Consider the following 54,344-nt stretch of genomic DNA (forward strand, 5'->3'; position numbering starts at 1 on the left):
TTCATTTCACTCTTTACCTCAAGTTAACTTGAGGAATTATACTCGCCTGCGTCAAATAACGAATCCCTCAGGACTAAAGGACGAGAATATGATGCAAGAAGAGATCATTCACTCCCTGACGCACTGGATCGATCAGAACCTGGACAAGACGCTGTCGATTGATGAAGTCGCGGCCAAATCAGGCTATTCAAAATGGCACCTTCAGCGTATGTTCCGTACCGTGACGAAACAAACGCTGGGTGGCTATATTCGTGAGCGTCGCCTGACGCTGGCGGCGGAAGCGCTGCGCCAGACGCAGCGTCCGGTTTTTGATATTGCGATGCAGTATGGCTATGACTCGCAGCAGACCTTTTCACGCGTGTTCCGCCGCCAGTTTTCGCAGACGCCGACCGCCTATCGACACTATATGCGTCGCCAGTCGATGCAGCGTTCGCGCCGCGTTAGCTTCGACTGTAGCGAACCGGCAGCCAGTTTTACCCAGCGCACTACAGGCGAATGCTGCCCCCTGCGCTAGCGCTCAGCGCCCTCTGTGGGCGCCTCCTTCGCCAACGCCTTGATTTCCCGCCGCTCTTTTTCAATAAGAAAATTTGTACCATACCAGGTACAAATTTTGTTCATAAATTCAAATCCAGTGATATAATGTGACTCAGGTCACACATTTACCCCTTTTTGACGACGGAAAGTCCTTCCCTGACATGCCTTTTCGTCGCCGGTGATGTCCAGCAACTGTCAGGGATAATCACTAAGATTCAGAGGCTTAAGTCGATGGCGACGATTACCACCAGCTTGATTGTCATGCGTTGGGAACTGCTCAGCGCAATCATGATGTTTTTTGCCAGCACGCTCAAAATTCGCTTCCGTCAGAGCAGTCATCATGTCATGGCGTTTATGTGCGGCGGCATTGGACTGGCGATGACCTGCTGGTTCGTGACCGGCCTGATGGGCATCACGCTGAGCATGGAAAACCTGCATAACTTTATGCTGGTCACCAAAGATACTTTTATCCAGGTGATGAGCCAGACGCCGCCCGACTGGCCGCTGCCCTAATCTTCAGGCAATAAAAAACCCCGCAGCGCGGGGTTTTTTATTTTGCTGTGTGACTCAAACTTTCTTCAACAGCGCAGGAATATTGACATCCTGCACCGAAACGCCCGGTCTCTGCGTGCCGCGGCGGTCCTGAATCCACATATCTCCCATCATCTGATTAAGTCCACGATCCAGCCCGGTAACCAGCCCCGCGCCCGGCGTAAAGGTCAGCTCGCCAAAGTAGATATGGTCTTCATGGATATACCAGTCCACGCGCACATAATCGAAGTCGCTCGCCAGCTTCTTGCTCAGATCAAGCGCATGTTGCAGCGACTCGGCGATGTTGCTCACATCAAGACCGGTGTCGCGAATTTTGTGGAAGGCTTCCGTCAGATTATTGACGTAAAAGTTCATCGACAGCTGCGGCTGGCAGCGGTTGTAAATCACCTGCAACACATATTCAAAGCGGCCATCCCGCTTGTTGAACATATGGAATTTGTAGTCGATGGGCGCGGTTTTGCCGTCGCCAATGTACTTCTCCACCAGAATGCGCGGTTTGATATAGCGGTAATGGATCTCGCGCGCCTCATTGGCGAAGTCCGTTTTCAGCCATTTGTAGCAGCTATTGATGATCTGCTGCTTGCGCAGCGCATCCGGCTCTTCCAGCAGAATCTCGACCATGTTGGAGGCGTGATTCGGCTTAATCACCGTGCCTTTCCAGCTCGGCAGGCTGTTCAGCGAGGCCGGATCGGTGGATTCATGCACCAGCGGAATCAGGTACTCATCGCCAATCTTCTCGGCGATATAGTCGCGCACCGAATATTTGTCAGAGAGGCGACCGTAGATCTGGTAATCCCCATAAACAAACTTGCGATACAGCACCTTTTCGTTAAATACCTTCGGCTGACGCAGATTGGGCAGTTTTCTGAACTTGTGGAAGTAGTAAATGCGGTCCTGGTATGCCCAGGGCATCTTCTTAATGAAGTACTGCACACTTCTTCTGAGTTCATCTTTCAACTTAAACATATCGGACCTCATTTGTAGGTTTTGTAGTTGAGTGAGGAAACTTGAATTCTTTGAATGACGCGGTTTTTGAAGAAGTAATTCATTACGGTAAGCGACAGGAGTTCCGACACAAAGACGCTCCACGCCGCGCCCATGATGCCGTAGTCCTGGATCAGCCACCACGACAGCGGCAGGCTAATCACCATCAGGCAGATGATTTTCTTCAACAGATAGTTGAAGCCACCCTCTTTCACCATGTAGCGGTAAGCTACGGTGCCCATGGCGGAAAAGCAGGTCGCCATTGACAGCAACGTAATGAGACTTCCTGACTGTGTGTATTCTGAGCCGTAAAGGGCGATAATGATCTTCTCGCCGAACAGCGCAATGATGAGCAGCATCAACAGTGAAACTGCCATGACATAACCATTCAGCCGTGCTGCCAGCTTAATGGCCATTTCGCCACGTTCCCTGAAGATTTCAGTGAAGCAGGACGTTATGAGCGCGACGGGGATAAAAATCCACGAAGCCGCGATGGTATTGGCTGCCGCAAACAAACCGAGATCGCTTGCCGAGGCAATACCAGCCAAAAACATCTGCGCGGCTTTTACCTGCACTGAAATAAAAATACTGGAGATAGCCAGCGGCAAACCGGCGTACATCAGGTAGCGCAGATAGGCGCTGCGTTTCTCTTGCGGCGGAGCAATATCCTGGGTTTCACGATAGAAGTTGTAGCGCTTGATAATATAGGGCACCAGCGTCACGGCCACGATAGAGAGCGTCAGCCATGCGGGGTTCAGGCGTAGCCAGGCAACCGTGAAGCTGATGGCGAAGCTCAGCAGCATACCGAGCGAGTTCGCCACGGTATTCAGCCGCGAAGCGAGACGCGCGTTGTTGTAAACGCTGAAGGTATCCTGGGTGACAAACACCGAGGCGACGAACGACGCCAGGGTAAATGCCATAAAATTCTCCGGCATGGTAAACCACACCCACGCCAGCACCGGCGCGGCGGTCAGCAGCAGTAAAATCATGCGCAGGGTACGCGCCACGTTCATCAGACGCAGCCCTTTCGGCGCGCTTTTGCTGATCCGCTTAAACAAAATGGTCTCGGTGCCGAAGATGGCAACCGTCTGGACCATGGAAAATAAAGAGGTAGAGAACGCCATCTGGCCGAACACCGTTGGCCCAAATGATTTTGCCACGTAGGAGGTCACAAATATGACGCCAAAAACCGAGACGATTTTCTCAGACATCATCCAGGCGGCATTAGACATTACGCTTAATTTCATTGACTCATCCTTTGCATTACTTACTTCAACCGCTTCGGTACAACGTCCCTGTAACGAATTAACAAGCGCGCAGTGGGCCTGGCGTTATTTAAAGCTCTCAGACCAGGCTGGTCCGAAAAATGAGAATCAGAACACGATTCGGTGAATATTTTCAGGATAATTCTGATTAAATTTGGCTCAGAATGGCGAAGATAGAATCGATTTCTCGAACAAAACCTGTCCCATTCGCAAGCCATTTCCCGGCAAGTTTAGCAAGCACGTTTTGCTAAATATCAAATGTGCGTAGAAATTTTTCGTATTTGGGATGGGAAGAATCTATAACAAAAATCCCTGCCCAGGAAGGTGCGCCTAACGGATAAGAATAAAATAAGATTTATCCCATGATGATATTTATTCTAAATATCTTAATTTAACCCACGCAATTCTAATCGCGCACTTTAATACTGCATTAATAGTTTATTTACAGTGCCAGATATTAATACAGTACATCTCATCCATTAATCGATAAGAAAGGTAAGAGCATTTATGAGAAAGTCACGATATAGCGAAGAGCAAATCACAAATGCCATTAAAGCTTCTGAATCAGGGGTTAAAGTCAGGGAGATTTGTGACGAGCTAGGGATATCAGAGGCGACCTTCTATAGCTGGAAGAAGAAATTCTCCGGCCTGTCATCGGAAGAAGGCAGAAGAATCAAGGAATTAGAAGACAAACTGCAAACGCTTACCCGCGAACTGCAAACACTCAACTCAGACAAGGAGATGCTGCAAAGCGTACTAAAGAACTTCTTTACCACGAACGAAAAGCGTCAGGCGGTCAACTTTCTACAGAGCACTTTTGACATCGGCACCCGCCGTAGCTGCCGTCTGCTGGATATTAGCCGTAGCGTTTATCACTACCCCTCAGGCTCGGAAAACCGATAAAACCAATAAGACTGACATAAATTGACTTAGCGCTGAGATTGTTCTTACCAGAAGAGATGATGACACTTTAAGATACCATTCGTGGCTTTAATTTTCGTTCCAATCATTCCTGATGCATTTGCGGCCGGAACGACTTTCATTTTTTGCGGTAATATTGATACGCACCAGCAAAAAGTCTCGCAATTCTCGCTACTTCTTCTCTTGCCCAATCTCATTTCGATGAGATTGGTGCTTCTCATTTTACTTTACTGACGTTAATACCCGGCGCTAAAACGCCGCTTTTTCATTAAGCCGGCGTAAACCAATCCCTGAATTCACGCTTCGCTTACCACAGCATGGTATGGTACTAAGTTTACTTCCAGTGGATAATATTTAACCAGAGCGATATAAGCGAATCGGTAAAACAGCACCAGGAATTTTCCGCTCAGGATGCTTTACGTTTGCTTATTGCTTTAGGTACTGAGCATTGATAGCGCTTAAGATAAATCGGCATACAGATGGCATTTGCTAAACTTTTTCAATTATCCGCCCTCGGCGTTTTTCTTAAACGCGCGCTGATTTATGGAAAAAAAGATGGTTTATTCAGCGGCATTCTCAGGGCCAGACGCCAATAAAAACGCACCGGCAGCTAATAAATATGCAGCAAAATGGCGATTTGATCGCCATTAAGACCCAGAAAAGCGAGGTATAAAAGGCGCGTAATGCCCCTGGCGGGCATATTATCGCCAGCAAAACAGGGAGAGCGCCCTGTCTGGCGGAGAGAAAAATGAGATCGCGATCGCTATTTTTTGCCTGAAGCGACGCGGCTTTAGCCGGGATATGGCAAAAGAGCGGCAAAATTTGCCGCTCCGCTCTGCGTATAATTCCTAAAACATTGTGAAATCAGGGACTCAGCCTGCAAAGAAAAACCGCGTTGAGGGCCGCCCTAACGCTCAACGGCGGTGATAACGGGTTCCGGTTTAATACGCATCGCCCACAGCACGCCGATAATCAAACAGAGGATCCCCGCCAGCGTCAGCAAAGGTGGCCAGCTCTGTCGCCAGGTAAAGGTCCACAGCAGCCCAGACAGCGTTTCAAACACAATAAGCGGTCCCATAAATACCGTGGGCAGCCGCTGGCTGGCGGCATTCCAGCACAGCGTGCCCAGCCAGGAGCAGAGCAGTCCAATCACCAGCATTAACGGCAGAAACCGCTGCGGCTGGGGTCCGAAAGGCAGCGCGAATGTCGGCTGCTGCCAGGCAAGCTGCGCGCACACCAGCGCATACATTATCAACGCCAGCGGCAGCGTTACGATGCCCTGCGCCGTTGCCCAGGTGCCGGGCTTGTGCTGCGGATGGCTGCGCAGCCAGCGCGCATTACGCAGCGGATACCAGGTCCAGCACGCCACCGCCAGCACCGCCAGCCCAATACCGCTCAGGTAACGTAGCGCATCCCAGTCGCCACTCTGTCCGCGCAGTTCGGCAATATTGACGCATACCAGCCCTGCGCCAATCGCCAGCAGCGCCGGGATAAGCCGTCGCCAGGCCAGCCGTCCTTCAAGATGGCCGTAACAGAGATTAGCGGCGATCGCCATCACCACCGGTAGCGTACCGATAATCATGGTCGAGACGGGCGCGCCGGTGCGCTGAATGGCACTGGCGAGGAAGGTGTAATAAAGAAGGTTGCCGACCAGTGAAAGTTTTAATGCCTCACGCCAGTCAGCAGGCAGCAGCTTACGCAGACGGTGTCGATCGTGCCAGGCCAGCGGCAGCGCGATCAAGCCAAACGCCACATAGCGACCAGCGGACTGCAACGCGCCGGGATAGTTCGGCACCAGCAGCGGCCCGACGAAAATCAGTCCCCACATCAGCCCTGCGGCAAGGGCAAACAATACGCCAGCTAACATCGACTCTTCCTTTATATAAATAAAAGGAAGTGTGGCGGAAAAAGCAGGGGAAAATCTTGTAGCAGATTGTGATTCAGGTTACGCGCCGCGCACCTGTTTTTGATAGCGCACCGGGGTAATGCCGTAGCGCTGGGCAAACGCGCGGGTCAGATGCGCCTGATCGCTCAGGCCGACGCTGGCCGCGACGCTGGCTGCCGTCATGCCGCGCGCCAGCAGCAGCTTGGCTTCGTATAACCGATACGCCATCAGCATCTGATGCGGCGTGACGTGAAAATGGGCGCGGAAAGCGCGCAAAAAATGCCACGGCGAAAGCGAGACCAGCGCCGCCAGCTCTTCCAGCCTCACCGGCTCGGCAAGATTATCGCGCAGGTAATCACGCACCAGATCAAAACGGTGGCCGGCCTGCTCTTTACCCTTCTCCGCCATACGCGCCATCGGCCGCAGCTGCGCCAGCAGATCGATCAGCAGGCTTTGCCGGGCCAGCGCGCTTTCTGCCAGCCACAGCGCCGACAACCTCTGCGACAGCGGCTGCGCCAGCCGCGCGTCGGTGCGTAGCGCCTCGTTAAACCACCAGCCGCGGTCGCCGGTAAGCGACGCCATCTTATCCGGATGAATGTAGATCATCTGATAACGCCACCCCTCTTCACAGGCCGATTCGCCGGTGTGCAGCTCATCAGGGTTCATCATGATCAGCGAATGGGTCGGCGCGGTGTACTGCGCGCCGCGATAGCGAAAACGCTGCGCCCCCGACTCTATAGTGCCGATGCCAAAGGCTTCATGGGTGTGCGGCTCAAACGCATAACGAGAGATATGTGCCTGATAAAGCTCTACGCCTGGCAGCTCGGCATACTGCCGAAACTGCGCGCGATCTTTTTCGCAGGGGAAAATAGCCGGAACGCCTTCCACCTTTATCTCCTCGTTAGCCTGACAGGCTTTCAGCATGCCAGCGATGCCGGACAGATTGCAAAACAGTTTTGCTATTTCCCTATGGCGAGAGGAGACTGTGGAACAACATGGTTAAGGAGAAAAGGATATGTCCCTGAAAACAGTAGTTGTGGTGGATATGCAAAACGGCGTGTTCGCCACGCCGCGCTATGACTGCGCGGGACGCGTGGCGCGCATTAACCAGCTTATCGACGCGGCTGACCGCAGCATCTTTATTATGCACCGTGAAGGCGAAATGCAGGAAGGCACAGCGTCGTTTGCCCTGCTGGCGGAGCTGCGCCAGCCTGACGACGCCTTTTATGTCACTAAAACCGCCTGCGACAGCTTCTGGCGAACCGAACTGGCCGCAACGCTGGCGCAGTTAAGCGTTGATGAGTTTGTGATTTGCGGCTGCGCGACCGATTACTGTGTCGATACCACCATCAAAGTCGGCGCGGGATTAGGCTATCGCATTACCGTGGCTGCCGATGCGCACACCACGGCGAATCGCACCTGGGTCAGCGCTGAGCAGTTAATTGGTCAACATAATGAAGTCTGGGCGGGCCTGTCGCTGCCGGGAAATCCCCCGCAGGTAAAGAGCACGGCGGAGATAGTGGCGCGCTGGGCGCGCGCCTTATCCGCTCATTAATGACCGCTGGCTGACAGTAAAGGTGATGCTGTAAGCATTAGCGGTTTTTTGCCGCCATGGTTATTCGTCTCTGCCTCAGGGAAGGGTCATGCGTTCATTTAAGGTTTCTTTTACGCCGTCGATTTACTACTTCTATCTGTTTAGCTACTACCTGTGCGTGGTGGTTATTCTGTTAAGCAGCCAGGCGCGCTTTAAGTGGATCGCCTTTCTCTGTGCTTCGCTGATCTGCATAGCGATATTTTTTATCCTGCTGTGTCAGAACTTCAGGTTTAAGCAAGCAAAGAAGTTTAGATACCGCAAAATACAGACGCATTACCCTCGCTGCGTGGCGCTGGGTTCCTGCTCGGCCCTTCTTTTTACGCTAAGCGTTATCGCCTTTACTTTCTCTCAGCAGCTGGCTTTTCCGGCCACCCTGTATATTGCCTCTTTGATCGCGCTCTTTTTCTCTGTCAGGCTGTTTCTGGCGGAAAGCGACCATTTCGAAAAATACTATCAAGGGGGCATTGCCTGGCTGATCAGGTTAGCCTGGATAGCCGTTACGTTTTACTGCTATTCCCTGGCGCGACATACCTTTATGACGCTGGCGGACCTGACATACGAGCAGACGGCGACGCGACTGACGGTAATAGGCTACGCGGGACTGCTGACCGCGCTGTTCATTTCGGCTTCGCTGGTGACCGTTTTCTGGATCCTGCTGCTTTTTGAAAACGCGTCGGTGGTCTGCGGCAATAAACCGCTCATCATGAAAAGAAACGCGCTGCCGGTGGTTATTCCGGTGATAGCTACCGCCGTCATCACCTGGAATATTTTCTCAACCAATACCTCACCCGTGCTTAACTTCACCTTTAGCGTCATCGTTCCGCTGGAAACCCGCGATACCTTTATCTGCCATAAACAGCAGCGTTATATTCCGGATGCCGTCGCGCGCTATTACCTTGAGGCGGGTGAAAATAGCTGGCGCGTATTTGAGCGGCAGAATAACGGCTGGGAAGTGCGGCGGCTTGAATGCCAGCATAAAGCGCCGGGATACCGTCTGAGTGAAATAAAAAACCGGGAAGAGCTGGTCAGCGAGAAACTTCAGGCGCTGGGGGAAAACGCACGGGCGATGCAGCGCGCGCTCTTGCCGTCGCCGTAGCGCCAGGCCGTTGCATGCGCCCAAAAATAAAGCCGCGACGGGCGCGGCTTTACTCTGTCGAATGGCGTTATCAGAACGGAATATCGTCGTCAAAGTCCATCGGCGGCTCGTTGTTGTTGCTCGCCGGCGCGCTCTGCGGCTGTGGACGCGACTGCGCGCCGCCGCTGAACTGGTTTCCGCCCTGCGGCTGCTGCGGCTGGCCCCAGCCGTTATTGTTGCCGCCGCCCTGGCCGCCGCCCATCGGCGCGCCTGCGCCTGCGCCCTGCTGACGGCCGCCCAGCATCTGCATGGTGCCGCCGACGTTCACCACGACTTCGGTGGTGTAGCGATCCTGGCCGCCCTGATCCTGCCATTTGCGGGTGCGCAGCTGACCTTCGATGTAAACCTGAGAGCCTTTACGCAGATATTCGCCCGCGACTTCCGCCAGCTTGCCGAACAGCACTACGCGATGCCACTCAGTGATCTCTTTATTTTCACCGGTCTGCTTGTCGCGCCAGCTCTCCGACGTGGCCAGCGTAATGTTGGCAACCGCGCCACCATTCGGCATGTAGCGCACTTCCGGATCCTGACCCAGATTCCCGACAAGAATCACTTTATTTACGCCACGACTGGCCATGTTGCTGTCTCCCGATGGGTTAATGCTGATAAGTCTAAACGATCAATTCTATCACGTCCTGCCCACCGTTCCCACTTTCGAGCCGGCTCGCAGACGCGTTCATTTTACACCCAAAAAGCAAAAAATACTGGATATTTAATCAGTCTATTTTTTGTGCCATAATATCGTGTTTACGCTAATTCGTGTCCACAAGACACCAGCGTGCTGCTTAATCCGGGAAAGGTGAATGGATAAGATCGAAGTTCGTGGTGCCCGCACCCATAATTTGAAAAACATCAACCTGATCATCCCTCGCGACAAACTCATAGTGGTCACCGGCCTGTCAGGCTCCGGCAAGTCCTCTCTGGCGTTTGATACGCTCTATGCGGAAGGTCAGCGCCGCTACGTAGAGTCGCTCTCTGCTTATGCGCGTCAGTTTCTCTCCTTAATGGAGAAGCCGGACGTCGACCATATCGAAGGTCTGTCGCCCGCTATCTCTATTGAGCAGAAGTCCACTTCACACAACCCACGCTCGACCGTCGGCACGATCACAGAGATCCACGATTATCTGCGCCTGCTGTTCGCCCGCGTGGGCGAGCCGCGCTGTCCGGATCACGACGTGCCGCTGGCGGCGCAGACCGTCAGCCAGATGGTGGACAATGTGCTGGCGCAGGAGGAAGGCCGTCGCCTGATGCTGCTGGCGCCGGTGGTGAAAGATCGCAAAGGCGAGCATACCAAAACTCTGGAGAACCTGGCGGCGCAGGGCTACATCCGCGCCCGTATCGACGGCGAGGTGTGCGATCTCTCCGATCCGCCGAAGCTGGAGCTACAGAAAAAGCACACCATTGAGGTCGTTATCGATCGCTTTAAGGTGCGCGAGGATCTGGCGACGCGTCTCGCCGAGTCGTTTGAAACCGCGCTGGAGCTGTCCGGCGGCACGGCGATCGTCGCCGATATGGACGACGCGGAGGCGGAAGAACTGCTCTTTTCCGCTAACTTCGCCTGCCCGATCTGCGGCTATAGCATGCGCGAGCTGGAGCCGCGTCTCTTCTCGTTCAACAACCCGGCGGGAGCCTGTCCGACCTGTGACGGCCTGGGCGTGCAGCAGTACTTCGATCCCGATCGCGTGGTGCAGAACGGCGAGCTGTCGCTGGCCGGCGGCGCTATCCGCGGCTGGGATCGTCGTAACTTCTACTATTTCCAGATGCTGCGTTCGCTGGCCGAGCACCTCGATTTCGACGTCGAAGCGCCGTTCAACACCCTGAGCGACAAAGCGCAGCAGGTGATTTTGTACGGTTCCGGCAAAGAGAGCATCGAGTTTAAGTACATCAACGATCGTGGCGATACCTCGGTGCGCCGCCATCCGTTCGAGGGCGTGCTGCACAATATGGAACGTCGTTATAAAGAGACGGAATCCACCGCAGTACGCGAAGACCTGGCGAAATTTATCAGCAACCGCGCCTGCGCCAGCTGCGAAGGCACGCGCCTGCGCCGCGAAGCGCGCCATGTGTTCGTGGAAAATACCAACCTGCCGACCATCTCCGATATGAGCATTGGTCACGCGATGGATTTTTTCCGCAACCTTAAGCTGAGCGGCCAGCGCGCTAAAATCGCCGAAAAGGTGCTGAAAGAGATTGGCGATCGCCTGAGCTTCCTGGTGAACGTCGGCCTGAACTACCTGTCCATGTCGCGTTCCGCTGAGACGCTGTCCGGCGGCGAAGCGCAGCGTATCCGTCTGGCGAGCCAGATCGGCGCGGGCCTGGTGGGCGTGATGTACGTGCTGGATGAGCCGTCTATCGGCCTGCATCAGCGTGACAACGAGCGCCTGCTGAGCACGCTGATCCATCTGCGCGATCTCGGCAACACCGTAATCGTGGTCGAGCACGACGAGGACGCTATCCGCGCCGCTGACCATGTGATCGACATCGGCCCCGGCGCGGGCGTGCACGGCGGCCAGATTGTGGCCGAAGGCACGGTGGATGAGATTATGGCGGTGGATGAGTCGCTCACCGGGCAGTTCCTTAGCGGCAAGCGCGAGATTGCCGTGCCGCAAGAGCGCGTGAAAGGCGATCCGGCTAAAACGCTGAAGCTGAGCGGCGCGCGCGGCAATAACCTGAAAGACGTTACGCTGACGCTGCCGGTTGGCCTGTTTACCTGTATTACCGGCGTATCCGGCTCAGGTAAATCGACGCTGATCAACGATACGCTCTTCCCCATCGCCCAGCGCCACCTGAACGGGGCGACTACCGGCGAAGCGGCGCCCTATCGCGACATTAGCGGGCTTGAGCACTTCGATAAAGTTATCGACATCGACCAAAGCCCGATTGGCCGTACGCCGCGCTCTAACCCGGCGACCTATACCGGTATCTTTACCCCGGTGCGTGAGCTGTTCGCCGGCGTGCCGGAAGCGCGTTCGCGCGGCTACAATCCTGGCCGTTTCAGCTTTAACGTGCGCGGCGGTCGCTGCGAGGCCTGTCAGGGCGACGGCGTGCTGAAGGTGGAGATGCACTTTCTGCCGGACATTTATGTGCCCTGCGACCAGTGTAAAGGCAAGCGCTATAACCGCGAGACGCTGGAGATTAAATACAAGGGTAAAAGCATTCACGAAGTGCTGGAGATGACCATTGAAGAGGCGCGCGACTTCTTTGATGCGGTGCCTGCGCTGGCGCGTAAGCTGCAAACGCTCATTGATGTAGGTCTCTCCTACATTCGTCTCGGCCAGTCGGCAACCACGCTATCCGGCGGCGAAGCGCAGCGCGTGAAGCTGGCGCGTGAGCTGTCGAAGCGCGGCACCGGCCAGACGCTCTATATTCTCGATGAGCCGACCACTGGCCTGCACTTTGCCGACATCGCGCAGCTGTTGCAGGTCCTGCATCAGCTGCGCGACCAGGGCAACACCATCGTGGTGATTGAGCATAACCTTGACGTGATCAAGACTGCCGACTGGATTGTTGACCTGGGTCCGGAAGGCGGCAGCGGCGGCGGCGAAATTCTCGTTGCCGGTACGCCGGAAACCGTCGCGGAGTGTGAGAAATCCCATACCGCCCGCTTCCTGAAGCCTCTGCTGAAGAAGTAACCCCGTAAAAAGCCCGCCGCGCGCGGGCTTTTTTTTACTGCTCATTTCACGCGATAAAAACAGGATCAGGCAAGATTCATGCATGTATAGGCATAGTCGCGCCTGCATTCTGTGACTATTCTTTTAAACGTTCCTCACCGGCTGCGTCCGCTGACGCCGCCTTCTTGATTGCCGCGCCTTTTGCGCCGCGCAATGTCAAATACTCACGACACACCAAACCTGGAGACACCATGAATATTACGCACGCCTACGCCGCTCAGGACGCGAAATCCAGACTGGCGCCGTTCAATTACCAGCCGCGTGAACTGCGCGCGCATGATGTACAGATTGAAGTGCTGTTCTGCGGCGTTTGCCATTCAGACCTTCACCAGGCCCGCAACGAGTGGAAAAACACCATTTTTCCGGTCGTGCCGGGACATGAAATCGTTGGCCGCGTGACGGCGGTCGGCAATCACGCCAGCAAATACAAAGTCGGCGATCTGGTCGGCGTCGGCTGTATGGTCGATTCCTGTCGCACCTGTCCGAGCTGTCAGGAAGGGCTGGAGCAGTATTGCGAAGTGGGTTTTGTCGGCACCTATAACGGTCAGGATCGCGAAACCGGCGACATTACCTACGGCGGCTACTCAACGGCGGTGGTCGTCGATGAGAACTTTGTGCTGCGCGTACCGGAAAACCTCGATCTGGCTGGCGTCGCGCCGCTGCTGTGCGCCGGTATCACCACCTATTCGCCGCTGCGCCACTGGAACGTCGGCCCAGGTAAAAAAGTAGGGATTGTCGGTCTGGGCGGTCTCGGACATATGGGGGTGAAAATTGCTCACGCGATGGGCGCGCATGTCGTGCTGTTCACCACTTCCCCGTCAAAAATCGAAGACGGCAAGCGCCTCGGCGCAGATGAAGTCGTGGTGTCGAAAGATGCCGATCAGATGGCGCAGCACGTCAACAGCTTTGATTTCATTCTGAACACCGTCGCGGCGCAGCACGATCTCAACCCGTTTATCGCCCTGCTGAAGCGCGACGGCAATATGACGCTGGTCGGCGCGCCGGAGCACGATCACCCGGCGCCGCAGGTGTTTAACCTGATCTTTAAACGCCGCAGCATTGCCGGTTCGCTGATTGGCGGCATCGCCGAAACGCAGGAGATGCTCGACTTCTGCGGCAAGCACGGCATCACTTCCGACATCGAACTGATCGCGATGAATCAGATCAACGAAGCCTACGAGCGTATGCTGAAAAGCGACGTGAAATACCGCTTCGTCATCGACATCAATACGCTGCGCGACGAAGCGGCGGCGTAACGGCAATCGGGCGCGCGGCGCTATACCGCGCGCCTGTTTCAGACCCCCGCCGCGCGGGTCGCGTCAGCCTGCTGATACGAAGCATCCACCAGATAGTAGATCTGCGAATCTTTCAGCGAGCCGTCCAGCAGCAGCGTGCTCCAGTGCGTTTTATTCAGATGTTCGCTGGGAGAGACATCGCTGTGCTCCTCGCGCAGCAGCTCCGCCAGCGCAGGCGTGGTCTTCAGAGAGACCGCCGGCCGCCCTTTTACCTCATGCACCATGGCGAACAGCACGCCGTTGCTTTTGATTTGCGTTGCCTTCCAGTCGCTGTGGACGCTTTGCTCCGCGCCCGGCTTGCTCATACAGTAAGTCAGCAGATCTGACGTATTCATTTCGACTCCCCTTGTAACGTGGCTACAATGCGCCGCGCGCCGCCGTGAATGCGGTGTTCCCCTAACCAGATACCCTGCCAGGTGCCAAGCAGCAGCTTGCCGCGCTGCACCGGCAGCAGCAGCGAGACGCCCAGCGTCGACGATTTGATATGCGCGGGCATATCGTCGCGCCCTTCATAATCATGCTGATAAGGCGCGTCTTCCGGGACGTGGCGCATAAAGTGATGTTCCATGTCGCTACGCACCGTGGGATCGCAGTTTTCATTCAGCGTTAGCGAGGCTGACGTATGCTGCAAAAGCAGATGCAGCAAACCGGTCTGCACCTCGGCCAGCGCCGGGATCTGGCTGAGGATCTCATCCGTGACCAGATGAAAACCGCGTGATTTCTCAGCGAGCCTGAGCGTTTGTTGATGCCACATGCCTTGTTCCTGAATTAATTACCCCGTTTAAGTGTGCAATAAGTCGCAAAAAGGTAAACCTTAAGGCAAAAAAAAACCGCCAGCCTGAGCTGACGGTTGGCGTTCTGGCCGCCTGTCGATGCGAATAACCGGCATACCGGCGGTCTTAACTTACATTACCGCGGCAAACGCCTGCGCCACCTGACGCACGTTGTTGCTGTTCAGACCGGCGACGCAGATACGCCCGCTGCCGACCAGGTAAATGCCGAACTCTTCCCGCAGGCGATCCACCTGCTGCGCGCTGAGACCGGTGTAGCTGAACATCCCGCGTTGTTTCAGCAGGTAGTCGAAGTTCCGGCCAGGCAGCTCGGTGCTCAGCACGTCGACCAGGGTTTTACGCATCGCGATAATGCGCAGACGCATCGCTTCGACCTCCGCCAGCCAGCTCGCCTTGAGCGCACTGTCATTCAGAACGCGTGCTACCACCTGCGCGCCGAAGTTCGGCGGGCTGGAGTAGTTGCGGCGAACGGTGGCCTTGAGCTGGCCCAGCACGCGGCTCGCTTCCTCGGCGCTGTCGCACACAATGGAAAGGCCGCCGACGCGTTCGCCATACAGAGAGAAGATTTTTGAGAAAGAGTTGCTGACCAGCGCTGGCAGACCCGCCGCGGCAATCGCACGAATCGCATAGGCGTCTGCCTCCATACCCGCGCCAAAGCCCTGATAGGCGATGTCGAGGAAAGGAATCAGCTCTTGCGCCTTCAGCACCTCAACCGTTTGATCCCACTGCGCGTCCGTCAGGTCTGCGCCGGTCGGGTTGTGACAGCAGGGGTGCAGCAGCACGATGCTCTGCTTCGGCAGCGCTTTCAGCGCAGCGAGGAAGGCGTCAAATTTTACGCCGTTGCTCTCCGCGTCATACCAGGGATAGGTTTTCACCTCAAAGCCCGCGCCGTTAAAGATCGCGGTATGGTTATCCCAGGTAGGATCGCTGACCCAGACGCCGGAGTCAGGGAAGTAGCGCTTCAGGAAATCCGCACCCACTTTCAGCGCGCCGGAGCCGCCCAGCGTCTGAATCGACGCGATACGACCGGCCTTCAGCACCGGATGTTCGGCGCCAAACAGCAGCGGCGCAATGGCGTTACGGTATGCGTTGAGCCCCTCCATCGGCAGATAGAGCGAGGCCTGCTGCGGCTCGGCTTTCAGCTGCTCTTCTGCGGCGGCAACCGCCTGAAGCTGAGGAATAATCCCCTGCTCGTCGTAATAGAGACCGATGCTGAGATTCACTTTATCGGTGCGCGGATCCTGTTTGAAGGTTTCCATCAGTGACAGAATCGGATCGCCAGCGTAGGCATCAACGTTTTGGAACACGGTGCAGATCTCCATGAGTGGTCGTAAAAATCAGAGGTGTATGCGGCATTAAACCCTGTATCGTCCGGGACGATGGTTCATTGCGATAATCAGGTTAAGGATCACGGCGCCCGCAATGGATGCCAGCAGCATCGGCCCGCTGACAACAAACAGCGAAGCCAGCACAACGCAGGTATCCACCGCCATTTGCAGCTTCCCGGCGCGCAGCCCGATGCGATCCTGTAGCCATAGCGCCAGAATATTTATTCCGCCCAGGCTGGCCTTATGACGAAACAACACTATAAACCCAATGCCCATGATCACGTTACCGAACAGTGTCGCATAAAAGGGATTGAGCGTGGAAAAGTGCATAAACAGCGGGTGAAGATGGGTAAACAGCGACACCAGCCCCACCGCGCAAAATGTTTTCAGGGTAAATTCCCAGCCCATGCGGCGCACCGCCAGCCAGTAAAAAGGCAAATTGATCAGGAAAAAGGCGCTGCCGAACGAGAGCGGCGACAGATAGCTGATTAAAAAGGCGATGCCCGCGGTGCTGCCGGTCAGCGCGCCAGCCTGTTTCAACATTATGACGCCAAAAGAGACCATTAGCGTGCCAAGCAGGATCGCCAGCGCGTCTTCAAGGCGCGAATGAGGTATGCGGGTAGGTTCAACAACGTTATCCATAGGTAATCTCATGCAGTCAAAGCCGGGAAACAGATGCCGGTTAAATGCAAAAAACGCACCATGCCGTCAGCGTTTTAAGACCTTCGGCAGGTGCCAGTGATTATCCAGTTGATAACTAAGGCGCTTTTATTGCAGTTTTTTGCGCATGGCCGACAGCAAAACCGTCAAACCATGCACAAATTCAGTTTCTGGTGCGCATTTTTTGCATTAAACAGCGCTATGTTGCACCAGATAAGCACATCATGCACTCTTTTGGCGCATTTTGTGCTGAGGAACCATCATCAGGCCGTTCTCTTTCAGACGTCCCAGCACGACCGATGTCTTTACGTGCGAAACGCTTTGATGGCCCGCCACCAGCTGAGTAATTAACGCGCTCAGCGAGGCAAGATCGGCGACCGCGACTTTCAGCAGATAATCGGCGTCACCCGTTGTTTTATAGGCATCGACAATCGCCTCTTCCTGCTCAACCATGCGGTGAAAGCTCTCGACATATTCAGCGGTATGGTTAATCAGCCGCACTTCGATCAGCCCTACCATGCCCAGCCCTATCGCATCAGGCGACAGACGCGCATGATAGCCAAGGATCAGATTGGCCTGCTCAAGATTAATACGGCGGCGCGAACACTGCGATGCCGACAGGCCGACCAGATCGCTCAGCTCCTGATTGGTCAGGCGGCCATTAGATTGTAGTAACGTCAGTATTTTCAGGTCGTAATCATCTACGTGAGTCATGCTGCTTCCAGAGCTTTAACGTGCGCTGTCATACAGATAACCCGATTAACGACGAGGTTGTCCAACACTATTTTCTGATGATGCGAGGCGGCATGCACAGATCGTGCATGCCGGTGAGAAAGGTTATTCGTCGTCGTAAGCCGGACCGGCGTAGTTATCAAAGCGCGACCACTGGCCGTTAAAGGTCAGGCGCACCGTACCGATAGGACCGTTACGCTGTTTGCCCAGAATAATCTCGGCAATTCCTTTGAGGTCGCTGTTTTCGTGATAAACCTCGTCGCGGTAGATAAACATAATCAGGTCGGCATCCTGCTCGATAGAGCCGGATTCACGCAGATCCGAGTTGACCGGACGTTTATCGGCGCGCTGCTCCAGCGAGCGGTTGAGCTGCGACAGCGCCACGACCGGCACGTTAAGCTCTTTCGCCAGCGCCTTGAGCGAGCGGGAGATCTCGGCGATCTCCAGCGTGCGGTTATCCGAGAGGGCCGGCACGCGCATCAGCTGGAGGTAGTCGATCATAATCATGCTCAGGCCGCCGTTTTCGCGGAATACGCGGCGCGCGCGCGAGCGCACTTCGGTTGGCGTCAGGCCGGAAGAGTCATCGATATACATATTCTTCTTCTCCAGCAGGATGCCCATGGTGCCGGAGATGCGCGCCCAGTCTTCATCGTCAAGCTGACCGGTACGGATGCGCGTCTGATCCACGCGCGACAGCGACGCCAGCATACGCATCATCAGCTGCTCGCTGGGCATTTCCAGACTGAAGATCAGCACCGGTTTGTCGTGCAGCATGGCGGCGTTTTCGCACAGGTTCATGGCGAAGGTGGTTTTACCCATCGACGGACGCGCCGCGACAATGATCAGATCCGACGGCTGTAGGCCCGCGGTCTTTTTATTTAAATCCTGATAGCCGGTATCCACGCCGGTCACGCCGTCGTGCGGCGTTGAAACCAGCGATTCAATGCGCGACACCGTGGCTTCCAGCACTTCCTGAATGTTCTTCGGCCCTTCGTCTTTATTGGCGCGCGTTTCGGCGATCTTAAACACGTTGGATTCGGCAAAGTCGAGCAGTTCATCGCTGCTGCGGCCCTGAGGATCGTAACCGGCGTCGGCAATCTGGTTAGCCACGGAGATCATTTCGCGCACCACCGCGCGTTCGCGCACGATGTCAGCATAGGCGCCGATGTTAGCCGCGCTGGGGGTGTTTTTCGCCAGCTCCGCCAGGTAGGCGAATCCGCCCGCCATCTCCAGTTCGCCGCGCGTCTCCAGCGACTCCGACAGCGTAATCAGGTCAATGGGCTGCCCCATCTCCAGCAGACGCTGCATTTCTGAAAAAATCAGACGGTGCGAGCGGTTGAAGAAGTCTTCGGCCACAACGCGCTCTGAGACGTTATCCCAGCGCTCATTGTCCAGCATCAACCCACCCAGCACCGACTGCTCCGCTTCAATGGAATGCGGCGGCATTTTGATACCTTCCAGCTGCCGGTCGGGCGTGTCGTTTGATTTGTTGGTGGGTTTATTTCCTGCCATAGTGAATGCAATACCGATCTTCTGAGGGGACGCGCCAGTATACCTTATGGCGGCGCGCCTCTCACGCCTCATGTTGAACAATCACAGGAGTAAAAATGGCAAAGCGTATTCAGTTCACCGCGCCGGGTGGTCCTGAGGTGTTGCAATGGGTAGATGTCGATCCCGCCGATCCTGCTGAGCGCGAGGTGCAGGTGGAAAACCGGGCGATTGGCATCAACTATATCGATACCTATGTGCGCAGCGGACTCTACCCTGTCGCCTCTTTGCCTTCGGGGCTGGGAACCGAGGCAGCCGGCGTCGTGAAGCGCGTCGGCAGCGGCGTCACCCGCTTCAGGCCGGGCGATCGCGTGGTCTATTGCCAGTCGGCGCTGGGCGCCTACAGCGAACTGCACAACGTAGCTGAAGATCGTCTGATGCCGCTACCGGACGCCATTAGCTTCGAGCAGGCGGCCGCCAGCTTTCTGAAAGGGCTGACCGTGCACTATCTGCTGCGCCAGACCTATCAGGTGAAGCCAGACGAAACCTTTCTGTTTCACGCGGCAGCCGGCGGCGTCGGGCTGATCGCCTGTCAGTGGGCAAAAGCGCTGGGCGCTCATCTGATCGGTACCGTCGGCTCGGCGGAAAAAGCGACGCTGGCGAAAGCCGCGGGCGCGTGGGCCACCATCAACTACCGCGAAGAGAACATCGCCCAGCGCGTCAGCGAGTTAACCAACGGCAAAAAAGTGGCGGTAGTCTACGACTCGGTGGGGAAAGATACCTGGGAAGCGTCGCTGGACTCGCTGCGTCGGCAGGGGCTGATGGTGAGTTTTGGTAATGCTTCAGGGCCGGTGACCGGCATCGATCTCAGCGTGCTTAACCAGAAAGGTTCGCTGTTTGTGACGCGACCGTCACTCTACGGCTATATCACCAACCGCGAAGAGCTGGAGCACGCCAGCAACGATCTCTTCTCGCTGCTGGCCAGCGGCGCCATCAAGGTCGAGGTGCCGGAACAGCAGAAATTCCCGCTGCAAGAGGCGGCGCGCGCGCATCAGACGCTGGAGAGCCGCAGCACGCAAGGCTCCAGCCTGCTGATCCCCTGAACCCTGAATGCAAATGGGGCTTCCCGAAGGAAGCCCCTTTGCTTTTTTATCATTCGCGCTGGTGTAGGGACAGCGGCGATGAATACGTGTCGACTCAACGACGACCATCCTGACAGAAAACATAAGTAAAAAATATGTTTAATTGCGAATCTAGCATAAGCAATCCGCAACTCTGTGATCGTCCCCGCAATTAATAGCCGCGACGCCTTTCTAACCTGCTGATTTTGCGACGCAGCTTGCGACGGGTACGTTCAGCGCCGTCGCCACGGCAGGCGCGACAGATCCAGGCGATAACCAGCGCCAGCACCAGCCACGGCAACAATTTGATTACAATCGCAAACAGCCCGCCGACAAACATCACGACTGTGGCGACCGCCAGCGCCGCCAGCACGCCCAGCAGCGAAACGCCGGTAACCAGCAGCATCAGGAAAAAGCCCAGTACAAATAAAATTTCCACCTTGTTGCTCCTCATATTTTTTCTGACTGGTTATTACAAGAAGCGTGCCAGAATATAACTTGCTGATAGTTAAGCGATAACTCTGGCGGGCGCGCTTTTGGTTTAGTGAAATACGCTATTTTCTGGCGTAAAAAAAACCAGCCATGAGGCTGGTTTTTACCGTGCTGCCGGAAATCAGGCTTCCTGCGGGATTTTATCCGCGACCAGCGCCAGCGCCGCTTCGACCACGCGGACGTCTGCGCCCGGTTTGTGGGCGTTTTCGCTCAGATGGCGACGCCACTGACGCGCGCCGGGGATCCCCTGGAAAAGGCCAAGCATATGGCGCGTAATATGGCCGAGGTAGGTGCCTTTCGCCAGCTCTGCTTCGATATAGGGATACATGCTGCGCACAATCGCCACCGGATCGGCAACCGGCGTATCGCGGCCAAACAGCTCAGGATCCACCTGCGCCAGCAGGCCCGGATTTTGATAGGCTTCGCGCCCCATCATGACGCCATCCAGATGTTGCAGGTGGGTTTTCGCCTCTTCCAGCGACTTGACGCCGCCGTTAATCGCCAGCGTCAGCTGTGGAAAATCGCGCTTCAGCTGATACACGCGCGGATAGTCGAGCGGGGGAATTTCACGGTTCTCTTTAGGACTCAGACCGGAAAGCCAGGCTTTACGCGCGTGGATAATAAAGGTATCGCAGCCGCCGCGCTGCGCCACGGTGCCAACAAAGTCGGTCAAAAAGGCATAGCTGTCCTGCTCATCGATGCCGATGCGGGTTTTCACCGTAACCGGGATAGAGACAACCTGCCGCATGGCGTCGATGCATTCCGCCACCAGCGACGCCTCCGCCATCAGACAGGCGCCGAAGCGGCCATTCTGTACACGATCGGAGGGACAGCCGACGTTAAGGTTAACCTCATCGTAGCCGCGTTCTTCCGCCAGCTTCGCGCACTGCGCCAGCGCCGCCGGATCGCTACCGCCAAGCTGCAAGGCAAGCGGATGCTCTGCCTCGCTGTAGGCGAGATAGTCGCCCTTGCCGTGGATGATGGCGCCGGTGGTGACCATTTCGGTGTACAGCAGGGTATCCCCCGTAAGCTGACGGTGAAAATAGCGGCAGTGGCGATCGGTCCAGTCGAGCATGGGCGCGATGGAAAAACGTTGCGAAGAGAAAGAGTTGCTCATGAAGCGCAGAAAATCCGTTAAGGGTGATGATAATCTGCGCAAGGATAGCACATTAACGGTATGCCGGGCGACTCTGCGTCGCCCGGTTTATGCCCGGCTGAAAGCGGTTAGAAATTAAACCCAAGCTGCATCATTGCGCCCCAGGTGTTGTTGTCGCCTACCGACCCGGCCAGATCCAGATGCACCGCATTGTGGAACGGCGACAGACCGAAACCGGCAGTCACGACGTTTTCATCAGCGGACTTCATATCCGCGCGATAACCGGCTCGCAGCGCCAGCCAGTCCAGCACGCGATATTCGCCGCCGATGCCGGCATACTGACTGCTTGCCTGCGATTTAAAACGCTTCGTTTCGGTGAGATCGACGTCCAGCGCGGCGGTGAACGGTCCGCCCTGCCATGACAGACCAGAGGTCACCAGCGGACGGATCTGATAGGTGTCGCGATAGCCGTTGGTCTCTTTGGTCCGCAAATCACGCGATACCAGGTTTTGCCCGGTCACGCCCAGCGTCCAGTTTTCGCTCAGCGGCGTCGCCAGACCGGCATCAATGTTAAAGCCGGTCTGATCGTTACGATAGCGGCTGCCGTTGAGGTCGTTTTTATCGTAGTTATAGATGCTGGCCGAATAGTTATAGAGCCAGGTTTTCTGAATTTTCGGCGTGACGCCCAGCGAAACCGGATGCCCCGCCACATTGAACTCATGCGCCACCGAAATGCCGTAATCAGTAATCAGCGCCGCCAGCCCGTTTGCGCTGGAACGCAGGTTATTCTGATCGCCCGGCACAGGAATAATGGTGCCGTTGGCGACGCCGTCGAGATAGGTAATATCGCTCTGGGCGACGTTGGCGCGCAGGTGCACCGTGCCGTAGGCTTTGGTGATAAAGGCGAACGGCAGGGTGTCGCCAGGCACGGTGACGGCCAGCGCGACGCCTGCCGTCCCGTTGGCCTTGTTGCCGCGCAGATCGCGCAGCTGGTTCGCCACATCGCCTGACGCCGCTTTGAGCTGCGGATAACCGTTGAGTAAGTCGGTGAAAGTCAGGTTGTTAATCACGTCGCGATAGCGGTCGACGGTATCGCTGATGTCATCAACCTTATCAACCATCTTATCTTTATCGGTGACCTGCAAACCGGCCGAAGGAAAAATAATGCCGACGTTATCGTCCGGCTTAGCCCGCGTCATCAGCGCCGGGTTTGCCAGCACCGCCGAACTCCAGGTTGAAGAAGCCACGCCTGTACCGCCCATCGCGTCGTTGCGCGCATCATACCAGGTACCGGCGGCCATTGCGGAAGAAGAGAGAAAAAGCGCATTTAAAACAGCAGTATATAAAAGCGCAGAGCGCCGGGTGGTTTTGTTCGCCATTTGTCTGCCATCACCTCGATCGAGAAAACATTCATCATCGGAATTTGTCGTTAGCGCTATTGTGAATGGCGGCTAACGGTTCATTGCTGTGAATTGAGTCGAAACAGCATTGTTATTCGCCGGATTGGATGATTTAGCTACAAATCGGCGTTTTTATTGTTTAGCGAGGTAGTAAAAAAGGGATAGTAAGGCCAGTGCTTTCTTAAGGCCACTTGAACATTAGTGCTTAACCAGGTGAGTTGTAAAGCAAATTGGGCATTTTGTTGCTATTTGTCTCGCAAAGGATGGTCCTGTTACGCGCGCTTAACGCACCGAAGCAAAGCACCATCCCGCTTAACAGAATGATAAATATAATAAAATCAAGGCGAGCCGACTTTGCGTCGCAACCTCAGCGCAGGCGCATTTAGTGTGATAAAATAACATCTCGTTTTCAGCGGAGAATCCCCATGTCGACTATGACGCCAGAGCAAATCATGACCCAGGCGGAAAAACTGTGCCTGCAACGCGGCGTGCGCCTGACCACACAGCGCGCCGAGGTGCTGCGTCTGATGGCGGCGCAACATGGGTCGATCAGCGCCTACGATCTGCTGGACAGGCTACGCGCTACCGAGCCGCAGGCGAAGCCGCCAACGGTTTACCGCGCGCTCGATTTTTTGCTGGAACAGGGCTTTATCCATCGCGTGGAATCCAATAACAGCTATGTGGTTTGCCATCACTTTGAAGCGCCTGCGCATACGTCTGTCATGCTGGTGTGCGATCGCTGCGCGGCGGTGACGGAAAAACAGGCGCAGGGAGTGGAGAAAATCATTGGCGATTTGGCGGGCGAAGCAGGTTTTGCTCTGCGTCACAGCGTGATTGAGGCGCACGGGCTATGCGTTAGCTGTGCAGAAGTCGCCTCCTGTACGCATCCTGAAAACTGCGATCACGACCATGAAGCCGACGGGAAAAAGCGCGGGAAAAAAGGGTAAGCGGCACCTCCCTGTGCCGATCGTTCAGGCGCATCCTGAACGAGGAGATTACCAGCGGTAGTCTTTGTTCTGGGTTTCCCAGTCAGAGACTTCTTTCTCAGCCTCGTCCTTAGCGTAACCGTAGCGTTCCTGAATTTTGCCGACAAGCTGATCGCGTTTACCTTCGATAACCTGCATATCATCGTCGGTTAGCTTGCCCCATTTTTCTTTAAATTTGCCTTTGAACTGCTTCCAGTTACCGCTCGCTTCGTCTTTATTCATGTTAGACCTCCACGTCATCCTTAGTTTTACATACCACCAGGTAATGGCAGTACGACAATACAAAGCGCTGCTGTGTCGCGCTGTTGTAAGTTAATTGTAGTAGACGAATCGGCAACTGCCGGATATTTACAGAATAATCTGTTTAGATTTCAGTGCGTCAGCGGCTGCCGTCTGGCTAATTAACTGTTAAACCAGCGGCTTAAGCGCCATTCCCGCCGCCAGATATACCAGAGAGAAAGGCCGCGCAGCGCAAGAAACACCGTCACCGCCAGCCATAAACCGTGGTTGCCCAGCCAGGGCAAAGTGAGCAGCGTCACAAAGTATCCCAGAGCAGCGACCGCCATGCTGTTGCGCATTTCGCGTCCGCGCGTGGCGCCGACAAACAGCCCGTCCAGCAGATAACACCAGACGCCTGCCAGCGGCAGAATGATTTGCCAGATCAGATAGCGATCGACCTGCTGCCGCAGCGACGCCAGCGAGGTGAGCATGGTCACAATAGATTCGCCGCTTACGGCATAAATCAGCGCAAACCCCAGCGCCACCAGGCCCGCCTGGCGGCAGGCCGCATGCCAGACAGCCAGCAGCCTGTCGCCGTCGCGCGCGCCCCAGGCTTCGCCGGAAACGGCTTCCACCGCGTAGGCAAAGCCATCCAGCGCATAGGCGGTAAAGGTGATAAACATCAGCAGTACGGCGTTGGCGGCGACAACCTCCGGGCCAAGACGCGCGCCGATCAGCGTCAGCGAGGCGAAGCAGAGCTGGAGCAGCAGCGAGCGCAGCATGATGTCGCGATTCAGGCGCAGCAGACGGCTCACATCGCCGCGCCAGCTCCTTTTCAGCATCGTCATGGTAATGCCGCGTCGCTTCGCCACCCGCCACACCATCATCAGACCGACCGCCAGGGTGACGTACTCTGCCAGCGCCGTGGCGGTGGCCGCTCCCGCCACGCCCCACTTCAGGCCGAGCACCAGCCAGAGATCGAGCGCTATATTGACGCTGTTGCCGACCACCAGCAGCACCACCGGCGCGCGCGCATACTGCACGCCCAGCAGCCAGCCGAGAATAACCATATTGGCCAGGGTCGCGGGCGCGCTGAGCCAGCGGATATGAATAAAAAGCGCCGCCTGCTCCAGCACCAGCGGATTCCCCCCCGCCAGCCGTCCCGCCAGCGAGCTGAGCGGATCGCGCAGCAGGATAAACAGCACGCCGGCGCACACCGCCATCAGCAGCGGCTGCGTCAGCGCACGCGCCAGCGCCAGCGCGTCCCGTGCGCCAAACGCCTGCGCGGTAAAGCCGGTAGTGCTCATACGCAGGAACAGCAGCAGCATAAAGACGAAGCTGGTTGTCGTGGCGCCAATCGCCACGCCGCCGAGATAGACCGGGCTATCGAGATGGCCAATAACAGCCGTGTCCACCAGGCCGAGCAGCGGCACGGTGATATTTGAGAGGATCATCGGCAGCGCCAGCCGCCAGAGGTGTCGATCGTTTGCAGTAAAGAGACGCATCAGCCGGTCCATGCCTGAAAACGTAAATAAGAGAGGGGCGCGGTGAGGGCAGTGTTACCTGCCTGAAACGCGATTGCAGATAAAATGCTCGCTCAGACGCCCGGCGTTAATACGCAGCGGGCGTCTGAAGGCAGCCGGTCAGAGCCACTCGCCGTTGCGTACCACGCCGACAGCCAGACCCTCAACGGTCAGCGACTGCGTGCGGGTATCGACGATAATCGGTTCGAAGTCGTTGTTTTCTGGCAGCAGGTGCACCACGGTGCCCTGTTTCTTCCAGCGTTTTACCGTGACCTCATCATCGATGCGCGCCACCACGACCTGGCCGTTACGTACGTCCTGGGTCTTGTGTACCGCCAGCAGGTCGCCGTCCATAATACCGATGTCTTTCATCGACATACCGGCTACGCGCAGCAGAAAATCAGCGGAGGGCTTAAACAGATCGGGATCGACCTTGTAGTGGGTTTCGATATGTTCCTGCGCCAGCAGCGGCTCGCCCGCGGCGACGCGGCCGATTAACGGCAGACCGTTAGACTCTTCTTCTTCCATCAGCAGGCGAATGCCGCGCGATGCGCCAGAAACGATTTCGATAACGCCTTTGCGCGCCAGCGCCTTGAGATGCTCTTCGGCGGCATTCGGGGAACGGAACCCCAGCTGCGAGGCAATTTCCGCACGCGTTGGCGGCATGCCCGTCTGGTTGATATGGTCGCGAATCAGGTCATAAACCTGTTGCTGCCTGGTGGTTAATGCTTTCATCCCGCCCCCTGGTTGTTTATACAGTCGCTGTGAGTATATACAGGTATTGGCGAAATGAAAACCGAAAGCCAGGGAAATAACGGGCCTTTGCTCAATTCTGGAAAGCCTAACGCAAATGCGACCAGAGCAGGGCGATCCAGACAAACAGCGCCAGTATGATAGCCAGCAATACGGCGGCGGAACCCATGTCTTTCGCCCGGCCAGCCAGCGGATGACGCTCCTGCCCGATGCGGTCGACCACGGCTTCAATCGCGCTGTTAAGGATCTCGACGATAATGACCAGCACCACCGAACCGATCATCAGGATGCGCGCCACGGTATCCACATCCAGCCAGCAGGCGACGATAATGGCGATAATCGCCGCCGTGGCCTCCTGGCGAAACGCCGCTTCATGTTGCCAGGCCGCGCGCAGCCCCTGCCATGAGTAGCCGGCCGCTTTGACAATCCTGAGTAAACCGGTGGTATTACTTGCCATTGTGAGGGAACCCTTTTCGTTGTTTGACGTCAATGTGTGGGCCGGGTGCGTTTGCCCCCCACAGATCTTCGCAGCACTTTCTGTTATGCTTGCGGCGCTTTGCTAACAAGAGGCTTCATGTTGTCTATGTCAGGTTGGCGTAAACTTTATTATAAATTATTGAATTTACCACACTCTATTCTCGTAAAGAGTAAGGCCATTCCGGCCGATCCCGTTTCAGAACATGGGCTCGATCCAACGCGGCCGATTATGTACGTGCTGCCATACGATTCCAAGGCGGATTTGCTCACGCTGCGTCAGCAGTGTTTAAAGCATAATTTGCCCGATCCGCTCATTCCGCTGGAAATTGACGGCGCGCTGCTGCCACGCCATGTGTTTATTCACGATGGTCCACGCGTATTCCCCTATTTCGTGCCTAATACGGAATCGGTGAAAATTTTCCATGAATACCTCGATCTGCACCGCAATAATCCGCATCTGGATATTCAGATGCTGCCGGTATCGGTGATGTTCGGCCGCGCGCCTGGCCGCGAGGTTCAGGGCGACGATACGCCGCACCTGCGCGAGCTGAACGGCGTCGAGAAATTTTTCGCCACGCTCTGGCACGGGCGCGACAGCTTTGTGCGCTTTTCGCCCACCGTGTCGCTGCGCTGGATGGCGACGCAGCACGGCACCGATAAATCTATCGCGCAGAAGCTGGCGCGCGTCGCGCGTATTCACTTCGCTCGTCAGCGTTTAGCTGCTATCGGGCCGCGTCTGCCGGCGCGTCAGGATCTGTTCAACAAGCTGCTCCAGTCCAAAGCGATTGAGAAAGCGGTAGAAGAAGAGGCGCGCAGTAAAAAGGTCTCTCACGAGAAGGCGCAGCAAAACGCCGTCGAAATGATGGAAGAGATCGCCGCCGACTTCTCCTATGAGGCCATCCGCATTACCGATCGCGTGATGGGCTGGCTGTGGAGCCGTCTCTATCAGGGCATCAATGTTAACGGCGGCGAACGCGTGCGCCAGCTGGCGGAGGATGGCCATGAGATTGTCTATGTGCCCTGCCACCGCAGCCACATGGATTATCTGCTGCTCTCCTATGTGCTCTATCACCAGGGGCTGGTGCCGCCGCACATCGCTGCGGGCATTAACCTTAACTTCTGGCCTGCGGGACCGATTTTCCGTCGCCTGGGCGCCTTCTTTATTCGTCGTACCTTTAAGGGCAATAAGCTTTACGCTACCGTCTTCCGCGAATATCTCGGCGAACTGTTCAGCCGGGGCTACTCGGTTGAGTATTTTGTTGAGGGTGGGCGCTCACGTACCGGTCGTCTGCTGGACCCGAAAACCGGCACGCTGGCCATGACGCTACAGGCGATGCTGCGCGGCGGTAACCGCCCCATTACGCTGGTGCCGATCTATATCGGCTATGAGCACGTAATGGAAGTGGGCACTTACGCCAAAGAGCTGCGCGGCGCGGCGAAAGAGAAAGAAGGCTTTATGCAGATGGTGCGCGGCCTGCGCAAGCTGCGCAACCTCGGCCAGGGCTATGTTAACTTCGGCGAACCGCTGCCGCTGGTGAACTACCTGAATAAGCAGGTGCCGGAGTGGCGCGACGCCATCGATCCCATTGAGCCGCAGCGTCCCAGCTGGCTGACGCCCACGGTCAATGATATTGCGGCGCGTCTGATGGTGCGCATCAATGAAGCGGGCGCGGCCAACGCCATGAACCTGTGCGTGACGGCGCTGCTTGCCTCACGTCAGCGCTCACTAACCCGCGAGCAGTTGATTGAGCAGCTTGAGTGTTATACCGAGCTGCTGCGCAATGTGCCCTACTCGCCGGAATCCACGGTGCCGCCGCTCTCTGCGGAGGCGCTGCTGGATCACGCCATGGGCATGAACAAGTTCGAGACCGAGCAGGATAATATCGGCGACATCATCATTCTGCCGCGCGAGCAGGCGGTGCTGATGACCTATTACCGCAACAACATCCACCATATGCTGGTGATGCCGTCGCTGATCGCCGCCATTATTCAGCAGCATCCGAACCTCAGCGAGGCCGAACTGCTGCGCCAGGTGCGCCTGATCTACCCTATGCTGAAAAGCGAGCTGTTCCTGCGCTGGGAGATGGACGCGCTGCCGGCGCTGCTGAGCGCGCTGTGTCAGGAGCTGGCGCGTCAGGGCCTGATCACCCTTCAGGACGGGCAATTGCGTCACACCGCCGCGCGCTACCGCACTCTGCAACTGCTGGCCGCCGGTATCCGCGAAACCCTGCAACGCTTTGCGATTACCTTCTCTATCCTTAGCGCGAAGCCGACCATCAACCGCGGCACGCTGGAGAAAGAGAGCCGTATGCTGGCGCAGCGTCTGTCGGTGCTGCACGGTATCAATGCGCCGGAGTTCTTCGATAAGGCGGTCTTTACCACTCTGGTGCTGACGCTGCGAGACGAAGGCTATATCAGCGATACCGGCGATGCCGACGTTGAGCGTACCCAGGCCACCTGGCATATCCTGGCGGATCTGATCACCAGCGATGTGCGACTGACCATTGAGAGCGCGGTCGCACACGACTAATGACCGCAGCGAAAAGCAAAGGGCGACAGAGATGTCGCCCTTTTTTATTACCGGGAAAGCAGCGCTCGCTGAGAAGCCGGCCGTTAAAACAGCTGGCTAAACGGCGGGGTATTCAGCAGCACGCCGACAAAGATCACCAGCCCGACGTAGTTATTATTCAGAAAGCCCTGGAAGCAGGCGTCGCGTTCGCGCTGAACAATCAGTTTCTGCTGGTAGATAAACAGCGCGGCGGCCCCCAGCAGCGACCAGTAAAACAGCGCGTTAAGCTGCATCAGCGCCCCCGCCAGCGTCAGCAGTGCCAGCGTCGCCAGCTGTAGCAGACCAATAATCAGTTTGTCGTAGCGGCCAAACAGAATCGCCGTCGATTTCACGCCGATTTTAATATCGTCATCGCGGTCGACCATGGCGTACTGGGTGTCATAGGCCACGGTCCAGCAGATGTTTGCCAGAAACACCAGCCAGCACTCCAGTGGTAAGGACTCACTAACCGCCGCCCAGGCCATGGGAATCGCCCAGCCGAACGCCGCGCCCAGCACCACCTGCGGCAAATGGGTATAGCGCTTCATAAAGGGATAGCACCACGCCAGCGCCAGCCCGCCCAGCGACAGCAGGATCGTCATCAGGTTCATGGTGAGCACCAGCGCAAACGCCAGCAGCCCCAGCAGCACAAACAGAATCTTCGCCTCTTTTTCGCTGACCGCGCCGCTCGGCAGCGGACGCCCTGCGGTGCGCTTAACGAAGCCATCCACCTTGCGGTCGGCAAAGTCGTTAATGACGCAGCCCGCCGCGCGCATCACAAAGACGCCGAGCACAAATACCACCAGCACCGATAACGGCGGCACGCTCATACCGGAAAGCCACAGCGCCCACAGCGTGGGCCACAGCAGCAGCAAAGTGCCGATCGGCTTGTCAATGCGCATCAGGCGGCTGTAAGCCTGAAACTTGCTCATCTGTAAGGTTTTTTGCACGTTCGATTATCCTCAGGCCAGGTCGCGATAAAGCGGCGAGGCGGGTAGAAACAGTTCGGTAAGCAGCAGCGGCTTGCCCGACAAGCGCAGGCGCGAGCGGCGTCCCCACAGCGCGTCCACGCAGCCAGGCTCAATAAAGTCGCGGCTCAGGGTGGAAGAGGAGAACAGATAGCGGCCAAGCGGTCGCGTACCCAGTTGTTGCAGCATCTGTTCCGGACCATTCAGCGTGCTCTCCGGCACCAGCGTGCGCCCGATTAGCCAGGGTTCGTCATCGCCGCACAGCACGATTTCACGCAGCCAGAAACGCGCGTCATCCGGCAACAGCGCCCTCTCCTCGCTGAGTTCACTGGCGTTGATAAAGCCTTCGCGTATCGGCCGCACCGTTACCTGCCGACAGTGCTGCTCGAAGCGACGCGTCATGGAGTCCTCCTCCATCAGCCAGTCGAGCAGCGGCGCGGTCAGCGTCGGATGGGTTACCGGCAGCCAGTTGAGCGCGCGTAATAAGCGAAGCGCCTCTTGCGACATATCACCACTCCCGTCAATTTTGAGGGCAACAGTGTAGCGCAGAGGCGCGGCGGGTACACCTGCCGCTATTCGCGTTTCAGGCGGTTACTGTTCGCCAGCCACAGCGTGACCACGAGGATTAAAATAGCGCCGGAATAGCACAGCGTGTCGAAGGGATTTTTATGGTCGACGATAATCAGCCGGATAATCGCCGTGATGCCGATATAGACAAAATAGCGCAGCGGAAAGTGATAGCCCGACTGGAAATATTTAACGATCAGGGCGATAAACTCGAAGTAGAGGAAATAGATGACAATTCCCTCAATCAGCAGATAAGAAGAAGCCTGCTCGCCGGTATTCAGCAGCACCCTGGCAAGATGCAGCGTCTCTTTGCCGAGAAACACCGCCAGGATTACCGCCAGCGCCAGCAGTCCCAGATTCAGTACCCATTGCAGCGCCACGGCGATAATCTGGCCACCGGTGGATTTTACATTCATGACTGGCCTTTTAGTTACTCTCAGAAAATAATTGCCATCATGCTTTAATGTGATGGAAATCACAATATAGCCCTGAGCCGCGCGCTGTGATGTCGCTCGCGCCTGCCTGAATAAAGCGGGTTTTATTTCTGCCGCGCCCGGCGGACTGCGCTACAGTTAACAGGTCGGCAGCGCGCCATGTCGCTTAAAATTCAGGAAAAATTGCGCTCCGCTCGACCACTCTCTTTGCAGAATGCTCACTCCGTCAGGCTGGCGCTCTGCTGCTTTTTAGCCTGACGGTTGTGGAGTGGCATGACGTGTTAACCCTGCTTAATCTTCTCTCTGCCGTTGCCCTGCTGGTGTGGGGCACCCATATCGTGCGCTCCGGCATCATGCGCGTCTTCGGAGCCGATCTGCGCCGCGTGCTTAGCCGCAGCATTGAAAGAAAGCCGATGGCGTTTCTGGCCGGCATCGGCGTGACCACGCTGGTCCAGAGCAGCAATGCCACTACCCTGCTGGCGACCTCCTTTGTGGCGCAGAAACTGATGGGACTGACGCCTGCGCTGGTCGTGGTGCTGGGCGCCGATGTCGGCACCGCCATCATGGCGCGCATCCTGACCTTCGATCTCTCCTGGCTGTCGCCGCTGTTTATCTTTTTCGGCGTGGTGTTTTTTCTGTCGCGTAAGCAGACGCGCGTTGGGCAGATGGGCCGCGCCAGTATCGGGCTTGGCCTGATTCTGCTGGCGTTGCAGCTGATTGTCGCCGCCGCCAGACCCATCACCCAGGCCTCCGGCGTGCAGGTGCTGTTTTCCAGCCTGACCGGCGATATTTTACTGGATGCCCTGATCGGCGCGGTGTTCGCCATTGTCAGCTACTCCAGCCTGGCGGCCGTGCTGATTACCGCCACGCTAACCGCCGCAGGCGTTATCTCTTTTAAGGTCGCGCTCTGCCTGGTGATCGGCGCGAACCTGGGCAGCGGCCTGCTGGCGATGCTGAACGCCAGCGGCTCTAACGCCGCAGGCAAGCGGGTGGCGCTCGGCAGCCTGCTCTTCAAGCTGCTGGGATCGCTGGCGGTCCTGCCCTTTATCAACTGGCTGGCGCCCTGGCTGGATAAACTGCCGGTTAATGATGAAGAGCTGGTCATTTTCTTTCACGTCTTCTACAACCTGATCCGCTGCCTGATTATGGTGCCCTTCGCCGATCCAATGGCGCGACTCTGTACACGCCTGATCCGCGATGACGCCGAAGCGGATATGACGGTGAAGCCTCGCCATCTGGATCGCAGCGCGCTGGATACCCCCGCGCTGGCGCTGGTTAACGCCGCGCGCGAGGCGCTGCGCATCGGCGACGTGCTGGAGCTGATGCTGGAAGCGTTCAGTAAGGTGGTGCATGGCGAAGTACGCGAAGAGCGCACGGTGCGACGGCTGGATGATGATGTGGATGTGCTCTACACCGCCATTAAGCTCTACCTGGCGCGTATGCCTAAAGAGGATTTGTCAGAGGAGGACTCGCGCCGCTGGGGCGAAATAATTGAAATGTCGCTGAATCTGGAGCAGGCGGGCGACATTATCGAGCGCATGAGCGGTGACGTTGCGGATAAATCGTTAACGCCGCGCCGCGCGTTTTCCCCGCAAGGACTGAAAGAGCTGGAGACGCTGCATGAGCAGCTGCTGGCGAATTTACGGCTGAGCCTGTCGGTTTTTTTGTCGCGCGACATCACCAGCGCTAAACGGCTGCGCCGCGCCAAGCATCGCTTCCGCATTCTGATCCGCCGCTTTTCGCACGCGCACGTCGAGCGTTTGCATCAGCAGAACGTGCAGAGCATTGAAACCAGCTCGCTGCATCTGGGCCTGCTGGGCGATATGAAGCGTCTTAACTCTCTGCTGTGCAGCGTGGCCTATACGGTGCTGGAGCAGCCGGACGACGAGCGGGATTACGAGTAAAACGGGGGCGCGTCCGCCCCCGGTTAATTACTTTTTCCTGACGGGTTTGCCGGACCAGTAGCCTGCCAGCAGCGAACCTGAAAGGTTGTGCCAGACCGAGAACAGCGCGCCCGGCAGCGCAGCCAGCGGCGAGAAGTAGAGCTTGCCCAGCGTCGCCGCCAGGCCGGAGTTCTGCATGCCCACTTCCAGCGCCAGCGTACGGCAGGTCGATTCGTCAAAGCCGAACAGCTTGCCGCCCCAGTAGCCGCCCAGCAGGCCAATCGCGTTATGCAGCACCACGGCGGCGATCACCACCAGGCCAACCGATCCGATAAAGCCCTGGCTGCCCGCCACGACGGCGCTGATGATCAGCAGAATGCAAATCATGGAGAGCGCCGGTAAATACGGCTCTACGCGGCGCACCAGTTTGTTAAAGCTGTGGTGGATAATCAGCCCCAGGCTAATGGGGATCACCACGATTTTCACGATGCTGAGCAGCATGCCCACCACATCCACCTGAATGTGCGTATCGACATAGAAGCGCGTCAGCAGCGGCGTCGCAATCACGCCGACCAGCGCGGAGACCGAGGAGATGGTCACCGACAGCGCGACGTCCCCTTTCGCCAGATAGATCATCACGTTGGAGGCGGTGCCGCTGGCGACGCTGCCGACCAGAATCATGCCCGCAGAGAGATCCGGCGGCATATGAAACAGCTTCGCCAGCGCCCAGGCGGCGAGCGGCATCACCAGGTAGTGCAAAAACGTACCGGCGATAACCGGCGCGGGACGCACCAGCACGCGTTTAAAATCATCGATATGCAGCGTTACGCCCATGCCAAACATAATCAGCATTAGCAGCCAGGTGACCCAGGGTCCAATGCCGAGAAAGGTGCCGGGAGAGTACCAGGCGGCGACAGAGAGCAGCACGGCCCACAGCGGGAACAGCCGGGTTAATTTGGCGAGCATAGCCAGACTTCCTTCTTTGAATGTTGTGTTTTTTCGCGGTTTTGCCACAGAGAGACGCGGCGCAGGAACGGTTGCGCCAGCGGAGCGGGATCATAACATTTCGTTATCACAAGATGGGCCAGACAGGAAAAATGCGGATCGACTGCTGCCGATCCGCCATAACGGGCTGGAATTACGCTGCTTCAGGCGCTAAAACGCGGTCGATCGCACCAGCCGGATCCGATCCGGCCGGGCAAATCTTTACTCGAACAGATTTTTATGCAGCGCGCGCACCACGCTTTCCGCATCTTCGCCCGGTACCAGGAAGCAGAGGTTATAGCTGCTGGCGCCGTAGCAAATCATACGCAGGTTAAAAGGCTCAAGCGTGCCGAACACCTCTTTGCCCACGCCGCGCGCTCTGGAGAGGTTGTTGCCAATCAGCGCCACCAGCGCCAGATTCTCTTCCACTTCAACGCGGCACAGCGACGACAGCTCCGTCAGCAGCGCCTGAGTCAACAGGCTGTCGCCGGTTGAGGTTGAGCCAGTGGTATCCAGCGTCAGCGCCACGCTCACTTCTGAAGTGGTAATCAAATCCACGGAAATGTTGTGGCGCGCCAGAATGGTGAACACCTCCACAAGGAAGCCGCGCGAGTGCAGCATGTTCAGGCTGTGCAGCGTGAGCAGCGTCTGACGACGACGCAGCGCCAGCGCGCGGAACAGCGGCGGGTTGGCGGTTTCGCGGTGCACACGGGTGCCGCCCGCGGCCGGATCTTTGCTTGAGCCGACAAATACCGGGATGTCGCTGCGCACCGCAGGCAGCAGCGTTGCCGGATGCAGCACTTTAGCGCCAAAGATCGCCATCTCGGTGGCTTCTTCAAAGGTAATGTCGTCAATGCGTTTCGCTGAGGGGACGACGCGCGGATCGGTGGTGTAGATGCCCGCCACATCAGTCCAGATGTCTACGCGCGCGGCTTTCAGCGCCTCGCCCAGCAGCGCAGCGGTGTAGTCGCTGCCGCCGCGTCCCAGCGTAGTGGTGCGGCCCTTATGCTCGCTGCCGATAAAGCCCTGGGTAATCACCAGCGACTGTGCAAGACGCGGCTGCAACAGCGCGGCGGCCTGCTCGGCCAGGGTGGCGATTTCCGGTTCGGCGCGGCCGAAACGGTCGTTGGTGCGCATCACCTTACGCACGTCGAACCACTCCGCCTCCACCTGACGTTCGCGCAGGATCTCCACAAACAGCAGCGTCGACATCAGCTCGCCGTGGCTGACCAGCTCATCGGTTAAGGCGTTAGAGGTCGCCAGCGAGGCGGCGTCGGAGAGCATGGTGATGTTTTCAATCATGCGATCGATTTCGTCGCGGATAACGGCGGGATTTCGCAGTCGATCGACGATGGCATACTGGATACGGCGAATCTCGTCCAGCAGGTAAGCGCGCTGCGCCTGCTCCTGGCCTTCTGCCAGCGAAACCAGCAGGTTGGTCACGCCCGCCGAGGCGGAGAGCACCACCAGACGCGTATCAGGGTTAGTTAGCACCACGTCGGCGCTGCGGTTCATAGCATCGAAATCGGCAACGCTGGTGCCGCCGAATTTCGCCACGATCAGAGTTTGAGACATGTACGACCTCGTGTCAGGTTATCTTCTCCCGCGTGTATGGGACGGGAGACATTGTATCAGCCTTGGCACAAGGGAAGAGCAGAATTGGGCAGACAAGCTCAGGAGACGAGTCACCCAGAAGCACTTCACCTTGCGAAACGCCCGACTGTGGACGCCTCTGGTGACAACCCAGGGGATTCAGCCCCTGTAGCCGACAGACAACACTCCGCATGTTGACCATCTCGGCGTCGCTCCCCCTGATGTGTTATCCCCGGATACGGTTCCTCCAACACACTGCCTGGGCGACGCGCCTCTTCTGGCTTGCGCACGGATGCGCAAGTAGCCGCATAAAAATACCGAGTCATAAGGTTGCTGTCTACGTCTGTCGACGATTTGCTGCGCCCTCAGCGTTAAATGCCGTGCCTCACCCCGGTTTATGCTGATGCGGCACAAGGTTCGCCGACCGGCTTAGCGGCACAATAGGCGTCGCCTAATCTGAAAATCGCCGCCGCGGATTCCCGGTCGCCGCGCGGAATCGACGACGTTTACGCCCGCGCGCGATGACGATGCCGACAAAATTTTTCCTTTCAGTGGGTACTGTTGTCATACTGAAACGCTATACGGGTGTGCTCGCCCACGATGGAATGACGGTTTTTAAATCAACAAGAGTGTTGCCATGAAAAATATCAATCCGACACAAACCGCAGCCTGGAAAGCGCTGCAACAGCATTTTGAACAGATGAAATCGGTGGAGATCGCCGACCTGTTCGCCCAGGATGCCGATCGTTTTGCTAAATTCTCCGCCACCTTTGATGACCAGATGCTGGTGGATTACTCGAAAAACCGCATCACCCAGGAGACGCTGGACAAGCTCCAGGCGCTGGCGAAAGAGACCGACCTGAGCGGCGCGATCAAATCGATGTTCTCCGGCGAGAAGATCAACCGCACCGAAGATCGCGCTGTGCTGCACGTCGCGCTGCGCAACCGCAGCAATACGCCGATCCTGGTTGACGGCAAAGATGTGATGCCGGAAGTCAACGCGGTGCTGGAGAAGATGAAGCACTTCTCCGAGCGCATCATCGGCGGCGAGTGGAAGGGCTATACCGGCAAAGCCATTACCGACGTAGTGAATATCGGCATCGGCGGATCGGATCTCGGTCCGTTTATGGTGACAGAGGCGCTGCGCCCCTATAAGAACCACCTGAATATGCACTTCGTCTCTAACGTCGACGGCACGCATATCGCGGAAACCCTGAAAGACCTCAGCCCGGAAACCACGCTCTTCCTGGTGGCGTCGAAAACCTTTACCACCCAGGAAACCATGACCAACGCCCACAGCGCGCGCGACTGGTTCCTGAAAACCGCGGGCGATCAGCAGCATGTCGCGAAGCATTTCGCCGCGCTCTCAACCAACGCGAAAGCGGTTGGCGAGTTTGGCATCGACACGGCCAACATGTTTGAGTTCTGGGACTGGGTCGGGGGACGCTACTCTCTGTGGTCGGCCATTGGCCTGTCGATTATTCTTTCTATCGGCTTCGACAACTTTGAGCAGCTGCTGAGCGGCGCGCACGCGATGGATCAGCACTTCTCCACCACGCCGGCCGAACAGAACCTGCCGGTGCTGCTGGCGCTGATCGGCATCTGGTACAACAACTTCTTCGGCGCAGAGACCGAAGCGATTCTGCCTTACGATCAGTATATGCATCGCTTCGCGGCCTACTTCCAGCAGGGCAACATGGAATCTAACGGGAAATACGTCGATCGCGACGGCAATCCGGTGGATTATCAGACCGGCCCGATTATCTGGGGCGAACCGGGCACCAACGGCCAGCACGCGTTTTATCAGCTGATCCATCAGGGAACCAAGCTGGTGCCCTGTGACTTTATCGCGCCGGCCATCACGCACAACGCGCTGGCCGACCATCACCAGAAGCTGCTTTCCAACTTCTTTGCCCAGACCGAAGCGCTGGCGTTCGGCAAGTCGCGCGACGTCGTCGAGAAAGAGTTTGCCGACGCGGGTAAATCCGCCGACGCCGTGGCACACATCGTGCCGTTCAAGGTGTTTGAAGGCAACCGCCCGACCAACTCTATTTTGCTGCGTGAAATCACCCCCTACAGCCTTGGCGCGCTGATTGCGCTTTACGAGCACAAGATCTTCACCCAGGGCGCGATTCTGAATATCTTCACCTTCGATCAGTGGGGCGTGGAGTTAGGCAAGCAGCTGGCGAACCGTATTCTGCCTGAGCTGGAAAATAACGCGGCTATTACCAGCCATGACAGTTCCACCAATGGCTTAATTAATCGCTATAAATCCTGGCGCTAATTTCCTCGCGTTTCATCAGGGCGGCCATCTGGCCGCCTTTTTTATGGCCGCAGTGCGCCATGCGCCGTTTTTCTGCCGGAAACATGCGCAGACAACACGGGGTAATTCTTAAAATGGGGTGAGATTGCTCTGAAGATGCAGCAAAAATCCCTCTCGCACTCTGGTTTAATCTGGCCCTTATTCTCCCCATCCTTTTCTCTTTTCCATTGATTTTTAATCAAATTCTCCCACCCTCTCGCTGAGGAAAGTCTGATAACGCCTTTTTCGTACCAGAAATTAATAAAAAAGAGAAATTGGCTTTGCATTTAATTTAAGACCAGACAGATATGCTGACGCTTTATAAAACTTCCCCATTAAAAAGGGATTAACGCTGTCTGGCCTGCTTTTTAACCGTTATTCGCTGCGCGCCAGGGCCACTTTTTTGCGCGCTGAACTCTGGTAATTTGTTGCCCTATACTGAACGCGCCCGAAACGGGTACATCCTTCATTCACTCAATGCAGGACAAGTTGTATGAAAAAAATCCTGGTTGCCGGAGCAGCCGTACTTTACGTCGCAGCACATTCCGTGGCTTTTGCCGCCCCGGAAGAAGCCGGTGTTGCAGCGGGCGCGCAGGCGGGAGCGATTTCCGCCGGCACCTCGACCGCTGTCGGTATCGGTGCGCTGGGTGCGTTAGTCGGTGTCGGCATCGCTGCCTCTGGCGGCGGTGACGGCGCAAATACCGGTACAACAACCACGACCACAACGAGCACCACTCGTTGATAAAGCACGTTTAAACATAACCACACATTCGTGTGGTTATTTTTTGCTTCGGCATTTTTGACAGGGACACACAGTGCGCCAACTCTCTTTTTTGCTGGCTTGTCTGCTATTGCAGGCCTGCACGCAGACGCAACAAGGGCTGGAACAGACCATCATGATGGCGGTTTCCGGTCCTGACGACGTCATTAAAACACCTCAGCAGATCGCCGATCTGCCCTACGCCAGCCTTTATGCCCGCATCGATAACGGCCCGCAGATTTTTGTGGTGCTCGGCTACAACGAAAACGGCCAGCAGAAGTGGATTACCCAGGATAACGCCATGCTGGTCACGCAGCATGGTCGCCTGGTTAAAACGCTGGGTCTGCCGGATAACCTGCAACAGGTGAGCAATCTGCCGCAGGATCCGCTGGCGGACGCGCTGCATCTACGCGATGGCGCAGGCTGGACGCGCATCGTGCAGTGGACCGAGCACGGCAAAACGCGCGCCGCCACCGTCAGCTCACGCTTTGTGCGCGGCACGGACGAGGTGCTGACGCTGGCGGGTCGCCGCGTCGCCTGTCGCGTCTGGACCGAGCAGGCCCGCATCGAGTCCACGGGCCGCGAGTGGGAAAACACCTTCTGGGTCGATAACAGCAGCGGCGACGTGGTGCAGGCGCGCCAGATGCTGGCTGCCGACGACTTTCCTGTTGCCACCACCCTTCTGAAGCCGGCGAAATCATGAAAAACACACTCTCTTTGCTGGCCGGGTTAATGCTGGCTGGCAGCAGCGCCGCGTGGGCGGCGGGTCAGGTCACGGTCCATACCGCACAGGGCAGCGCCACGCTCGGCGAGGTGCAGGATCTGGCGCAGGTGGTTACTCAGCCGGCGCTGATCAACGACGTCTGGTGGCGCGGCGCAGTAATAGCCGAACGCGGCGCCAGCGCGACCGCCCTTCAGCAGCAGCGGAAAACGCTGGACGACCTGCGCGCCTGGCAGGCGCAGAGCAGCGGCGAGCGCGCCGCTGCTATCGGCGAAGTGCTGCGCCAGCTCAGCAGCGTCAGCGTGACGGGCCGCCAGTTCGTCTCGCTCGACCCAGACTGGATCCGCCTGCATCCGGCTGACAACCGCCGTTTGCAGGGCGACTACGACCTTTATGTGACGCCGCCGTCCACCAGCGTCTGGCTGATGGGCGCGCTGCACGGCGCAGGCAAAACGAGCTGGCAGCCAGGACAGACGGTGCGCGGCTATCTGGCCGGTCACGAACGGCTTTCCGGCGCAGAAAAGAGCGAGGTCACGGTGATTGCGCCCTCCGGCGAGACGCAGCGCGTGCCGGTGGCCTACTGGAACCATCGTCATGTCGAGGTCGCGCCCGGCAGCATTATCTGGCTGGGCTTCTCCGCCTGGAGCCTGCCCGACGGATATGACGATCTCAACCAGCGCATGATTTCCGTACTGACTCACCGGGTGCCAGAGTGATGAATAAACAGCTTCTTTTCAGCCTGCTGGCTGTTTCCGTGGCCGCTGCCTGTCAGGCGCAGGCCGAGACTTTTCCCGACCCGGTTGGCCCGTCGCAGTCTGACTTCGGCGGCGTTGGCCTGTTGCAGGTGCCAACCGCACGCATGGCGCGCGAGGGGGAATTTAGCCTTAACTTCCGCGATAACGATCAGTACCGCTACTACTCCGCCTCTATGCAGCTGCTTCCCTGGCTGGAAACCACGGTGCGTTATACCGACGTGCGGACGCGACGCTACAGCGCGGTTGACAGCTTCAGCGGCAACCAGAGCTACAAAGATAAGGCGTTCGACCTGAAGCTGCGCCTGCTGAAAGAGAGCTACTGGCTGCCGGAAGTCGCTTTAGGCTCGCGCGATCTTGGCGGTACTGGCCTGTTTGACAGCGAATACCTGGTCGCCAGCAAAGCCTGGGGACCCTTTGATTTCACGCTGGGCCTCGGCTGGGGCTATCTTGGCAACAGCGGCACCGTCAAAAACCCGTTTTGCTCTTACAGCGACAGCTACTGCCAGCGCCCCGGCACAGGCGAAGCCGGTTCGATTAACGGCTCGCAGATGTTTCATGGCCCGTCGGCGCTGTTTGGCGGCGTGGAGTATCAGACGCCGTGGCAGCCGCTGCGCCTTAAGCTGGAGTATGAAGGCAACGATTACCAGGATGACTTTGCGGGCCGGCTGGAGCAGCGCAGCAAGGTTAACGTCGGCGCTATCTACCGCGTGACCGACTGGGCGGACATTAACGCCAGCTATGAGCGCGGCAATACCTTTATGTTTGGCGTAACGGTGCGCACCAACTTCAACGATCTGCGCCAGGCGCATATCGACAGTCCGAAGCCGGAATATCGTCCGCATCCGCAGGACAGGATGCTGGAGCCAACGGTTGTCGCCAGCCAGCTGTCCGACCTGAAATATAACGCCGGGCTGAACGGGCCGCGCATTCAGACCAAAGGCAGCACGCTGTTTGTCTCCGGCGAGCAGACCAAATACCGCGATACGCGCGAAGGGGTCGATCGCGCCAACCGCATCATCATGAATAATCTGCCGGCGGGCATTGAGACCATTGAGGTCACGGAGTCGCGCTTCAATATGCCGCAGGTGACGACGCGCACCGACGTCAGCAGCCTGCACCGCGAGCTGGAAGGCTATCCGCTGGGCCACGAGCAGCCGCTGCGCCAGACGCGCGAAAACCCGGTCGATGCGGGCGAGACCGAGCAGGGCTTCTTTATTCGCAAAGAGCGGCTTAACTACAGCCTGTCGCCGGTGCTGAACCAGTCGGTCGGCGGCCCGGAAAGCTTTTATATGTACCAAGTCGGGGTGATGGGCAATCTGGACTACTGGCTGACGGATCATCTGCTGGTGGGAGGTAGCCTGTTCGGCAACATCGCCAATAACTACGACAAATTCAACTATAACGGCGCGCCTGCCGACTCCACGCTGCCGCGCGTGCGCACCCATATTCGCGACTATGTCGAGAACAACGTTTACGTCAACGATCTGCAAGCCAACTATATGGGCTACCTCGGCAACAGCCTGTATGGTCAGATGTACGGCGGCTACCTGGAAACGATGTATGGCGGGGTCGGCGGCGAGCTGCTCTATCGTCCGGTCGACAGCAGCTGGGCCGTGGGTCTGGATGCCAACTACGTGCGCCAGCGCGACTGGGACAACATGATGCAGTTTACCCAGTACAAAGCGCCGACCGGCCATCTTACCGCCTACTGGCGTCCGTGGTTTATGCAGGATCTGCTGGTGAAAGCGAGCGTCGGGCAGTATCTGGCGAAGGATAAAGGCGTGACGCTGGACGTGTCGAAGCGCTTCGACAGCGGCGTGATGGTGGGCGTCTACGCCACGAAAACTGACGTGTCGTCAGAGGAGTACGGCGAAGGCGAGTTCACTAAAGGCTTCTACATTTCGATTCCAATGGATCTGTTTACCGTGACGCCGACGCGCGGCCGCGCGCAGGTGAACTGGGTGCCGCTGACGCGCGACGGCGGTCAGATGCTGGGACGTAAATACCAGCTTTATGATCTGACGTCCGATCGCGACGCTCGCTTTAACTAAACCCCATCGGCGGCCTGCGGGCCGCCGTAACGCCTTTCCTGCCAGCGAAGCGCGCCCGCTTGCGCTTACTGCTCCACCTGTCCTCGCTTCACAAAGCGGATATTATCGACATCCTCAACGTTATAATGGCCTGCCGCGTCATAGTGCACGCGGGTTACGCTGGCATTTTTCAACGGCTTGCGCTGAGCGCTATAGCCCAGTTCATGCAGCAGCACCGTAATCGCCATGCCGTGCGAGACGATCAGCACGTTTCCGCCGCCCGCCCGCTGCGCCTGCCGGGCAATCTCATCGACCGCCTGTTTCAGCCTGGCCGCCGCCTGCGGGTAATGCTCCGCTTCGTGGGCCGTATCGGCATCCGCCAGCGCGTTCACCACGTCGGCAATCGACTTTTCGCCCGCGGTAAAAGCGCGCATCAGCGCCGCCTGCGAGGCTAACCCCACCGTGCTGGCCGCGGCGTCCCACATAAGCCTGGTGGCCTGCCCTTCAAATTGCCCATAGCTGACCTCGCGCAGCGCGCGGGATTCAATTAGCGGCGGCGTGGCGTCGCGCGCCTGTAAGATCAGCTGCGCCGTGTCTCTCGCTCTGCCGGTATCGCTGGTCCAGACCGCGATAAAAGGCGTCGACTTGAGACCCTGCCCCAGCGCTTTGGCCGTCCTGACGCCATCAGGCGTCAAGGGCGAATCCGCCCATCCCTGCACCCGGCCGCTTTTATTAAAGCGGGTCTCGCCGTGGCGCACAAAATAGAGATCCACCTCCGCCGCATAGCTTTGCAGCGTATTCAATAACAGCGTGACAACACACAGCAGCATAAACACTGGCTTTAACATATCTCCTCCCTGACAGACTTTCGCTATCACCGGTTATAAATTGCGTAACGCATTCCGAATCCAACAGGCAAAAAAAAAGCGAAACCCGACTGTTCGCATTAACGTAACAGTCAAGGTTTCGCTTTTGATAACGATCCTGTTGTGCAGCGAAAATAGCCGACCTTGCGCCCCGGCGTAAACGGCTGACGCCGTCGTTCGTGATCTGACGTGCAAAACCGCCGCTATTTACGACGGGGGTCGGCCCGCTGGCTAGTCGGCGTCATAACCCAGGTTCGGCGCCAGCCAGCGCTCGATTTCGCTGACCGTCATCCCTTTACGCGCCGCGTAATCCTCCACCTGATCGCGCTGGATCTGCGCCACGGCGAAGTAACGGCTGTCGGGATGGCTAAAGTACCAGCCCGATACCGACGCGCCCGGCCACATGGCGAAGGATTCGGTCAGCTTCATACCGGTGTGTTTTTCCACCTCCAGCAGCCGCCAGATCGCCGCCTTCTCTGTGTGCTCCGGACAGGCCGGATAGCCCGGAGCCGGACGGATGCCCTGATAGTTTTCGCGGATCAGCTCGTCGTTGCTTAGATTTTCCTGCGCGGCAAAGCCCCAGATTGTCTTGCGTACCTGCTCGTGCAGATACTCAGCGAAGGCCTCCGCCAGACGATCGGCCACCGCCTTCACCATGATCTTGTTGTAATCGTCGTGCTGCGCGTCATACGCCTCGGCCAGCGCGTCCTCCTCCAGACCTCCGGTTACGGCAAAGGCGCCCAGATAATCGGCCTTGCCGCTCGACGCCGGCGCGACGTAATCCGCCAGACAGTAGTTAGGGAAGTCGGTTTTTTCGGTTTGCTGACGTAAATGATGGCTAACGGCAATCACTTCCCGGCGGCTCTCATCGCGGTAAAGGTGGATGTCGTCGCCCACGCGGTTGGCCGGAAAAATCCCCACCACTCCGCGCGGCGTCAGCGCGTTTTGCCTGCTGAGGGTATCCAGCATGGCGTTGGCGTCGGCAAACAGGCGCTTCGCCTCTTCGCCCACCACTTCATCTTCCAGAATGCGCGGATACTTGCCCGCCAGCGACCAGGTCATAAAGAACGGCGTCCAGTCGATATAGCGGCGCAGGGTCTCAATTGTGGCGCGCACCTCGCGCACGCCGAGGTGTTGCGCGACCGGCGGCGTATAGCTTTCCCAGTCAATATCGACCGCGTTGGCGCGCGCGGCCTGTAGCGTAACCGGCGGCGTGCGCGGCTTTTTGCGCGCGTGCTGAATACGTACGGTGTCGTACTCTTTACGCGTGCGCGCCACAAACGCCTCTTTCAGATCTGGCGACAGCAGCGACGACACCACGCCGACGGTGCGCGACGCGTTCTGCACGTAAACCGTCGGGCCGCTGTAGTTCTGCTCGATTTTCACCGCCGTGTGCGCCTTCGACGTGGTCGCGCCGCCGATAAGCAGCGGCAGCGTAAAGCCCTGACGCTCCATCTCTTTCGCGACGTTGACCATCTCATCCAGCGACGGCGTGATCAGCCCCGACAGCCCGATAATATCCGCCTTCTCTTCAATGGCGGTTTTCAGAATTTTGTCGCTCGGCACCATCACGCCGAGGTCGATGATTTCATAGTTATTGCACTGCAACACCACGCCGACAATGTTTTTGCCGATGTCGTGTACATCGCCCTTCACCGTCGCCAGCACGATCTTGCCGTTGCTGCGGCCCGCCTCTTTGCTGGCCTGGATATAAGGCTCCAGCCAGGCCACCGCCTGTTTCATCACGCGCGCCGACTTCACTACCTGCGGCAGAAACATCTTTCCTTCGCCGAACAGATCGCCCACCACGTTCATGCCCGCCATCAGCGGACCTTCAATCACATCGATCGGGCGCGCCGCGGCCTGACGCGCCTCTTCGGTGTCCTGCTCGATAAATTCGGTAATGCCTTTTACCAGCGAATACTCCAGACGCTTCACGACGTCCCAGCCGCGCCACTCCGCCTGCTGTTTATCTTCCGCGCCGTCGCCTTTGCTGGCGCGATACTTTTCCGCCAGCTCAAGCAGGCGTTCGGTGCCGTCGGCGCGGCGGTTAAGAATGACGTCTTCTACCGCATCGCGCAGCTCGGCGGGCAGATCGTCATAAATCGCCAGCTGTCCGGCGTTCACGATCCCCATATCCATGCCGTTGCGAATGGCGTAATAGAGGAACACGGCGTGAATGGCCTCGCGCACCGGATCGTTGCCACGAAATGAGAAAGAGACGTTAGAGACGCCGCCGGAGATCATGGCGTGCGGCAGCTCGCGTTTAATGTCTTCGCACGCGCCAATAAAGTCCATGGCGTAGTTATTGTGCTCGTCGATACCGGTGGCGACCGCAAAGATATTGGGGTCAAAGATAATATCTTCCGGCGGGAAGCCGACCTCTTCGGTGAGAATTTTATAGGCCCGGCGGCAAATCTCGATCTTACGCGCGCGCGTATCCGCCTGGCCGACCTCATCAAAGGCCATCACCACCATCGCGGCGCCATAGCGTCGCACCAGCCGCGCATGGCGGATAAAGATCTCCTCGCCCTCTTTCATGGAAATCGAGTTAACGATGCCTTTGCCCTGGATGCACTGTAGCCCTTTCTCAATCACCTCCCATTTCGAGGAGTCGATCATAATGGGCACGCGAGCAATATCAGGTTCACCGGCGATCAGGTTAAGAAAGCGCACCATCGCCGCCTCGGCGTCCAGCATCCCCTCATCCATGTTGATGTCGATGACCTGCGCGCCGTTCTGTACCTGCTGTAGCGCCACGTCCAGCGCTTCGCTGTATTTTTCTTCTTTAATCAGGCGCTTGAACTTCGCCGAACCGGTTACGTTGGTGCGCTCGCCCACGTTGACGAACAGCGTATCGCCGCTGATATTCAGCGGCTCCAGGCCGGAAAGACGACAGGCGACCGGCAGCTGCGGCAGTTTGCGCGGCGCAACGCCCGCGACGATGTCCGCCATCGCCTTAATATGCTGCGGCGTGGTGCCGCAGCAACCGCCGATAATATTCAGGAAACCGGCGCGCGCCCACTCGCCGATCTGACCGGCCATCACGTCGGCATCGAGATCGTATTCGCCGAACGCATTAGGTAACCCCGCGTTGGGATGGGCGCTGACATAGCATTCGGCGATGCGTGACATTTCCGCCACGTACTGACGCAGCTCATCCGGGCCGAGCGCGCAGTTCAGACCGAACGACAGCGGTTCGGCGTGGCGCAGCGAGTTATAGAAAGCCTCAGTAGTCTGGCCCGACAGCGTGCGGCCGGACGCATCGGTAATGGTGCCGGAGATCATCAGCGGCAGCTCGATGCCCAGCGCTTCCATCTCGGTCTGTACGGCGAAGATGGCCGCTTTGGCGTTGAGGGTGTCGAACACCGTTTCGATCATAATGAGGTCTGCGCCGCCCTCTATCAGCGCGCGCGCCGATTCGCGGTACGCCTCCACCAGCTGGGTAAAGGAGACGTTGCGGTAGGCGGGATCGTTGACGTCCGGCGAGATCGAACAGGTGCGGTTGGTCGGGCCAAGCACGCCCGCGACGTAGCGCGGACGATCCGGCGTTTTTGCCGTCCACGCATCGCAGCAGGCGCGCGCCAGCCGTGCGGCCTCATAGTTAATCTCCGCCGACAGCGCTTCCATCTGATAGTCCGCCATCGCAATGGTGGTGGCGTTAAAGGTGTTGGTTTCGACAATATCCGCGCCGGCTTCCAGATAGGCATGGTGAATATCGCGGATCACGTCGGGCTTGCTGAGTACCAGCAGATCGTTGTTGCCCTTGAGATCGCAGGGCCAGTCGCCAAAACGGCTGCCGCGAAAATCCTGCTCGTCCAGTTTATAGCTCTGGATCATGGTGCCCATGCCGCCGTCCAGCACCATGATGCGTTGCGCGAGCTGCTGATGCAGCGCTTCGGTTCTGTTGCTCACTGTTGCCTCGTTGACGTCAGTCTGCTGGCTGATATGCCAGCCCGTCATACTGGCACAACTTTTCAGGGGGAAAAAGCCGCAGCAGGTGAGACATTTTCAGGCAGCGCGCGTAACAGATCCGACCAGCAAGCTCAGGTTTGCAAATTGCGTAATTACCCTGAAAATGATTTCCACTTTGCGCAAGGAGATCCCCCAATGGTTACGCCCGTTCCCGCTAAACGCGGCAAGAAACCGCGCGGCGCCCCCGCTGCCGCACCTGTCAGCGGTCAGGTGCAGTCCCTGCAACGCGGCCTGCATCTGCTGGAGCTGATCGCCGAATCCCACGGCAGCGTGGCGCTCACCGAACTGGCGCAGCAGGCTGGTTTGCCCAACTCCACCACCCACCGCTTGCTGACAACCATGCAGCAGCAAGGTTTTGTGCATCAGACCGGCGATCTCGGCCTGTGGACGATTGGCGCCCACGCCTTTGTGGTCGGCAGCAGCTTTTTGCAGAGCCGCAACCTGCTGGCGCTGGTGCACCCTGTTCTGCGCAGGCTTATGGAAACCTCCGGCGAAACCGTTAATCTGGCGGTGCTGGATCTCAGCGACTATCAGGCCGTAATTATCGATCAGGTGCAGTGCACCCAGCTGATGCGCATGTCGGCGCCGATTGGCGGCAAGCTGCCGATGCACGCCTCCGGCGCGGGCAAGGCGTTTCTGGCGCACCTGAGCGATGAGCAGGTGACCGCGCTGCTGCATCAGAAAGGGCTGCACTACTACACGCCCAATACCCTGATGTCGCCGCAGAGCCTGAAGGCGAATCTGGCCCTGGTGCGCAAGGGAGGCTTTGCTTTTGATGATGAGGAGCATGCGCTGGGGCTGCGCTGCGTCGCCGCGCCGATCTACGACGAGCACGGCGACGCTTTTGCCGCGCTGTCGATTTCCGGGCCGATTGCGCGCATGACCGACGACCGTATCACCGAGCTGGGCGCGCTGGTGATCCGCGAAGCGCGTCAGGTCACTCAGGCCTACAGCGGCCGCTAAGCCAGCGCCTGGGCGTAACGCACGCTAAAGCGCTGCGCCTGCCGCCAGGCGATCGCCTCTTCCACATGTCCCTGCCGGATGCGCTGCTGCTGGGTGCGCCACCAGCCCGCCTCAAAGATTTCAGGATGCAGCTGCTGCAACAGCGCGCCGGTGGCGGCTTCGCTGCACAGCGCATAGCGAAAGGTTTCGGGAAAGACATCATCCGGGCCGACGCTGTACCAGGGTTCGGCGCAGAGTTCATCTTCCTCATAGCGCGCCTGCGGCACGTCGCGGAAGTGCAGCTCATCCATGGGACGAATTTCATCATAGTCGTAAAACACCACGCGTCCGTGGCGCGTCATGCCGAAGTTTTTAAACAGCATATCGCCAGGAAAGATGTTGGCTGCCGCCAGCTGTTTGATCGCGTTGCCATATTCATCAATGGCGTGTCGCCGCTCATCGGCGTTGGCCTGAGCCAGATAGAGATTCAGCGGCTGCATACGCCGCTCCAGCCACAGATGGCGCACGATCAGGCAATCGCCGTCGATATGCATTTTCCCGGCGATGCTGGACTGAAATTCCGCCATCAGCGCAGGTGAAATACGCGCAAGCGGCAGCGCAAACTGTTCAAACTCCAGGGTGTCCGCCATGCGCCCGACGCGGTCATGCTCTTTCACCTGCTGATAGCAGGCGCGCACCTGCGCCTCTGTCACCTCTTTTTGCGGCGCAAAGCGATCCCGGATGACTTTAAACACGCGATCAAAACCCGGTAGCATAAAGACCAGCATGACCATGCCGCGCACGCCGGGAGCCATCTCAAATTCCGCGTCGCTCTGCGCCAGCGCATGCAGATAGTCGCGGTAGCTCTCGGTTTTGCCGTGCTTCTGACAGCCAATCGCTCTGTAACACTCCGACAGCGATTTACCCGGCAAAATCGGCTGTAGCCACGCCACCAGCGCAGCGGGCACCGGCGCGTACACCATAAAACTGGCACGGGCGAAACCGAAGACGATGCTGGCGTCGTTCACGTCAGTCAGGCAGGTATCGATCCATAGCTCTCCCTGCTCGCTACGCTGCACGGGCAGCAGACAGGGGAAAACAGCGTGCGGCAGATGCAGACGCGCCACGATCCACGCGGTTTTATTACGAAAGAAAAGCTCGCTGGCGACCTCCAGCCAGCCGCCCTCCAGCCTGAAATGCTGCTGTAAATGGCGCTGGATATAGCTGACGTCGCGCGCGCGATCCTGCCAGGGCAGCGTCAGCGGGGCATCGCGCAGCACCTGCTCCAGCATAGCCTGCCAGCCGCGCTGCGGCTCGTAGCGGCGCGCCAGCGGACGCGACGGCTGTGGGGCGTTCTGCTGGCTGGTGAAAATAAACAGCCGCTGCGGCTGCAAGTGCGCATGGCCATGCAGACGGCAATAGACCGAATTGAAAAAACTCTCTGCGATCTCTGCGCGCGGATAGTCCGGCAGCAACCGCTGGTAATCCTGTTTGACCTGGAGCCAGAACGCATCGTCCCAGGCGGCCGCGTCGTTGAGGATGCGCAGCTGATTGACCACCAGGGTGACGTGGCTGTCGTAAAGATGGATGCGCGTTTTCATCGCCTGCTGCACCGCCTGCCAGTCGGCCTGCTCAAAGCGCTGCGGCGCGCCAGCGGTGATGTCCAGGAAGCGGCTATACTGGGCGTCAAAGCCTTGCAGAATAGTATGGGCAATCAGGGATTCGCGTGGCGGCACAGATACCTCCCCCAAAAAGCCCGCCCGAACGCGTCGGGCGGGAATCTGACACAGGGTTAAAACTGATGTTGTTCGGTCGAGCCGGTCAGCGCGGTGACTGACGAATGGCCGCCCTGAATCAGGGTGGTGACCCGATCAAAGTAGCCCGTGCCCACCTCCTGCTGGTGCGACGAGAAGCTGTAGCCTTTTTCGCGCGCGGCAAATTCCGGCTGCTGCACTTTCTCGACGTAGTGGCGCATCCCTTCGCCCTGTGCATAGGCGTGCGCCAGGTCGAACATGTTGAACCACATGCTGTGAATGCCCGCCAGGGTAATGAACTGAAAGCGATAGCCCATCTCGCTTAGCGCCTGCTGAAATCCGGCGATGGCGCGATCGTCGAGGTTCTTTTTCCAGTTGAATGAGGGCGAGCAGTTATAGGCCAGCAGCTTGCCGGGATAGCGCGCGTGGATGGCCGTGGCGAAGCGCTGCGCCAGCGCCAGGTCTGGCGTCGAGGTTTCGCACCACAGCACGTCGGCATAAGGGGCATAGGCCAGACCACGACTGATCGCCTGTTCAATGCCGGCGTGTGTGCGGAAGAACCCTTCCGCCGTGCGGTCGCCGCGAATAAAAGGCCGGTCATATTCGTCACAGTCGGAGGTAATCAAGTCTGCCGCGTCGGCATCGGTACGCGCGATCAGAATCGTCGGCACGTCCATGACGTCTGCCGCCAGTCGCGCGGCGACCAGCTTTTGTATCGCTTCCTGCGTCGGCACCAGCACCTTGCCGCCCATATGGCCGCACTTTTTCACCGCCGCCAGCTGATCTTCAAAATGCACCGCCGCAGCGCCCGCGCTAATCATCGACTTCATCAGTTCAAAGGCATTGAGCACCCCGCCAAATCCCGCCTCGGCATCAGCGACTATCGGCAGAAAGTAGTCAATGTAATCCTCGTCGCCTGGCTCAGCGTTATTCGCCCACTGGATCTGATCGGCGCGCTGGAAGGTCTGGTTGATGCGCTGTACCACTTCCGGCACTGAGTTAACCGGGTAGAGCGACTGATCGGGATACATCTGTCCGGCAAGGTTGGCATCCGCCGCCACCTGCCAGCCGGAAAGATAGATAGCCTCAATACCCGCTTTCGCCTGCTGCAACGCCTGTCCGCCGGTCAGCGCGCCCAGGCTGTTTACATAGCCTTTGCGCGCTGCGCCGTTGAGCAGCGCCCAGAGTTTTTCCGCGCCGCGCTGCGCCAGCGTACAGGCCGGATTGACCGAGCCGCGCAGTTTAATCACCTCTTCAGCGCTATAGGGACGCGTAATGCCTTCCCAGCGCGGCGCGCGCCAGGATTGTTCAAGCTGCTGTATCTGTTGAGTGCGTGTCATGGCAACGGCTCCTTTTTTCAGGGGATCAGGCAGTAGCCCGGCAGGGTAAGAAATGAAACCAGCTCTTTTTCGGTGGTGATTTGCGCCATCAGCCGCGCCGCGTCGTCGTAACGCACATCGTTAAGCTGCTGTCGCTCCTCCTCCAGCATACGCAGGAAGCTTTCGGCACTGACGCGCTGACCGTCGCTCAGGGTCTGCTGATGATGGATCCACTGCCAGATGGAGGTGCGGGCGATTTCTGCCGTGGCGGCGTCCTCCATCAGCCCGTCAATCGGCACACAGCCATTGCCGCCCAGCCAGGCCTCAAGATAGCGCAGCGCGACGCGAATATTGGCGCGCATTCCGGCTTCGGTGCGCTCTCCCTCGCAGGGGGCCAGCAGCTGGGCGGCGTCGATGATGGCATCGCTTTCACGCAGCACGTGAAGCTGGTTCTGGCGCGCGCCGAGCGCGGCGTCAAATACCGCCATTGCCGTATCGGCCAGCCCTGGATGGGCAATCCAGGTGCCGTCGTGACCGTTATCCGCCTCGCGCTGTTTATCTTCGCGCACGCGCTGCAATATCCACTCATTGCGCGCCGCGTCTTTGGCTGGGATCAGCGCCGACATCCCGCCCATGGCAAACGCGCCGCGGCGATGACAGGTTTTCACCAGCAGTCGCGAATAAGCGTCAAGAAAGGGCTGCGCCATAGTGATCGATTGCCGATCGGGCAATATGCGGTCGCCATGCTGGCGCAGCGTTTTGATATAGCTGAAGATATAATCCCAGCGGCCACAGTTCAGGCCGACGATATGGTCGCGCAGGTTCCACAGGATCTCATCCATCTGGAATACCGCCGGCAGGGTTTCAATCAGAACCGTTGCCTTAATGGTGCCGCGCGGCAGATCGAAGCGATCTTCGGTAAAGCTGAAGATCTCTCGCCACCACGCCGCCTCCTGCCAGCTCTCTGTTTTCGGCAGATAGAAATAGGGACCGCTGCCTTTGTTAAGCAGCTGGTCAGCGTTGTGGAAAAAGTAGAGCGCGAAATCAAACAGCCCGCCGGGAATAGCGCTGCCCTGCCAGAGCACATGCTTTTCATCCAGATGCAGGCCGCGTACGCGGCACATCAGCACCGCAGGTTCGGCGCACAGCTGATAAATCTTGCCGGCTTCGCTGGTAAAGCGCAGCGTTCCCCGTACCGCCTCACGCAGGGTGAGCTGACCGTCGATAAGTTTGTCCCACTGCGGCGTTAGCGAATCTTCAAAATCCGCCATAAATACCTTCACGTTGGCGTTCAGCGCATTGATCACCATTTTTCGATCGGGCGGTCCGGTGATCTCTACGCGTCGATCCAGCAGGTCGGCGGGAATGGAACCGATGCGCCAGCTGCTTTCACGAATGGAAGCCGTTTCCATATCGAACTGCGGAAGCTGACCAGCATCATATTGCTGCTGCCGCTGTTGTCTGAGGCCGAGCAGCCTTTTTCGCTCAGAAGTAAAACGCGTGACCAGCTCGCAAAGAAAGCGTCGCGCCTCCGGGGTAAATAACTGCTGTTCCGCGCTGGAGAAGGGCTGGGTGAAGGTAAGATCGCTGTGGATTATCGTATCTGTCATGCGGTATCGCTCCTGTCGCCGATCGGATCCTGTAACAGGGATCCGGTTATAGGGGATTTTTTGCGCTACAGGATCCAAGCATATGCTGACTATTTTTAAAATCAAAAACTATTTCCATTTTCACATATGAAATGCGTTAACCAGATGATTAAAATGGGATTAAAGTTTTTTATTTAAAGGGGAAGTATTTTCAGAAACGCGACAGACATAAAAAAACCGTGACAGCCCTGCGGCTGGCACGGTAAGGACAAACGAGGAAAAAGGTTATTCGAGCGTTGGATTCATTCTGCGCAGATCGTACGGGGTGATCTGATAGACGTAATAGTTCAGCCAGTTAGAGAACAACAGGTTGCCATGACTGCGCCAGGTGGCGCGCGGCGGCAGTTCCGGATTGTCCTGCGGGAAATAGTTATAGGGGACTTCGGGCGAAAGTCCCGCCTCGTAATCGCGATGGTATTCGCCCGATAAGGTCAGCGCATCATATTCCGGATGGCCGGTAACAAAGACCAGACGTTTATCTTTGCTCGCCATCAGATAGGCGCCAGTCTTTTCCGACTCCGCGAACAGCTCCAGATCGGTGTAATCCGTGATCAGCTGCGTCGGGAAATCCGCATAGCGCGAATGCGGAGCCAGAAAGTTGTCGTCAAAGCCGCGCGTCAGCAGCGCGTGCGGATGCAGGATCTGATGTTCATAGACGCCTGACAGCTTGTTCTGGCGCGTCTGCTTGGGAATACCATAAAGAATATTGAGCGCAGCCTGTACTGCCCAGCAAACAAATAGCGTTGAGGTGACATGCTCTTTCGCCCAATGCAGTACGCGCTGGATCTGCGGCCAGTAGGCTACATCGTTGAAATCGACCAGGCCCAGCGGCGCGCCGGTGACAATAAGCCCGTCAAAATTATCGTGCTGAATTTCATCAAAGTTACAGTAGAAATTGTTCAGATGCTCCACAGGCGTATTGCGCGATTCACGACTGTCGATGCGCAGCAGCTGAATATCGATCTGAAGCGGCGAGTTGGAAAGCAGACGCAAAAACTGATTTTCCGTCTCAATCTTTTTCGGCATCAGATTGAGCACCAATACTTTCAACGGACGGATTTCCTGAACACTGGCGCGTGATGATGTCATGACAAATACGTTTTCATTACGCAAAAAATTTACTGCCGGTAATTCATCGGGAACCCTGATTGGCATGTGCGACTTTCCTCTCAACAACCGTATATACGTTTAGACATCCAGATGCCCAACATTACCCTGGCAGTACGAAGTTGTCGAGGCTTCATGCGATATATGAAAATCTTTCAGCTTAAACTGGAAAACAGGGCAAAGGTGCAACGAGGGAGGACAGGAAGATGAAAGGTTTTCTGGAAATTTTATCGACCGCATAACGCAAAAAGCCCCGGCCGTCAGGCCAGGGCTGCGCGATAAGCA

47 protein-coding genes and 1 riboswitch (1 of these 48 only partly in view) are annotated in these 54,344 nt (G+C 57.5%); of the genes, 17 read left to right on the forward strand and 30 right to left on the reverse strand.

Features of this window, described 5'->3' with window-relative positions; all coding sequences use genetic code 11:
* Positions 1-5, reverse strand: partial view of a redox-sensitive transcriptional activator SoxR gene (soxR, locus tag BBB56_RS02385; RefSeq protein ID WP_123798433.1) — the 5' portion only. It extends 481 nt beyond the left edge of the window; 5 of the gene's 486 nt are visible here — the first part of the coding sequence; the start codon lies at positions 3-5; its stop codon lies beyond the left edge, outside the window.
* A gap of 83 nt (positions 6-88) precedes the next feature.
* Here soxR and soxS point away from each other — a divergent pair, with 83 nt between their 5' ends.
* Positions 89-514, forward strand: a complete 426-nt coding sequence (gene soxS / locus BBB56_RS02390) for a superoxide response transcriptional regulator SoxS (protein ID WP_123798435.1) — start codon at positions 89-91, stop codon at positions 512-514.
* Between the two features lie 251 nt (positions 515-765).
* Positions 766-1,047 carry a YjcB family protein gene (locus tag BBB56_RS02395; protein WP_123798437.1) on the forward strand — a complete coding sequence of 94 codons (282 nt, stop codon included), beginning with the start codon at positions 766-768 and terminating at the stop codon, positions 1,045-1,047.
* A gap of 54 nt (positions 1,048-1,101) precedes the next feature.
* Here the strand turns inward: BBB56_RS02395 and BBB56_RS02400 are convergent, their stop codons facing one another.
* Both BBB56_RS02400 and BBB56_RS02405 read right to left on the reverse strand, forming a co-directional pair.
* Positions 1,102-2,052 (reverse strand): ATP-grasp fold amidoligase family protein, encoded by a 951-nt coding sequence (locus BBB56_RS02400; RefSeq protein WP_123798439.1) that lies wholly within the window; start codon positions 2,050-2,052, stop codon positions 1,102-1,104.
* A gap of 8 nt (positions 2,053-2,060) precedes the next feature.
* A complete protein-coding gene (locus tag BBB56_RS02405) occupies positions 2,061-3,317 on the reverse strand; it encodes an oligosaccharide flippase family protein (protein WP_123798440.1) in 1,257 nt (418 codons plus the stop codon).
* A 525-nt stretch (positions 3,318-3,842) separates the two neighbouring features.
* On the opposite strand from BBB56_RS02405, the gene BBB56_RS02410 reads away from it, so the two are divergent.
* Positions 3,843-4,238 (forward strand): transposase, encoded by a 396-nt coding sequence (locus BBB56_RS02410; protein ID WP_033749162.1) that lies wholly within the window; start codon positions 3,843-3,845, stop codon positions 4,236-4,238.
* 925 nt (positions 4,239-5,163) lie between these two features.
* On the opposite strand, the gene BBB56_RS02415 is transcribed toward BBB56_RS02410, so the two are convergent.
* Positions 5,164-6,123, reverse strand: coding sequence for a DMT family transporter (locus tag BBB56_RS02415; protein ID WP_123798442.1), 960 nt, complete (start codon positions 6,121-6,123; stop codon positions 5,164-5,166).
* A gap of 78 nt (positions 6,124-6,201) precedes the next feature.
* On the reverse strand, positions 6,202-7,029 hold the full coding sequence (locus BBB56_RS02420; RefSeq protein ID WP_123798540.1) for an AraC family transcriptional regulator: 828 nt from the start codon (positions 7,027-7,029) through the stop codon (positions 6,202-6,204).
* A gap of 127 nt (positions 7,030-7,156) precedes the next feature.
* Between BBB56_RS02420 and BBB56_RS02425 the strand changes: the two genes are divergently transcribed.
* Positions 7,157-7,696: an isochorismatase family protein gene (locus BBB56_RS02425; protein WP_123798444.1), complete on the forward strand. Its 540-nt coding sequence runs from the start codon at positions 7,157-7,159 to the stop codon at positions 7,694-7,696.
* 88 nt (positions 7,697-7,784) lie between these two features.
* Complete coding sequence (locus tag BBB56_RS02430; RefSeq protein ID WP_123798445.1) at positions 7,785-8,831, forward strand: hypothetical protein; 1,047 nt, start codon at positions 7,785-7,787, stop codon at positions 8,829-8,831.
* A 70-nt stretch (positions 8,832-8,901) separates the two neighbouring features.
* On the opposite strand, the gene ssb1 is transcribed toward BBB56_RS02430, so the two are convergent.
* The gene (gene ssb1 / locus BBB56_RS02435; protein ID WP_123798447.1) at positions 8,902-9,447 is read right to left on the reverse strand and encodes a single-stranded DNA-binding protein SSB1; all 546 of its coding nucleotides are present in this window, start codon (positions 9,445-9,447) and stop codon (positions 8,902-8,904) included.
* A gap of 226 nt (positions 9,448-9,673) precedes the next feature.
* Here ssb1 and uvrA point away from each other — a divergent pair, with 226 nt between their 5' ends.
* Together uvrA and BBB56_RS02445 are read left to right on the forward strand one after the other, a co-directional pair.
* Positions 9,674-12,502: an excinuclease ABC subunit UvrA gene (gene uvrA / locus BBB56_RS02440; RefSeq protein ID WP_123798449.1), complete on the forward strand. Its 2,829-nt coding sequence runs from the start codon at positions 9,674-9,676 to the stop codon at positions 12,500-12,502.
* A gap of 230 nt (positions 12,503-12,732) precedes the next feature.
* Positions 12,733-13,797 (forward strand): NAD(P)-dependent alcohol dehydrogenase, encoded by a 1,065-nt coding sequence (locus BBB56_RS02445; RefSeq protein WP_123798451.1) that lies wholly within the window; start codon positions 12,733-12,735, stop codon positions 13,795-13,797.
* Between the two features lie 38 nt (positions 13,798-13,835).
* Here BBB56_RS02445 and BBB56_RS02450 read toward each other — a convergent pair whose 3' ends face one another.
* From BBB56_RS02450 to dnaB, 6 genes are all read right to left on the reverse strand, one after another.
* The gene (locus BBB56_RS02450) at positions 13,836-14,171 is read right to left on the reverse strand and encodes an MmcQ/YjbR family DNA-binding protein (RefSeq protein WP_123798452.1); all 336 of its coding nucleotides are present in this window, start codon (positions 14,169-14,171) and stop codon (positions 13,836-13,838) included.
* On the reverse strand, positions 14,168-14,590 hold the full coding sequence (locus BBB56_RS02455; protein ID WP_123798454.1) for a secondary thiamine-phosphate synthase enzyme YjbQ: 423 nt from the start codon (positions 14,588-14,590) through the stop codon (positions 14,168-14,170). Before BBB56_RS02455 ends, BBB56_RS02450 begins: the two co-directional genes overlap by 4 nt.
* 150 nt (positions 14,591-14,740) lie before the next feature.
* A complete protein-coding gene (locus BBB56_RS02460) occupies positions 14,741-15,934 on the reverse strand; it encodes an amino acid aminotransferase (protein WP_123798456.1) in 1,194 nt (397 codons plus the stop codon).
* Positions 15,935-15,982: 48 nt separating this feature from the next.
* Positions 15,983-16,597: a YitT family protein gene (locus BBB56_RS02465; RefSeq protein ID WP_123798458.1), complete on the reverse strand. Its 615-nt coding sequence runs from the start codon at positions 16,595-16,597 to the stop codon at positions 15,983-15,985.
* A 240-nt stretch (positions 16,598-16,837) separates the two neighbouring features.
* Positions 16,838-17,329 carry an Lrp/AsnC family transcriptional regulator gene (locus BBB56_RS02470; protein ID WP_123798460.1) on the reverse strand — a complete coding sequence of 164 codons (492 nt, stop codon included), beginning with the start codon at positions 17,327-17,329 and terminating at the stop codon, positions 16,838-16,840.
* A 123-nt stretch (positions 17,330-17,452) separates the two neighbouring features.
* Complete coding sequence (gene dnaB / locus BBB56_RS02475) at positions 17,453-18,859, reverse strand: replicative DNA helicase (protein ID WP_123798462.1); 1,407 nt, start codon at positions 18,857-18,859, stop codon at positions 17,453-17,455.
* A gap of 95 nt (positions 18,860-18,954) precedes the next feature.
* On the opposite strand from dnaB, the gene BBB56_RS02480 reads away from it, so the two are divergent.
* Entirely contained in the window at positions 18,955-19,938 is a 984-nt protein-coding gene (locus BBB56_RS02480; RefSeq protein WP_123798464.1) for a quinone oxidoreductase, read from the forward strand.
* A 190-nt stretch (positions 19,939-20,128) separates the two neighbouring features.
* Here the strand turns inward: BBB56_RS02480 and pspG are convergent, their stop codons facing one another.
* From pspG to BBB56_RS02495, 3 genes are all read right to left on the reverse strand, one after another.
* On the reverse strand, positions 20,129-20,395 hold the full coding sequence (gene pspG / locus BBB56_RS02485; RefSeq protein WP_123798466.1) for an envelope stress response protein PspG: 267 nt from the start codon (positions 20,393-20,395) through the stop codon (positions 20,129-20,131).
* 174 nt (positions 20,396-20,569) lie between these two features.
* The gene (dusA, locus tag BBB56_RS02490) at positions 20,570-21,565 is read right to left on the reverse strand and encodes a tRNA dihydrouridine(20/20a) synthase DusA (protein ID WP_123798468.1); all 996 of its coding nucleotides are present in this window, start codon (positions 21,563-21,565) and stop codon (positions 20,570-20,572) included.
* Between the two features lie 107 nt (positions 21,566-21,672).
* Entirely contained in the window at positions 21,673-22,923 is a 1,251-nt protein-coding gene (locus tag BBB56_RS02495) for a conjugal transfer protein TraF (RefSeq protein ID WP_123798470.1), read from the reverse strand.
* A gap of 446 nt (positions 22,924-23,369) precedes the next feature.
* Here BBB56_RS02495 and zur point away from each other — a divergent pair, with 446 nt between their 5' ends.
* Positions 23,370-23,891, forward strand: coding sequence for a zinc uptake transcriptional repressor Zur (zur, locus tag BBB56_RS02500; protein ID WP_123798472.1), 522 nt, complete (start codon positions 23,370-23,372; stop codon positions 23,889-23,891).
* Positions 23,892-23,939: 48 nt separating this feature from the next.
* Here the strand turns inward: zur and BBB56_RS02505 are convergent, their stop codons facing one another.
* From BBB56_RS02505 to BBB56_RS02520, 4 genes are all read right to left on the reverse strand, one after another.
* Positions 23,940-24,152, reverse strand: coding sequence for a CsbD family protein (locus BBB56_RS02505; RefSeq protein ID WP_033749146.1), 213 nt, complete (start codon positions 24,150-24,152; stop codon positions 23,940-23,942).
* Between the two features lie 179 nt (positions 24,153-24,331).
* Positions 24,332-25,654, reverse strand: coding sequence for an MATE family efflux transporter DinF (dinF, locus tag BBB56_RS02510; RefSeq protein ID WP_123798474.1), 1,323 nt, complete (start codon positions 25,652-25,654; stop codon positions 24,332-24,334).
* Between the two features lie 138 nt (positions 25,655-25,792).
* Complete coding sequence (gene lexA, locus BBB56_RS02515) at positions 25,793-26,407, reverse strand: transcriptional repressor LexA (RefSeq protein ID WP_033749144.1); 615 nt, start codon at positions 26,405-26,407, stop codon at positions 25,793-25,795.
* 106 nt (positions 26,408-26,513) lie between these two features.
* Positions 26,514-26,882 carry a diacylglycerol kinase gene (locus BBB56_RS02520; RefSeq protein ID WP_123798476.1) on the reverse strand — a complete coding sequence of 123 codons (369 nt, stop codon included), beginning with the start codon at positions 26,880-26,882 and terminating at the stop codon, positions 26,514-26,516.
* A gap of 126 nt (positions 26,883-27,008) precedes the next feature.
* On the opposite strand from BBB56_RS02520, the gene plsB reads away from it, so the two are divergent.
* Positions 27,009-29,432, forward strand: coding sequence for a glycerol-3-phosphate 1-O-acyltransferase PlsB (gene plsB / locus BBB56_RS02525; protein ID WP_123798542.1), 2,424 nt, complete (start codon positions 27,009-27,011; stop codon positions 29,430-29,432).
* Between the two features lie 83 nt (positions 29,433-29,515).
* On the opposite strand, the gene ubiA is transcribed toward plsB, so the two are convergent.
* The 3 genes from ubiA to psiE form a co-directional block, all read right to left on the reverse strand.
* Positions 29,516-30,382 carry a 4-hydroxybenzoate octaprenyltransferase gene (gene ubiA / locus BBB56_RS02530; protein WP_199756185.1) on the reverse strand — a complete coding sequence of 289 codons (867 nt, stop codon included), beginning with the start codon at positions 30,380-30,382 and terminating at the stop codon, positions 29,516-29,518.
* 30 nt (positions 30,383-30,412) lie between these two features.
* Positions 30,413-30,925 carry a chorismate lyase gene (gene ubiC, locus BBB56_RS02535; RefSeq protein ID WP_123798480.1) on the reverse strand — a complete coding sequence of 171 codons (513 nt, stop codon included), beginning with the start codon at positions 30,923-30,925 and terminating at the stop codon, positions 30,413-30,415.
* A 65-nt stretch (positions 30,926-30,990) separates the two neighbouring features.
* Positions 30,991-31,401, reverse strand: a complete 411-nt coding sequence (psiE, locus tag BBB56_RS02540) for a phosphate-starvation-inducible protein PsiE (protein ID WP_123798482.1) — start codon at positions 31,399-31,401, stop codon at positions 30,991-30,993.
* A gap of 296 nt (positions 31,402-31,697) precedes the next feature.
* On the opposite strand from psiE, the gene BBB56_RS02545 reads away from it, so the two are divergent.
* On the forward strand, positions 31,698-33,323 hold the full coding sequence (locus BBB56_RS02545) for a Na/Pi cotransporter family protein (protein ID WP_123798484.1): 1,626 nt from the start codon (positions 31,698-31,700) through the stop codon (positions 33,321-33,323).
* 27 nt (positions 33,324-33,350) lie between these two features.
* Here BBB56_RS02545 and panS read toward each other — a convergent pair whose 3' ends face one another.
* Positions 33,351-34,268, reverse strand: a complete 918-nt coding sequence (gene panS / locus BBB56_RS02550; RefSeq protein WP_123798486.1) for a ketopantoate/pantoate/pantothenate transporter PanS — start codon at positions 34,266-34,268, stop codon at positions 33,351-33,353.
* Between the two features lie 240 nt (positions 34,269-34,508).
* Positions 34,509-35,861, reverse strand: coding sequence for a lysine-sensitive aspartokinase 3 (gene lysC / locus BBB56_RS02555; protein WP_123798488.1), 1,353 nt, complete (start codon positions 35,859-35,861; stop codon positions 34,509-34,511).
* 110 nt (positions 35,862-35,971) lie between these two features.
* Positions 35,972-36,164, reverse strand: a riboswitch (Lysine riboswitch).
* A 352-nt stretch (positions 36,165-36,516) separates the two neighbouring features.
* Here lysC and pgi point away from each other — a divergent pair.
* From pgi to BBB56_RS02580, 5 genes are all read left to right on the forward strand, one after another.
* A complete protein-coding gene (pgi, locus tag BBB56_RS02560) occupies positions 36,517-38,163 on the forward strand; it encodes a glucose-6-phosphate isomerase (protein WP_123798490.1) in 1,647 nt (548 codons plus the stop codon).
* Positions 38,164-38,674: 511 nt separating this feature from the next.
* Positions 38,675-38,923, forward strand: coding sequence for an exopolysaccharide production protein YjbE (yjbE, locus tag BBB56_RS02565; RefSeq protein WP_123798492.1), 249 nt, complete (start codon positions 38,675-38,677; stop codon positions 38,921-38,923).
* Positions 38,924-38,996: 73 nt separating this feature from the next.
* Positions 38,997-39,644 (forward strand): YjbF family lipoprotein, encoded by a 648-nt coding sequence (locus BBB56_RS02570; protein WP_123798494.1) that lies wholly within the window; start codon positions 38,997-38,999, stop codon positions 39,642-39,644.
* Complete coding sequence (locus BBB56_RS02575; protein ID WP_123798496.1) at positions 39,641-40,378, forward strand: capsule biosynthesis GfcC D2 domain-containing protein; 738 nt, start codon at positions 39,641-39,643, stop codon at positions 40,376-40,378. Before BBB56_RS02570 ends, BBB56_RS02575 begins: the two co-directional genes overlap by 4 nt.
* Positions 40,378-42,468, forward strand: coding sequence for a YjbH domain-containing protein (locus BBB56_RS02580; RefSeq protein ID WP_123798498.1), 2,091 nt, complete (start codon positions 40,378-40,380; stop codon positions 42,466-42,468). Before BBB56_RS02575 ends, BBB56_RS02580 begins: the two co-directional genes overlap by 1 nt.
* A 65-nt stretch (positions 42,469-42,533) precedes the next feature.
* Here BBB56_RS02580 and BBB56_RS02585 read toward each other — a convergent pair whose 3' ends face one another.
* Positions 42,534-43,295: a histidine phosphatase family protein gene (locus BBB56_RS02585; RefSeq protein ID WP_123798500.1), complete on the reverse strand. Its 762-nt coding sequence runs from the start codon at positions 43,293-43,295 to the stop codon at positions 42,534-42,536.
* A gap of 249 nt (positions 43,296-43,544) precedes the next feature.
* Entirely contained in the window at positions 43,545-47,276 is a 3,732-nt protein-coding gene (metH, locus tag BBB56_RS02590; RefSeq protein WP_123798502.1) for a methionine synthase, read from the reverse strand.
* 147 nt (positions 47,277-47,423) lie between these two features.
* Here metH and iclR point away from each other — a divergent pair, with 147 nt between their 5' ends.
* Complete coding sequence (iclR, locus tag BBB56_RS02595; protein WP_123798504.1) at positions 47,424-48,251, forward strand: glyoxylate bypass operon transcriptional repressor IclR; 828 nt, start codon at positions 47,424-47,426, stop codon at positions 48,249-48,251.
* Here iclR and aceK read toward each other — a convergent pair.
* From aceK to metA, 4 genes are all read right to left on the reverse strand, one after another.
* Positions 48,248-49,966: a bifunctional isocitrate dehydrogenase kinase/phosphatase gene (aceK, locus tag BBB56_RS02600; RefSeq protein ID WP_123798506.1), complete on the reverse strand. Its 1,719-nt coding sequence runs from the start codon at positions 49,964-49,966 to the stop codon at positions 48,248-48,250. The genes iclR and aceK overlap by 4 nt on opposite strands.
* Positions 49,967-50,022: 56 nt before the next feature.
* Positions 50,023-51,324, reverse strand: coding sequence for an isocitrate lyase (gene aceA, locus BBB56_RS02605; protein WP_123798508.1), 1,302 nt, complete (start codon positions 51,322-51,324; stop codon positions 50,023-50,025).
* 17 nt (positions 51,325-51,341) lie between these two features.
* Positions 51,342-52,913 carry a malate synthase A gene (gene aceB / locus BBB56_RS02610; RefSeq protein ID WP_123798509.1) on the reverse strand — a complete coding sequence of 524 codons (1,572 nt, stop codon included), beginning with the start codon at positions 52,911-52,913 and terminating at the stop codon, positions 51,342-51,344.
* Positions 52,914-53,177: 264 nt separating this feature from the next.
* Positions 53,178-54,107, reverse strand: coding sequence for a homoserine O-acetyltransferase MetA (gene metA, locus BBB56_RS02615; RefSeq protein WP_123798511.1), 930 nt, complete (start codon positions 54,105-54,107; stop codon positions 53,178-53,180).
* Positions 54,108-54,344 lie beyond the last annotated feature (237 nt).

It is taken from the genome of Candidatus Pantoea deserta, from assembly GCF_003813865.1.
Lineage (GTDB): Bacteria > Pseudomonadota > Gammaproteobacteria > Enterobacterales > Enterobacteriaceae > Pantoea > Pantoea deserta.

Bases quoted from the DNA above. Each gene is read 5' to 3' on its own strand.
- BBB56_RS02445 (WP_123798451.1), top strand. From the start codon at position 12,733: ATGAATATTACGCACGCCTACGCCGCTCAGGACGCGAAATCCAGACTG.
- BBB56_RS02425 (WP_123798444.1), top strand. From the start codon at position 7,157: ATGTCCCTGAAAACAGTAGTTGTGGTGGATATGCAAAACGGCGTGTTC.
- BBB56_RS02470 (WP_123798460.1), bottom strand. From the start codon at position 17,329: ATGACTCACGTAGATGATTACGACCTGAAAATACTGACGTTACTACAA.
- BBB56_RS02580 (WP_123798498.1), top strand. From the start codon at position 40,378: ATGAATAAACAGCTTCTTTTCAGCCTGCTGGCTGTTTCCGTGGCCGCT.
- BBB56_RS02520 (WP_123798476.1), bottom strand. From the start codon at position 26,882: ATGGCAAGTAATACCACCGGTTTACTCAGGATTGTCAAAGCGGCCGGC.
- BBB56_RS02415 (WP_123798442.1), bottom strand. From the start codon at position 6,123: ATGTTAGCTGGCGTATTGTTTGCCCTTGCCGCAGGGCTGATGTGGGGA.
- lexA (WP_033749144.1), bottom strand. From the start codon at position 26,407: ATGAAAGCATTAACCACCAGGCAGCAACAGGTTTATGACCTGATTCGC.
- dusA (WP_123798468.1), bottom strand. From the start codon at position 21,565: ATGAGCAACTCTTTCTCTTCGCAACGTTTTTCCATCGCGCCCATGCTC.
- BBB56_RS02450 (WP_123798452.1), bottom strand. From the start codon at position 14,171: ATGAATACGTCAGATCTGCTGACTTACTGTATGAGCAAGCCGGGCGCG.
- BBB56_RS02400 (WP_123798439.1), bottom strand. From the start codon at position 2,052: ATGTTTAAGTTGAAAGATGAACTCAGAAGAAGTGTGCAGTACTTCATT.
- BBB56_RS02575 (WP_123798496.1), top strand. From the start codon at position 39,641: ATGAAAAACACACTCTCTTTGCTGGCCGGGTTAATGCTGGCTGGCAGC.
- metA (WP_123798511.1), bottom strand. From the start codon at position 54,107: ATGCCAATCAGGGTTCCCGATGAATTACCGGCAGTAAATTTTTTGCGT.
- aceA (WP_123798508.1), bottom strand. From the start codon at position 51,324: ATGACACGCACTCAACAGATACAGCAGCTTGAACAATCCTGGCGCGCG.
- ubiA (WP_199756185.1), bottom strand. From the start codon at position 30,382: ATGAGCAAGTTTCAGGCTTACAGCCGCCTGATGCGCATTGACAAGCCG.
- zur (WP_123798472.1), top strand. From the start codon at position 23,370: ATGTCGACTATGACGCCAGAGCAAATCATGACCCAGGCGGAAAAACTG.
- pgi (WP_123798490.1), top strand. From the start codon at position 36,517: ATGAAAAATATCAATCCGACACAAACCGCAGCCTGGAAAGCGCTGCAA.
- aceB (WP_123798509.1), bottom strand. From the start codon at position 52,913: ATGACAGATACGATAATCCACAGCGATCTTACCTTCACCCAGCCCTTC.
- psiE (WP_123798482.1), bottom strand. From the start codon at position 31,401: ATGAATGTAAAATCCACCGGTGGCCAGATTATCGCCGTGGCGCTGCAA.
- BBB56_RS02585 (WP_123798500.1), bottom strand. From the start codon at position 43,295: ATGTTAAAGCCAGTGTTTATGCTGCTGTGTGTTGTCACGCTGTTATTG.
- BBB56_RS02405 (WP_123798440.1), bottom strand. From the start codon at position 3,317: ATGAAATTAAGCGTAATGTCTAATGCCGCCTGGATGATGTCTGAGAAA.
- BBB56_RS02410 (WP_033749162.1), top strand. From the start codon at position 3,843: ATGAGAAAGTCACGATATAGCGAAGAGCAAATCACAAATGCCATTAAA.
- ssb1 (WP_123798447.1), bottom strand. From the start codon at position 9,447: ATGGCCAGTCGTGGCGTAAATAAAGTGATTCTTGTCGGGAATCTGGGT.
- BBB56_RS02455 (WP_123798454.1), bottom strand. From the start codon at position 14,590: ATGTGGCATCAACAAACGCTCAGGCTCGCTGAGAAATCACGCGGTTTT.
- metH (WP_123798502.1), bottom strand. From the start codon at position 47,276: ATGACGGGCTGGCATATCAGCCAGCAGACTGACGTCAACGAGGCAACA.
- ubiC (WP_123798480.1), bottom strand. From the start codon at position 30,925: ATGTCGCAAGAGGCGCTTCGCTTATTACGCGCGCTCAACTGGCTGCCG.
- BBB56_RS02480 (WP_123798464.1), top strand. From the start codon at position 18,955: ATGGCAAAGCGTATTCAGTTCACCGCGCCGGGTGGTCCTGAGGTGTTG.
- iclR (WP_123798504.1), top strand. From the start codon at position 47,424: ATGGTTACGCCCGTTCCCGCTAAACGCGGCAAGAAACCGCGCGGCGCC.
- BBB56_RS02495 (WP_123798470.1), bottom strand. From the start codon at position 22,923: ATGGCGAACAAAACCACCCGGCGCTCTGCGCTTTTATATACTGCTGTT.
- panS (WP_123798486.1), bottom strand. From the start codon at position 34,268: ATGCTCGCCAAATTAACCCGGCTGTTCCCGCTGTGGGCCGTGCTGCTC.
- BBB56_RS02465 (WP_123798458.1), bottom strand. From the start codon at position 16,597: ATGGATAACGTTGTTGAACCTACCCGCATACCTCATTCGCGCCTTGAA.
- yjbE (WP_123798492.1), top strand. From the start codon at position 38,675: ATGAAAAAAATCCTGGTTGCCGGAGCAGCCGTACTTTACGTCGCAGCA.
- BBB56_RS02430 (WP_123798445.1), top strand. From the start codon at position 7,785: ATGCGTTCATTTAAGGTTTCTTTTACGCCGTCGATTTACTACTTCTAT.
- dnaB (WP_123798462.1), bottom strand. From the start codon at position 18,859: ATGGCAGGAAATAAACCCACCAACAAATCAAACGACACGCCCGACCGG.
- dinF (WP_123798474.1), bottom strand. From the start codon at position 25,654: ATGCGTCTCTTTACTGCAAACGATCGACACCTCTGGCGGCTGGCGCTG.
- plsB (WP_123798542.1), top strand. From the start codon at position 27,009: ATGTCAGGTTGGCGTAAACTTTATTATAAATTATTGAATTTACCACAC.
- lysC (WP_123798488.1), bottom strand. From the start codon at position 35,861: ATGTCTCAAACTCTGATCGTGGCGAAATTCGGCGGCACCAGCGTTGCC.
- soxS (WP_123798435.1), top strand. From the start codon at position 89: ATGATGCAAGAAGAGATCATTCACTCCCTGACGCACTGGATCGATCAG.
- BBB56_RS02505 (WP_033749146.1), bottom strand. From the start codon at position 24,152: ATGAATAAAGACGAAGCGAGCGGTAACTGGAAGCAGTTCAAAGGCAAA.
- uvrA (WP_123798449.1), top strand. From the start codon at position 9,674: ATGGATAAGATCGAAGTTCGTGGTGCCCGCACCCATAATTTGAAAAAC.
- BBB56_RS02395 (WP_123798437.1), top strand. From the start codon at position 766: ATGGCGACGATTACCACCAGCTTGATTGTCATGCGTTGGGAACTGCTC.